We start from the raw sequence: 57671 nt of genomic DNA, 5'->3' as shown, positions 1-57671 counted from the left end.
CGTGCTCGGCGTCGTCACCTACGAGGAAAGCTTCTACATCGACATGGACTTTCCCAACGACAAGGCTGTCACCCTCACCGGCGAGGGCTCGCAGGGCTGCAGGGCCACCATCGCCCCCGACCCCGCTTCCGCCATCTATGGCGGCATAGTGATCCCCAAGCGGGCGGTGGTGTCGTGCGAGTAGAACGCCGATCTTCCGGCGTCCATCAGCCCCCACCCCGACCCTCCCCCGGCGAAGCCGAGGGAGGGAGGACGGGCAAAGCGGATTTAGGGCGCGTTTCGGTCGCGGCCCTCCTCTGCCTGATGCCGTCCCTGGCCCAGGCGGCGCTGGTTCCCGGTGGCGGTGGAAGCGGCGGCGGAAGCGACCTTCCCGAACCGTTGCGCTCGCTGGCCGCCTGGGGCTTCGCCCTGCAGCGCCAATTGACCGGCGAAATGCGCCAGAACCTCGCCGCCATGAAGGAGACCGGATCGTGGGAACCGGCGGCCGCCATCCTGCTGGCCGCCTTCATGTATGGCATCTTCCACGCCGTGGGGCCGGGCCACGGCAAGGTGGTGATCGCCGGATGGTTCGCCACCCGCCGCGCCCGCATCCTGCACGGCCTGACCGCCAGCCTGATCGCCGCCATGGTGCAGGCGGGTTCCGCCATTGCCGCCGTGCTGGCCCTGGCCGGGCTGTTGTCCCTGGCACCGCGCGACGTGACGGCGGGGGCCGCCTGGCTGGAGGTCGCATCTTACGCCTTGATCACCGGCATCGGCGCCGTGATGGTCTGGCGGACCCTGACCGGCAAGGGCTGCGGCCACCACCATCACGACGACGCCTGCTGCGGGCATCATCCCCCCGAACTTCACGACATCCAGGAGCCGGAAACCGCCAAGACCGAGCGAAACGCTTTGTTCGCCATGGCCGCCGCCGTGGGCTTCCGCCCCTGTTCCGGCGCCATCCTGGTGCTGCTGTTCACCTTCGCCAACGGATTGTTCCTGGTGGGCGTCCTCGCCACCCTGGCCATGGGCTTGGGAGTGGCCATCACCGTCTCGGCCATCGGCCTGGGGGCGTTGGGGCTGAACCGGCTGATCGACCGCCTGTTCGGCCAGGGCAGCCTGGGGAGACGCATCCGGACCGCCCTGGCGCTTGCCGGCGCCCTGGCCATTACCCTATTGGGTATGGCGCTATTCATATCCACCCTGCTGAACGGCCCCAGTCTGACAGGTTAATACCTCCAGATGTTGTGCGGGTGCGAAGGGGTTAAGGCCCTCGCCCGATTGTCTTTCCGCATGTTCATGGAATATCATCCGATCATCGGGATGGTATTGGGATGCGGCAGGAGATGATGATGGCCCCGCTGGATTGTTCAAGCCAAGCCCTCATGGTTAACAACCATAAACGAATAAATTATAAATTCTTTGTGAACAGCAGCGATCCAGCCACTGTGAATCTGGCTTTTGATCCTGAAACCTTCCAGCTTGTCATTCCCCCCGAAGCTCCTCACCCGGCCTGGGCCAAGCTGAGCTATAACCGCTGCCCCAATTGCCCCCTGGCCGAGTCCTGCGAATACTGCCCGTCGGCTCTGGGCATCGCCCAGTTTCTGCCCAAGTTCGAGCATCGGGTGTCGCACGAGAAAACGGTGGTCGAGGTTGAAACCGCCCAACGCAGCATCGTCGCCAAGACTACCTTCCAAAGCGCCATGGCGTCCCTGATCGGCTTGGTCTGCGCCACCTCCGGCTGCCCATTGACCCGCTTCCTGCGGCCCATGGCCCGCTTCCACATGCCTTTCGCCGAGGAACAGGAGACGCTGTACCGCTCATTCTCGAGCTGGCTGCTGATGTCCTATGTCCAGGGCAAGATGCGCGGCAGCACCGCCTGCGTCACGCTGGACGGGCTGAAACAGGCCTATCAGGAACTCTCGGTGATGAATTCCTGCCTAGCCGAACGGCTACGAGCCGGGGTCAAGCGCGACGCGGCGCTGAACGCCGTGATCATCCTGGACCTGTTCGCCCAGATCGCGCCCGACAATATCGATGGCGGCTTCGAGGACATCCTGGACGCCTTCAAGGTCGAGGACGGCAGCCTGGCTCACTGACAACGGCGGCTACAGCAGTTTCAGCACCAGGAAGCCGCCCACCAGCAGCACCACGAACACGGTGGTGACCAGGGTCAGCCGCTTTTCCACGAAGTCACGGATGGGCGGACCGAACTTCCACAGCAGCGCCGCCACCATCAGGAATCGCATGCCCCGCGCCACCACCGAGGCCAGGGTGAACTTCAGCAGGTCGAAGTCGAAGGCACCGGCGGTGATGGTCACCAGCTTGTAGGGAATCGGGGTCATCCCCTTGATGATGATGAACCAGACGCCCCATTCGTCGATGATGGGCTTGAGCGCCAGGAACTTGTCCTGAAGGTGGAAGGCCCCCAGGATGGCGGCGCCGATACTGTCCATGGCGAAATGGCCGATGGCATAGCCGAGGAAGCCGCCCGCCACCGAGGCCAGGGTGCAGACCATAGCGATGCGCAACCAGCGGGTTGGCGCCGCGATCACCATGGGAATCAGCATGACATCGGGCGGAATGGGAAAGAACGAGCTTTCTATGAAGGAGACGGCGGCCAGCCACCAGATGGCATGACGATGCGCCGCCTTGTCCATCATCCAGTCGTAAAGCCGCCTGACCATGCCCTATCCTCCGCTGAAGCAGCGGAGGTGTAGCAGCAAACGGCCATGGCGGAAACCCCCGGCGAGCCTCAGCCCGCCAGTTGGGCTTCCAATTCCGCCACCCGCGCCTTGGCCAGCATGGTGCCGCTCTTGCGGCCCCACAGGATGGTTTCTCGGGCGAAGCGCTCGCGGTCGCCGCCGAAGTCGCGCGGTTCCACCACCAGAACCTCGGGGCGGCGGGCCAGATCGACCCGATGATCGTCGAAGAAGGTCTCGAAATAGGACGGCACCGAATGGGCGAAGCCATGACGGCCCGCCAGACTGCCGGCCGGAGTGGGCAGGCGCAGGCGCTGATAGTGGAAGACCTCAGCCAATTCCTCGGAATCGTAGGCGATACCCCGATCCTTGAGATAGCCCCGGGTCAGGCGCTCCAACTCGTCGTAGAAAGCGCCAAAGTCCCGCGACAGGTCCAGGAAGGCAGCCTCTTCCACATCCCAGTAGATGACACCGCAATCGGGCAGGATGCAGCCCCGGCCCTCGCCCCGGCCGATGCGGCCCAGCTTGTCCTGGAACAGGGCCAACTGCGCCGACAGCATGGGCGCCTCGTCCTCGGGGCTCACCGAGATCAGCCGCTGGAAATAATCGGAATGCCTGACGCCCAGCTTTTCATGCATCCAGCACATGACGAAGAAGCCCAGCTTCAGGCTGTGCATCAGCATGGTCATCCAGGACAGCATGGCCATGCGCTTCCAGCTGTCCAGCGGCATGGTGCTGGAGGTGACCACCAGATCCTCGTATTCCGCCACCCAGTCGGAGTGGCGAACCGAGCCGTGAATCTCGTTGAGTTCCACCCGCTGGGTGACCAGACCGTGTTCGCGCACATATTCGGGATCGGCCAGATCGGTATTGGGATAGACCTGGCAGAAATACATGAACAACTGGTTCTTCAGGCCCGATGACAGGATTTCGTCGATGCCCTTGCGCCAGGTCTCCTCGGTCTCGCCGGGCAGGCCGATGATCAATTCGGTATAGACTGGCACATCCAGCTTGTTGAAGCGCTGGTGCAGCTCGCGCGCCACCGACAGCTTGATATTGTCGCGCTTGATGTTCTTCTGCACCGTGGGATCGGTGCTCTGATAGCTGATGGTGATGCCCTTCTCGAGCTGGTGCTCGTGGAACAGGTTGCCGATCTCGAAGATCTTGTCGTCGGTGTTCTTGCCGTAGCAGGTGCGGAACTTCTCGGGGAAACCGTATTTGCGCTTGGTTTCCACCAGCAGGTCGGCGATCTCGCGGTCGCGCTTGTTCATGCCGAAATTGGAATCGGCGTTGAAGACATAGCGGATCTTGTTTTCGCCCATCCAGACGATCTCGGCCGACACCCGGTCCAGGCCGTGATAGCGGTATTTGCGCGACAGCCCGCCCTTGCCCCAATAGCAGAAGGTGCAGTGGAAGGGGCATCCGCGATTGGTCTCGACGATGGCCTGGAAGGTGACGTCGGGTCGCGACGCCATCAGCTCGTCATACAGCCCTTCCAGATAGGGCGACGGATAGACGTCGAGGTCGCGCTGGAACTCGCGCTCGTTCTCGGCGGCGTGGATGGTCCCATCGGGCGCCCGCCAGCTGACCCCGGCCAGATTGTCGAGATCGGCGCCATCGGCGAGGCGCTCGAGAATCTCGGTGAAGGCCTCCTCGCCCTCGCCGCGCACCGCAACGTCGACGAAGGGATAGGTCGCGAAGAACTCCTCGGGGTGGTGCGGCACCTGGGCGCCGCCGAACACGATGACGCAGTCGGGATGGCGCCGCTTGATCTCAGCCGCGATGTGCAGGTTCAACTGCTCGTTCCACATCAGCAGCGAGAACGCCGCCACCGCAGGAGGCTTGTCGTAATGGGCCAGGATGTTGGCGGGCGAATCGATATGGAACAGATAGGGCGCGAATTCGTAGGTGGCCCGCACCTTCTCCGAAGTCAGGGCATGGGCGTGAAGCAGGCCGGAGACCAGCGGCAGATAAGCAGCATCGCCCATCAGAACGTTGAATTCGTTGAAGTAAACTCGCTTCAAGCCCGTCATGCCATGTCCACCGATCAGAAAGGAGTGATTTCGGGCGCCTACACTACTTGGGTGCCAATGAAAAGCAAACAAGAGGCCAATACCTCGGCCAAAAAAATCCTTCTACGGCCACGCCATCACCAGGGGCGGCGGCAGGATCGAGCGGTCGCCGGTGCTGACGGCGATGGCCTCGTGCAGCAGCCGCCGCGAGGACATGGCGGCCCGAACCGCCTCGCGGCAATGGATGTTGTCAGGCTCGTCCTGGAGCGCCAGGGCGAAGAACAGCACCGCCTCGCCCTCCATGCCCAACCCCACCAGGATGTCGCCGACGCGAATCAGCGCCTCGGCCCGTCGCGCCGGATCGACCGAGACCAGAATCTGCTCCTCGATCTTATCAATTCCCTGGGTGAAGCCTTTGACAAAGACATCCAGGCGCCAGCGCCCGCCATCTTCCTCCTCGTCGCCGCCCGGAATGATGTTCTCGCCCGAGTACAGCGCCGCCGAGGCTTCCAACTGCTTCAGGTCGAACAGCAGGCTGGCAGCCAGTAGGCGCTGGGAGTAATCCTCGGGTTCCAGTTGAAAAGCCTTGATCTGGGTATAGGCCGCCGCCCCCTCGGCATCATAAATCCCGCGACGGGCCAAATTTGTCAGCAGTGATCCCAGATTTTTATAGGCCAAGGCGGATTTCGGGGCGATCTCGATGCAGCGCAGATAGGACATCAGGGCATTGCTCAGCGCACGCAACATGCGCGCATCTAACATGGAGTTGGATTCCTCGTGCCCGCCATCAATGGCGGGGATGGACCGCAGCAAGGCGCAGGCCAGATCGTTGAGACTATTGTAATCATCCGGCAGTGCCTGGGCCGCCAGTTGAAAGGCGCAGACCGCTTCCTTGCGCATATGGGCCTCGCTCAGCGCCCTGCCGATGATCGAGCAGGCCCGGGCCACCGGCACCGCCTGATCCGCTGTGATCGGAAGGACTGCGGCCGCATCTCCCAAGGCGAAACGCTGGAGAACCATAATCCGGGCCAGCCGACTGGCCTCTGGATGTTCCGGCAGGAACTTCAGAACCTCGCCCAAGCGGGCCAGGCCCGCCACCAACTCCCCCTGGCGGCGCTCAACTTCGGCCAGAGCACAGGCTGCTCCGAGGTCGTCCGGAGCCAGGAACAAGGCTTCCTCCAAGGCGATGCGGGCCACCTCGGTCTCGTCCATGTCCAGCAAAAGCTTGCCATACAGCGCCCAGGCCGCCGCATCCTCCGGATCGGCGTCCAGGTGATGCTGCAGCATGACGCGGGCTTCATCGCGCTTCCCCTGCCTCCACACAGCCAACACTTCTGCCAGCGTCTCCGAGTTCTCCGGCACCAAGACTCCCCACCCGTTCGCCATTGATCAAGAGCTCCAGCCTATCATAGTTTGGAGTGGCTCCGGCGTCGCAGAATTTTGCAATCTGCCCCCAAAAGCGTCGGGCAACGGCGATCAGGTTCTATATTGCACCCAAGATCGGACTGCGGCACCGTGATCGGAAGAATCACGGGCAACCAACCTAACCATGGCGAGACGTCGATGTCTTTTCCCGATCGAGACCAGTTCGTATCAGACACCCTGGGGAGCGGGCGAGGACTGAGCAACCCGGATATCCGCAATCGCCTGCTGTCGAAACCAAGCCGATTGCGGCAGTGCTATATCGAAATCACCACCGCCTGCAACCTGCGCTGCCCGGAATGCTTCCGCACCCAAGAGGTTGAACAACGGCGCTGGACTTCTCGGCATATCGGCATGGGTCAGTTCGCGACGATCCTGGATCACCTGCCCCCGGCCGGAATTCTCGTCCTTCACGGCATCGGCGAGCCGACTCTTCATCCCCAACTGCCGTCCATGATCGCGACGATCAGGGAAATGACGAAGTTCGACAGTGTCCGCTTCACCACCAACGCCTTGAATGGAGACCAGGACTATTGGAAGCGGCTGGCCGCCGAGGGGCTGGACAGTGTCACCATCTCGGTGGATTCGCTCGACCCCGTGGTGGTGCAGCGGTGCCGCAGCGGCACCAATGTGGATACGCTTTACGCCAATATCGGGATGATTTCACGTATCTTCCCGATCAGCGTCACCATGGTGGCAAGTTCCAACAATGTCGACGACATCCCGTCGACGATCGAGAAGTTGTCACGAATTGGCGAGATCCGGGTCCTGATCCTGCCGGCTCAGAACCAGCGCTCGGATAGGTCCGCCCCCCATTCCGCCGGGCTGAGTCTGGAACAGCAGGAAAGCTTGGCCTCCTATGTCGAGTCGGCCAACCGGACCTACCCGTCTTTGGACATCACCTATACTCCAGCGTCATTCTTCGGATTGGCGGGGGGGCGTTGCACCATGCCGTTCCTCGCCCCGACGGTCACCGTCGATGGCTATATCACCCCGTGCTGCGGCATGCATGAAACCCATCATTACCAGAACTCCTCCCTGGTCGACCGCTCGTTCTCCGACAACTGGAGCGCCGGACCGATCAGCACCTGGCTGGAGTCGTACCTGGATGGCGCCCCCGAGCAATGCGACAACTGCATGTTCAACCCAGGCGGAGCGGCGCATCAGAGGGTCATCGGCCATTCCACCGCCTCCGACCCGACCCCCTTGGTCCGCCAAGCGGTGGAGGCCGTTGATCGCGGCCAGGCCGATGAGGCGACGGCAATGCTGGCGGAAGCCTCTTCCATGGCCGGTGGCAACGCCCCCGATATTTACGCCGCCGCCATGATCCTCAATTCAACGGGGCAGATTGATCTTGCGGCCTCGGCATTCATCATCGCCCTTGGTTGCGACAAGGATCTGGTGCTGCTGCGGCGCATCGCCGGCACCGGTATCTTGGGGGAAGTCACGAAGCGCTTGCGGCGGCTGGTCCTGTCCCGGCTGCTGGCGAGCTACAAGATCGGCCTCATCACCATGGTTGCGGGCATCTGGCCCGCCAATGCGCTCCACTTCCCCCGCATCCTGCGCGGCGTCAAGGAATGGTGCCTGGACACCGGCGCGCCCTATCGCACCTTGTCCCTCCCGACCGTGGCCGACTATCCGCCGACGCTGCGCAACTGGAAGGATGAACTTATCGCCGAAGGAGCCTCGGCTCCCATCAACGAGGGATATGTAGCGGAAATCCCATGGGTCCGGCTGTTCCACCGCTGCGAATTCATCTTCTTAAATGAGGGTATCGCGTTGCATGACGTGGTCGCCGACCCGAGGGATAATCCCCACAGCCTGGAGCATGACCCCATGGTCACGGCCCGCAGCGGTCGGCGCGTCATGGTCGAGGCTCGGTCCAACAACTCCCTGCGGGTTGCCGAAGCGATCATGATGATGGGAGCCCGAACCCACCACTATGGCCACTGGATGCACGAATATCTTCCCCGCTGGCATTTCCTGTCACAGGCGAACATCGCCGCCGATGTCCCGGTTCTGGTGGATGCGGGCATGCCTGCCAGCCATTTGGACGCCCTTAAGATGGTGATGGACGAGCCGAGGAACATCATCTTCGTCGAACCAGACCAGGACGTCCGGGTCCAGCGCCTATGGGTCGCGCCCAATCATGCATGGTGGCCCCATGGCTTTGGCCCCGACTTCATGATGGATTCCGGGTATCTGGTTATGCCCACGGCATCGACGCTGTTCATGCGCGACCGACTGCTCCGCCATGTAAGTCCGCCATCCCCTGGCTCCCCCAAACGGATATTCGTCTTGCGCAAGCCCGCCTATGGCCGAAGGCTGCTGACGAACCAGGACGAGATCATGGACTTTCTCAAGGAAAGGGGATTCCTGTGCCTGGCGGCGGAGGATCTGCCCCTGGCGGAACAACTGGCGCTATTCCACGGTGCCGACATTGTGATCGCGGTCCACGGCTCGTGCCTCGCCAACGGCCTAGTCTGCCGCCCCGGAACTCCGGTCCTGACCCTGAGTCAGGGGTTCGTCTCCAATTCCAACACCTGGAGCACCATGATGACCGATATCGGCTGCCGCCCCTATCTGGTCTGCGGCCCGGTGATCGAGGCCCGGGGCAAGGCCGACAAGCATGCCGACTTCCATGTCCCTCTCGACGAGGTGCGCGGGGCGCTCGATCGGCTGGGAATTACGCCTTAGCGGCAAGCCGCGCCCATCCCACGCCATCGACGCCGAATCCATTGCCGTTATAGAACATCACCCAACCACCAGGGGTTTCCACCACCTCGGGATAGGCCACCATGATGCTGTCCCAGCCATGGTCGGCGGGGACCAGACCCGCGTTCCAGTCCTCGCGGCACCAGGTTGTCAAATCCGTCGACCAGGCATAGCCCAACCGGTAGGCCCCCACCCCATCGCGAAAATCACGGCTGTCGCGATGGCAGAACCAGAGATGCCAACGGTCACCCATGCGGGCAATGGTCGGCCGCGTGCTGGCTTCCAACGGATGGTGGGGCGGAATGCAAAACCGTCCGGCATCCGGACGCCAATGCATCCCATCGACGGAGGCGGCATGCTTGATGTGGTAGACTGGCTCAAATGCGTCACCCTCGGCCTGCCACAGGGCTCCCGAACAGTACCACATATGCCAGATTCCCTCATGGATCAGGATGCAGGGCGAGGTCGCCGAATAGGGTTCGTGCGGGCCGCGCCCCAGCACCGGCCCATCGAACATCCGCCGAAAACGCCTTCCGCCGTCCTCGCTCACCGCAAGGCCGGTGGTATTGATGTAGGGCACCTGGGTCGAGCGACTCCAACCACTGTAATAGAGGTAGACCAACCCGCCGACCCGAACCGCCGCCGAAGGCATGATGCCGTGTTCATCGAAAGTGCCGGGCGGCCCAGGCTCCAACAGCGGGGTGTCGTTGACATGAAGGATGCGGGACGGGTCGTGTGCATCCAGGTCGATGAAGGTGGGAAGGCTGAGGGAGCGATAAGGACGCGAGGCGAAATACAGGCGCAACACATCGCCCAGCAGCAGGGCGGTTGGCACCTGCGCATGGCTGTTCATCCATCCGCCCTGGCCAGAGGGCGCAAACAGCAGTCCCTGCCGCTCCCATCGCATCGTGTCTAGTGTCCCGATTCTAGTCTCCGAGATCACGGCGTGCCGCCTCGCGAATCACCTCGTCCAGCCATTGATGCATGCTCTTGTTCATCTTGGCCCTGGCCTGCTGGGCCAATTGCTTGGCCTCGGGGGTGACGCCCTCCAGCTGCCCGAAATAGCGGGTCCGATGGGTTCCGCCTCGTGCTCCGGGGATCGCGAAATCGAAGTCGGCGCCGGGTTCACCCTCGCCGACCTCGAAGTCGAACACATAGAAGACGCCGCCAATGATCCATTCCAGCCGGGTCTTGCGCGCCTCGATGGGCAGCTTGTCCAGCGGCAGGGGATATCTGAATTCGGGATTGGAGTTCATCAGAATCTTGCCGAACTCCGTGTCGCGCAGCCATGGCGGCATGCTTTCATCACCCACCACGACCTTGCCGCCAGGCTTGGTGACGCGCGCCATTTCCGCGAAGGCCCGCTTGATGTCGCCGAACGCATTGATGCCGCCGAAATGGTAGCAGGCGTCGAAACTGTTGTCGGCGAAAGGCAGGTAATAGCCATTGGCCAAGGCCGGTTCGACCTTGGCGTCGACGCCACGCATGCGCTCGATATTCCTGGCCAGGAAGGATGGCGACAGGTCCTGGATGTAAAGGCGCCCATCCGGGCCGAGCCGTCGGGCGATGATCTCGGAATCGCGTCCGGTTCCGGCTCCTGTTTCCAGCACCACGGAATCCGGACGTAGATTCAGCTTATCGATCATGGCATTGCGAACCGCTTGCTCGTCCTCGCCATAGGTGCTGAATGTCAGGGGAAGATAGCGGTCATAGACCTCGGCCCGATCCTCGTAGACCTGCAGCGCGTCACGATCGGCGCGGGGCAACTCGAAAGGAAAAACAAGATTGGGAAGGCCGTCACGGATATCGAAGCGGTTTCCGCCGGAACCGAGCAGAACTCCCGAGGTGATCTCGCCACCGACCATCACCGGATCAGACAGCCGCAAGGGGGCAAGCGTCTCTGGGTCTCGGTAGAATGTCTCCTCGCCAGCGCGCATTGTCGGTCTCTCCTAGGTCCTGTACCCATAAACGTCACGGATGCGACGCGAGGAATTTTGGAGGCCGGGCAGGCGCTTGGCGCGCCGTGGGCCGGCCGTCCACAAGCGACGAGCAACGAACCCGGCCGCCAAAAGGCCCGCGTCCCTTCGGGCTGCTGAGAAAATGGCGGACTGGTGCGTCGAAACGCTCGTCCATAGCCCCACTATGCCCATCGCGTTTCTCCTACCATCCCGCCATTTTCTCCAGCAGCGCCTCTCGCGAGGTTTATGGGGACAGAACCTAAAGCGGCTTTCTGAAATAGGCTCTGGGAATGGGAGAGAACGGCAAGGTCGCCATGGCCGGCATAGGCAGGCCATTATCTCCGAAATATTGCTCCACCGCCGACGCCTCCCCCTCCCAGGGAGGGCTGCCATAGGCGGTCAGCGCGACGATGCCCCCTGGAACTAGGCGAGGATACAGCGCATCAAGCGCCGCCCGCACCGCCTGATGAACATTCACATCCAGATGAATCAGGCAAAAGCGCACGCCATCGGCCTCGGCCACGAAACGCGGCAATGTCTCGGTGACATCACCGGCTATCAATAGGGCACGCGGAACCCCCGGACAGAAACTATCCGCATCATGAATTTCCAGCAGACGGTCCACCAGACGGCGGTCAGCCGACATCAAGTCGCCGCCCTGGTGAGCGGACAGCCATTGCCGGGCGTCACCGTCTTGCTCGGAAAAACCGTCATATCCCTGGAAGTGATCAAAACCGAAGACTCGCCGCAGCCGGTCTCCAGGAATGAATGTCTCCAGCAGATGTGTCCAGGTCATCAGCCCGGCCCCGCGGAACACCCCCACCTCGGCCACCGAACCTGGAAGATCGACAACCATCTTGAACAGCTCGTAATTGGCGAGAAAACGCGGCACGTCGCGCCGACGCCAGAACGCCGGAACGTTCTGAAGGACATCCTTCAACCCCAGCCCGGCATCGGCAACGACCTCCTGGATTCCCTGCCAATAGGCGGCCTCGCGCAGACGGTACTGCTCCATCACCTCGGCACCGGAGAATATCTCAAGCGGATTACGAGACATGATGAAAATTCCTCCTCGGTTCACCGGATGTCCGCGCCTGATCAGGCCTGATGGGTCTGGGGTTGCACCTCACTCACAAGCCGATCGCCGCAGGAACAGCGCCTTAGCGATCACCGCCGCAAAATCGAAGCCACCTTCGGCCAGGAGACGATCCCCCACCCGGCGAGGCCCATCGCCGAATGGCCAGAAATAGTCGTCAAGCACCAGCCAACCGCCAGGACTCACTAGGGGAAGCCAGTCTGCCACATCGGATTGGACGCAGTCGAAATCATGATTGCCGTCGATATGCAAAATGGAGATCCGGCCGGTGTAGCTGGTGGCACCAAATTCCGGCGTCGTCACCTGCCAGCCTGGACCATAATCGCCCCGGACCTGCCTCGATGTCTGGCGCTGGTAATTGAGGGTGCCGTGAAAGCAGGGGCTCAAATTCCGCCGAAAGCCTTCGAAAATAGGGTCCATGTCCCAGCCCTGGGACAGCTCCGCTAGAAAGGCTGGGGCCTGCCGGGCGGCCTCGGCCCGCCAGGGATCGACACACAGCACCGGCCCCAGACTATAGCGACGAGCCAGCCATCCGAGGACAAAGGCGGATCGGCCGTACAACGTACCGATTTCCACCACGTCGCCGAGGGGCGCCACCGAGGCCACCGCCACCAGGGCTGCCAGCTTCAACGCATTGGACTCCCCTTGAATTCGGGCTGCGGTATCGGCCAATCCATCAAACTCAAGTCCAGACGGAAGAGACGGCACGGCGAGGCCTAGCCACGCCTCGGCCAGATACTCGGCATCCTCGCGCCAGACGCGCCCCTGACCACCCTCTCGGGCCGATATGGGAGAGCGTGGCGGATGTAACTCCGGCGGATTGGGCAGGCTCGGCAGCAAACGGGCCAGATGCGCCCAGACCGCGCCATGAAAGCTGACGACACGGGTAACGTGCCGCCGCGCAACCAGCGCGGCGAACTGGGCGTCGAATTCTGGGGCAAACACGAAGGGCAGCCACTCCCAGTCGCGGAATTTGACCCGATCCGGGTCATGATCCAAGGATGACGCCCCGATGACCTGCTCGCCCCGGCGTTGAGCGGCCACCGCTTCACCGGCGACTTCCATCATGCCTGCGGGAAAAAACAAGATGGTCTGCGCGGCCATGGTCCCCTCTCTCTGGCTTCTTCCAGAATTACGGCAAGCCTTTAAGGAATGGTTAGAATCAGCATCAGCGCATCTTGCTGATCTTAAGAAAGCGATCGCTATCCAGACGAAGCCGCTCGGTGCCCGGGGCGACATAGACTCCGTTGTCGGCCGCCGCGGCGGAAACCAAGGCCCCCGCACCGATCAGGCAGCGCCGCCCCACCGTCACCTCGTTGACAATGACGGCATTGGCGCCGAGAAAGCATTCCGCCCCCAAGCCCACCGAACTGGCCACCACCGCCCCGGCGGTGATCCAGCAATGGGCACCGATATGGGCATGATGGCCGATGACGGCATTGTCCCAGACGAACACTCCGTCCTCCAGGCGGGCGAAGGGCTGCACCGAGGCTTGGGGCATCACCAGGCAGTTGGCCCCAATCTCCACTCCCTTGCCGATGGACGCCCGGGGTGAAACCCAACTGACGAAGCCATAGCCCAGGGCGGCGGCCTGGGCGAGGCGTGCCGCCCTGACGGCGTTGAGATCATGGTAGCCCATGGCGACGAACATCCGGACCTCGGCGGGCGGAAAGCGTTCGACGACGTCGTCGAACGCCACCACCGGCAGCGGGGTTGGCGGCGACGGGTCCAGATAGGCGCGGTCCACGGTGAACCCCACCACATCGTGCTCGTCCGACAGGCAGGCATGGGCCACCTGCGCGATCTTGCCGGTTCCAAAGATAACCACGGATGCCAAGGCGATCCTCCCTGTGTCAGTCCCCGTCCCGCAAGCGGGTCCGGTCGACCTTGCCGTTGGTGTTGAGCGGCAGCTCGGCCACGATTTCGAAGCGATTGGGAATCATGTAGTCGGGCAGCCGGGCACGCAACGCGGCCCGCAGCCCGGCCTCGCCATCGGGCCCGCCGCCGACCACGAAGGCCACCAGATGCCCGTGGGTGGAGGACTGCCGACGATAGACCACCGCCGCCCGCTCCACGGCATCCAGCGCCGCCAGCGCCGCCTCGATCTCCTCCAACTCGATGCGATAGCCCTGGTGCTTGACCTGATTGTCCTTGCGCCCGACGAAATAGAGCGCTCCACCCTCGACCCGGACCAGATCGCCGGTGCGGTACATGGTCTCGGGCCAGACCGGGTTCAGCGGGTTGGGAACGAAGGCGGCGGCGGTTCGCTCGGGATCGTTGACATAGCCCAGCCCCACTTGCGGCCCCAGCAGGCACAGCTCCCCCACCTCGCCCTCGGTGACCGGCCCGTCACCATCCAGGATCAGCGCCCCGAAATTGGGAGCGATGCGCCCCAGCGGCGGCAGGCCCCGAGCGGAAGCCAGATCGGCGGCGCCGACCTCATGGGCGGAACAGATACACGTGCATTCGGTGGGGCCATAGACATTGACCAAGCGGGGGCCATCACCCAACAGCCGCCGCAGCCGGGACAGTTCCGGCACCGGATAGCCCTCGCCGCCGAACACCACCGTCCGCAGGCTGGCCAGCGAGCCCGGCCTGATCGCCTTCAGGCTCACCAGATAGATCAGCAGCGACGGCACCGAGAACCAGACGGTGCAGCCCGCCCGCTCCACCGTCTCGACCGCGGCGCGGGGATCACGCAATAGATCGCGGGCCACCGGGGCGAGAGCGGCACCGTTGAACAGGGCCGAATAGACGTCGAAAACCGAATTGTCGAAATGCAGGGGGTTGAGGTTGGTCAGTATGTCGCCGGGACCGATGCCGAAAGTGGTCTGGCTCCACTGGACGAAATTCAGCACGGCGGCATGGGATATGGCGGCGCCCTTGGGAAAGCCGGTGGAGCCGGAGGTGAACATGATATAGGCGGGAAGGCCGCCGTGGACCTGATCCAGCGCGGCGGGAACGGCCGTGGGCGCCTGGTCCAGGCGGCCCGCCAATTCCGGGGCGGCCAAGTTCAGCACCCGCAGGCCGAGGGCGGACGCCGCCTCGGTCACCGCCGCCTCGGATTCGCCATCGGCCACCAGCAGGCTCGGGCGGCAGGTTTCCAGAATCCGGGTCAGGCGCAGGACAGGATTCAACTCGTCGAGATTGACATAGGCCGCCCCCAGCATCAGGCAAGCCAGCATGGCGGCATAGCCGGTGGGGGATTTTCCGTTACGCAGCGCCACCACGCCACGCGGCGCCACGCCCTCCTCGGCTAGGATCGCGGCAATGCGAAGGGCACGCGCCGCCAACGCGCCATAGCTGACCTGGCCGCCATCGGCCAAGACCAAGGCGGTGTCGTTGGTATGCGCACGGGCCACCGCCAGAAAGGCATGACCCAACGACCAGTGATATCCTCCCGCCTCCCCCACGCGGTTTCTCCCTCAGGTCAGACGGACAATCCCCCCGCCACCTGGACGGTCTGTGCGGTCAGGTAATCGCAACGGAGAGCGTGCAGCACCGTCTCGGCCACGTCCTCCGGCGTCCCCAACCGCCGCAGCGGTCCCCGGCGCCGCCACTCCTCCAATTGGGCCTCGGTCAGGGCGGCCCGGGTCGAGGGCGTGTCGATGAAGCCCGGCTCGATGACCACGAAGCGCAGTCCGAGCGTTCCCAACTCCCTGGCCCAGGCGGCGGAGGCGGCGGCCAGCCCCGCCTTGGCGGCGGCATAGGCACCCTGCCCCGGATTACCCCCCGCCGCGATGGACCCCAGCGACACCACCGCGCCACGCGTCCTGGTGGCAACCATGCGGTCCGCCACGGCGGCGGTGGTAACGAAAGCGGTGGTGAGATTGGCGCGCAGGATGTCGTCCCATGCACTCAGGGCATGGCTGCGCTCGGCGCCGCCGAACACATTGACCAGGGGAATGCTGCGGATATGTCCGGCGGCGTTGACCAGCCCCTGGACCGGCCCGCCCAACGCGGTCTCGACCTCGACCAGCGCCGCCGCCACGGATGATGGCTCGGCCAGATCGCAGACCAGGCGAAGGGCTTCCCCGGCCGCCGCCCCTTCCACCCGATCCAGCACGGCGACACGGGCACCGGCGGCCAGCAGCGCCGCGACGATGGCGCTTCCCAGGCAACCACCGCCCCCGGCGACAACCATCCTGGCCCCGTCGAGCTTCATGGTCCCGATACCCCCCGGACCGCCAGCACGGCGCGAATCCGCCCGATGCTGACCATGGTCACGATCTCGTCGGAGGTGAGGTCGATGCCGAACAACTGCTCGATCCCGACCACCAGTTCCAGGTGACGCAGCGAATCCCAGGTCTCCACATCCACCATGGCCATGTCGTCCACCACCGCGGCAGGCGGCACTCTCAGTATTTCGGAAATCAGGCCGACAAGCGGATCCAATCCTCTTTCTCCTCACAAGAAGCCTGTGTCATGACATCACCATAACACCCGAGCCGTCACAAGCGCCTTCACTCCAAGACGAGATTGTCCGCCAACTCCCGCCGCAAGTCCCTCGGCTCGTGATCATCGAGGCGTTGCAGGATTGACCCGAAATCACCCCGGTAGTCTGAAAGGAAACGCAGCCGCACACCTTGGCCGCGGAACCGTTCCACGTCATAGAGTGCCCGGCCACCGGGGGCATTGACGTAGTCGTCGGCGCCAAAATGCTTGCAGATTGCCAAGATACGGTCCTGGCCCCGCAACTCGTTGCCAAGGCCAAGGGAGCTTGAGCGCTGCACGGCCGGAGACAGCCCCAGACCGGACGCGGCCCGAAGCAACAGGCCAAGAATGTAATCCACTGGCGTCGCGGTCGGCCGCATCACCTCCTCGGCCAGCCGGGCGGAAGCTTCGGTACGGGGGGCGCGCAAGGCGCCAAACGGTCGCGCCCGCTCGGCCATGGCGGTTTCCGCCCCCTCGGCAAAGGCCAGGGATTGGATGGATGCCTCGCGCGCCGACTTGGCCAGCGGCAGGGTCAGCCAGGACAGCGACCCGCCATCGCTACGCAGCTGATTGCGGTGAACCCAGCCCCGACGAGGAAACTGGACGCAGTCATAGACCACGAACAGGTCCACATCGAACAGACGAAAGTATCCCAGATAGGGCAGGAAATAGGGCTGCATCACGGCGATGCGCATGGGTCACGTCCCACTGCGGGCCAGCACCGCTTCCAGGCAGGCGCGCAACTCACCGTCGCTCGGTTCGGCCATTCCCGGATGGGTCGGGACATTGACCATCCGGTCGTAAAGGCGCCAGGAATTGACAAATTCCCGCCCACCCAGCGGAACGTAATATTTCCCCAGATTGACCACGGGATTGGCCAGTTCGGCGACGGAAAGCGCTCCCGGCGCCAGCAGCCCCACATGGGCGGGAACCTGCCCTGGCGCCCCCGGCTCCACCAGAACGCCGTATCCCACCGACCGGCCCAGGGCGACTACGCGGGCCGCCTGCTCCACATAGGCGCCGCTCCACTGCTCGGACGACTGGACCCGGGCAAGAATCGCGGCGGCGGCGATATCGGAAATCTTGCCATTGCCGAAATAGCGGCGAAACTCTTGCGGCAGCCCGACTCCAAAATTGAGAATGGCGTCAAACACCGGCCGAAGCCCGGCAGCCATCTGCGCCGCCCCGCCCTCCCCCAGGCCAAAGGGCTTGGTGTGGTGAAAGCTGAAGGTCTCGATCCACTCCACCTCCGCCGCCTCCGCGGGCAGGTTCGCGGCCGAGATCACGCCGAACCCGGACGCGTTGTCGAGTATCAGCGACTTGCCCAGTCGGGCGCACAAGGCGAAAACCGCCCTGAAATCATGATAAAGGCCAAAGGTGTTGGTATAGACCAGACAGTCCCAGTCGTCGGGGTCCATGGCTTCCACCGCCGCTAGGTCCAGCAACCCGTCGGGACCGCAGTCCAGCAGATGTCCCTGGTGTAGACATCCGATGGCCGAGGAGAAGAAGCCGAAGGCGCTGCCGACCAAGCGCAGCGGACGCCCCGCCGTCACCGCCAGCGTCCCGGCCGCGGCGGTCAAGGCCACCGTACCACTGGCGCAGGCGGCGCAATCTCGCCCATCCCCATGGCCAAGCCGTCGATGGAGCTCCGCCCCAAGGCGCCTGGAGACCGGCCCGAAATTGGCGTAGCGGCTATGCATCCGACTTTCCTGGAGCAATTCCTCCAAGGCGACGAGGTCGGGATGCTTCGGCGGCACGAACGTAATAGGAGGAGCCATTGCTTCCAATACGAGACGAGTGGAGACGAGGGAAGCATGGCAGATACCCTACCGTCTCACAAGCTCACCCAGGCCGCGCCGGCCTTCAGGTGGCTCGCCACCCCGTGGCGGGATCAAGGACAAAGCCGCCGGGAATGTCTTGTCCCAGGATCATGTAGGGAATCAGGTCGGCGATTCTCTGCTCGCTGCAATCCAGATTGAAGACCGAAGCACGGCAAAGTTCGTCGGAGCGGCCGCCGAAACCGGAATCCAAGGCGGTGGAAACCATGGCGGGCAGGTCCTCCAGACGTTCCGCCACCAAGCCGATCTGGTCACGCATCTCGAAATAGGCGACATCCGGATTATCGGAGCGGGCGCGCGCGTCCTCGGGGGAAAAGAACACCACCGGGCGGTTGGAGGTGAAGGCGAAGGTGAAGGCGGTGCCGGACATGTCGGTCACCATCAGCCTAGCCCGGCCATAAGTGGCCATATAGTTGGACGGGTTGGCATCGACTTCGCATCCTGCCAGCCCGGCCACCTCGGCCATCAGGGCCGCCACGGCGGGATCGGCATAGGAATTGGGATGGGGGCGGAAAATAATGGTGTGATCGGGAAAGGCGTCACGCAATGCCTGGATGATCCCTCGCCCCCACCGGGCCACCGAGGCATAGCCCTGCCAGCTTTCCAGGGTCATGGTCGGAGCATAGACGAGCACCTTCTCGTCCCTGCCCACCTCCCTGAACAGTCGCCGGTTCTCGTCCAGGCGAGGATATCCGGCGGCAACCAGACGGATGGGCCGCTCCAACTCGAGACCGACCTCATCGAAACGATCCAGCACCCGCCGCGCGGACTCCATGCCCGGGGCCGATGGCACCAGCAGATAGTCGATCTGGCGCACCAGATCGAGAAAGTCCCGGGGATCGCCCATGGGGGAATCAAAGATGTCGTGAAGCATCAGCGCCTTGGTCGGCCCCGGGGGAAGACCCGCGCACAGAGTATTGATGATGACCGCCCCCAGGCCCTCCAATTGCCCCATGAGCCCCAGTCCCGCGAAGAAGGCATTATCGCCTTGCTCGAAGGCATCACCGCCGACGACGCCATATAATTTGAGGACCTTGCCCCCGGCCTGGCGAAAAAATTCAGGTACATCGCCGAAATGACGGCGATAGGATTTCAGCGGCGAGTAAAAGACGACAGTCTCTCCCTTCGCCACCTTGCCCTGGATCACCTGGAATTGGGCATTACGCAAGTGATGCACCACCCAATTGGCCAGTTCTTCCTCGTCGCCATTCCAGTCATTCAGGCTGGAGACCACATGGGTCAGCATGGAACCGATGATCGGCGCGGCGCCGCGCAACATTGCCGCGCAAGGCGGCGATGTCTCGGTCAACTCGGCAAGAACATCGGCGACTTGATCCCGATCGACGGACGTCATGGCCCAGCCTGTGAATAGTTGGCGCAAAACCGCGACGACACCAAAATGGAACCATCTGCCGAACGGGTCAATGTTGGGTGATCACGGGAGATGATGCTAGCATGACCGTATCGAATGTCCCACAGACCGCGTAAGCCCCACCATGAAGTTCAATTTCTTCCTGAAGAATCACGAGATGGGCGGCGTCGCCATGCTGGAGGACGCCTTGCGCCCCATGGCGGCGGGAATGATCGAGGGCGGCCATCAGGTCCAGTTCGAATACACCCACCTGCTGCCGCGCCCCTATGTCAACCTGGTGCTGGAACACTTCCCCGGCCCCGGCCTGCTCAACGACATGATGGCCGCCAAGGAAAAATTCGGCGACGATCTGATCATCGGCCTGGTCGCCACCGAGGACCTGTCCGACAGCCTGTCACTGGGCAAGGTCGGCGACAGGCCGCGCGTGACCAACCTGCTGCGATCGCTGCCGTTCTTCGACTTCGTCTGGCTGCTGATGGCCGACCAGCAATACGATGTGGAACTGACCAAGGCGGGGGCGACGAACAAGGCGCACTTTCTCGCCTTCGGCCACTGCCCCAGCCTGCAGGCCCAACCGGCCGAGGACCAGACCATCGACATCCTGCTCTATGGCAAGTTCACCCCCCACCGGGCCCCCCCCATTCATCAGCTGCTGAAACAAGGTGTCCGGGTCCAGGCCACCTTCGGCGACATGCCGGAGTATATTCGTCACAACATGATCTCGCGCTCGAAGATCGTGCTGGACATGCGCCGGGGACCGGTGGTCCGTTTCCTGTCGGCGTCCCGCATCACCGCCGCCCTGCATTACGGCAGTCTGGTGGTGGCCGAGGATTTCGATACCAGCATCATGGGAAAGCTGGCCGATTACACGCTGCGCACCCCATACGAACGACTGGCGGAGCGCTGCCTGGAAATCCTGGCCCTGCCCGATACGGAACGGCTTGGCATGGCGCAACAGTTGCGCGACAAGTTCGCTGCCGAAACCTCCATGCGCCGCAATATTGACGCATTACTCCCGACAATCCCTTATTGATCGCAGTCGAGCTGGAGCATCACGTCACAGAACGTCAATAAATATTGACTTATCACAATCGTATTATTGTTCCATCCTTGGGCCTCGGTATGCAACAATACGTTCATCAGCGGTTTCGGCGGATGAAATGGGGACTCCCAAGGAAAACGTAGTGGACTTGCAGCCTGGGGCCAAATTGGGCCAGCCCCAGGAGGCTTATGTCGCCTTTGCCTTTGCCGCCGCCGATCTGTTGATGGAAGTGGCCCATGACGGTCGCATCATCTTTGCCATCGGCGCCTCCATGTCGCTGGTGGGACGCCCGGCCCGCCTGCTGGCCACCATGACCCTGCAGGACCTGATCCGCTCCGAGGACCAGTCACGCGCCATCAATGCCCTGACCCGCATGGCCAATGGCGAGCGGGTCCGCCATACCCTCTTGCATGTCAGCCTGCCCGAGGGCGGCGCCGTCCCGGTGGCGCTGTCGGGCTACCCCCATCCCGACCACGAGGGCCGACTGCTGCTGGTGCTGACCCACAGCGGCACCATCATGTCGCCGACGGTTCGTCGCGACGGCGAGGGATTGCTGGGCCGCGAAGGCTTCGAGGCCCTGGCTGGCAACTTGGTCAAGGAAAGCGCCAAGGAGGCTGACGACGCCTATCGCATGACCCTGCTGGATCTGCCGGAGCTGGCCGATCTGCGCACCAAGGTCGGAACCGAGGCCACCACCGAGTTCATCAATCGCTTCACCGAGTATCTGCGCCAGTGTTCCGTGGGTGGCGACGCCGCCGCCAATCTGGGCGAATCCAAATACGGCGTGATCCACGGCCCCGAGGTCACCTCAACCGATATCGAGGATACCATTTCGACCCTGGCCCATTCCCTGATGGGCACCGACCTCCACCCCACCGCCGCCAGCGTCCAGTTCGATACCACCGGGATCTCGTCGCAGGAAGCCACCAGCGCCCTGATCTACACCCTGAACCGCTTCAGCCAGGACAGCGGCGCCACCATCCAGGAACTGTCGACCATCGCCAAGCCATCGCTGAGCGCCACCGTCAGCAAGATGCGCGAGGTCAAGCAGACCATCGGGTCCGGTGACTTCCAGCTATACTTCCAGCCCATCGTCGATTTGTGGAGTAATGCGGTCCACCACTTCGAATGCCTGGTGCGCTTTGGCGACGCCGGCGCCTCGCCCTACAATACGGTGGTCTTCGCCGAGGATACCGGCCTGGTGGGCGAGTTGGATATGGCCATCCTGGGGCGCACCATCGAGTTCATGCGCCAGGGGCCGGGGGCCGAGCCCTCGCTGCGCTTCGCCGTCAACCTGTCGGGCCGCACCATTTCCAGTTCGTCCATGGCGGCGCGGTTGCTTCACCTGATCATTGGCGCCGCCGATCTGCGCGGGCGCCTGCTGTTCGAACTGACGGAATCGGCCTCCATCGCCGATCTTGCGGCAGCCAACGCGGTCATCCAGGAAATTCGCGGCCGGGGCCATCCGGTCGGTATCGACGATTTCGGCTCGGGCGCCGCCGCCTTCCATTATCTGCGCGGCCTCAAGGTCGACCATGTCAAGATCGATGGCTCCTATGTCCGTGAAGCCGCTGGCAAGGGGGAAAGCCTCCCTTTCCTGCGGGCCATTACCCAGTTGTGCCGCGAACTCAAGATCGCCACCGTCGCCGAGCATGTGGAAGACGAAGCCACCGCCAATTTGCTGCGCGTCTACAATGTCCGCTATGGCCAGGGCTATTATTTCGGCAAGCCCATGCGGCCATCCGATCGCCATCCGGGGACCAAGGCCCCCTGGGTGACTCCGGTGACACAATGGCGCAACGGCCTGTTATTCTTCGGCGCCAATGGCGGAGGGGCGTCGTCGGCCCAGGATCCCGTATGAATACGCATTGATCCAAAACCCGCTTCGCGGTATGTGGAATCCCCATCTGGGAGACATCCACCTTGTCCTGGACCGAAGACCTCAGCGTCGGCCATGAAATTCTCGACCAGCACCACCAGCGCCTGTTCGCGCTGCTGGATCGCATCATCCTGGTGGAGAAGAACGCCACCGGATTCGATTCCATGGCCACCATCATCTCCGAGTTGAACGACTACATCGCCTACCACTTCAAGGAAGAGGAGGCGATGATGGAACGGGCACAGTTTCCCTTCCTGGACCTTCACCGCCACTCGCATCAGACCATCGCCATGCGGGTCGAGGACATTTCGGCCTCGGTCAACACCGACAATTTCCGCAAGGTCGCGGTCGAGTTGCACCAGTTCCTGTCGGGCTGGCTGGTGCACCACATCGAAATCGAGGATTTCGAATACCGTCCCTATATCTCGAAGATATAGACCGCGATCCACTGAAAGTTTGGAGTGATTCTGCTCACGAGCGCCCCATCTTTGGAAGGCGCGCCATCGTCGTCCCTGGCAGCCCCCTGCCGCGACGTCGATCGGCGCCGAAACCGTGATTGATGAAGACCAAGCAAACATCGACCATATTCAATCTCTAGGAATAAGGGGAAATGGAATGTTCAAGTTCGCACTTGCCCTGGCCGTCACGCTGATCGCCGTCCCGATGACGGCCACCGCCGCCGAGGACCCGGCCGAGGTCGAAGCCACCGTCGCCGGGATCAAGGCCGCCAACCCCGACCTGAAGTCCCTGTGCATGAAGGGCGTCGACGGCATCCGCGCGGCAGCCCGGGACTCGGTCACCGCCCTGGCCATGGCCGGCAAGATCAAGGGCAACCCGCAGGCCGTCGCGGGCGAAGCCGGGCAGAAGGTCGGAGCCGAATGTCGCGGCTAGGCCTATTTTTCGGAAGCCGCCTTCAGGCGGCTTCCCCCAAATTCACGAGCTTTCAGCATGACGCCAAGCGATCCGGCAAGCTGAAGCGCATGCTGGTTCCGTGGCCCAGTTCGGAGTCGATCCAGATGCGGCCGCCGTGGCTTTCCACGATCTTCTTGCAGGCGGACAGGCCTATTCCGGTTCCATCATAGTCGTCGGCGGACACCAAGCGCTGGAAGACGGCGAAGGCGCGGTCGAAGTCGCTGGCGGCGATACCGATGCCATTATCGGTGACGTGGAACTCCCAATCCTGCTTCACCATACGGCATCCAACGGTGACCCGGGGGGGCCGATCCGGCGCCCTGTACTTGACGGCATTGCCGATCAGGTTCTGGAACAGCCGCAGGAGTTCGCCGCGATCGCCAAGGACCACCGGCAGGTCATCGGCCAGCACAACCTCCGCGCCGACATCCTCGATGGCAAGCCGGAGATAGCGCAAGCATTCGGTAAGAACCTCATTCAGTGGAACCGGCTCGAACGGACGCTGGTTGCGCCCCAGCTTGGAATATTCCAGCAGGTCGACGATCAGCCGATCCATGCGTCTGGCACCATCCGTGGCAAAATCCATGAAGGTCCGGGCATCCTGGTCCAGGTCGGCACCCAGCTTTTTCCGCAACAGGCCAAGATAGGCGGTGACCATGCGCAACGGCTGGCGAAGATCGTGGGAGGCCACATAGGCGAACTGCTCCAGTTCAGCGTTGGAGCGAGCCAGTTCCTTCGCCTGTTGATCCAGGTCGGCATGGACCTCTCGCAGATTCCTCTCCGCCTCGACGCGATCATTGATGTCGTGAATGCTGCCGATGACCCGAACCGGGGCCCCCGACTCGTCGCGCTCCAGATGGCCGACACTGGCCACCCAGCGGCGGCGTCCGTCATCGTGGCGGCGAATCTGGAAGACCATGTCGAAGAAGTCCTGTTCTCCCTGCATCAACCGTTCTAGCAGCGGCATCACGGTACCGTCCAATCCGGCGGCGGCAAGATCAAGAGCATGGGCGGAATCCCGGATGAAGTCGGGACCAATGCCGAGGATCGAGTCCAGAACCGGCGAGCTTTCCCAGTGATCGGCGCCGACATCGTAGACATAGTGCCCCAGTTGAGCGATCTGCTGCACCTCGCGCAGCAGCGCCTCATTGCGGCGCAGCGCCTCTTCCGCCCGCTTGCGTTCGGTAATGCGAACCCCGGCGCAAGACAGCCCGGTCACATAGCCATCCTCATCCTTCAGCGGCTCCACCGATAGATCGTACCATTCGGCCATGGGATCATTGGGCCGGGACGGGATGGCCACCCGCGCCCCCTGGCCGCTGTCCAGCACCTGCCGCTTGACCGCGACCACGCGGGCCGCCAATTCCGGATCGAAGACCTCCCAATCGGTCTTGCCCTGCGCCTTTCGGCCCAGTCCGATATCCGGGTTATGAATCCAGATGTATCGCAAGGTGCGATCCTGGTGGTACAGCGTGGTCGAACTGAGATCGAGCGCCTGGGTGAAACGCTCCACTTCCACGTTCAAATCCTCGATACGGCGGCGCTGGCGGATGATGACGTGGTTGACCGTGGAACTGATGATGGCGGCTATGTCCAGTTCCCAGGACTGCCAGGGCTGTGAATGGCCGTGGCGGACCTCGACCCAGCGGTCGAAGGAGCGCCGGGGCAGGCTGAAACTGCCGTCAGGCGCCTCGGACTTCTCCGGCTTGCCCGCCCACGCCACCGAACGGACCACTTCCGGACGGAACAGCAGCAGGACGGGGCGACGAGAATCGTCGAAGAAGCAAGCCAGGACGCCGCTGGCCATCTCCTGATGAATCTGGTAGGCCGGATAGCGGATGGGCAGGCAATCGGTGGCAAAGATGGCGCCGCTGCTTTGCCCCCTGATCCAGGCCACCAGGGTCGCCATATCCTGATCGGGCGGCACCGCCCCCAGGCCCCGCACCCGGACCTGGGGGCCGTCCTCCCACACCACGGCCGCTCCGCAGCAGCCAAGCAACAAATCCAGGATGCTCGGCCGCCCTTCGGTCAGGGCGGCGAGGAAGTCGTCGGCCGCCGCCAGCTTTCCCAGCATGGCGGAATAGGCCTGCATGTCGCGCTCGAACTCTTCCTTGGCATCGCGACTCAGCTGCGAGTCAAGGCGCATGGAAAATGCCTGGGCGATGGCCACCACCTGACGGCGAACCAAGGCCGAAACCCGATGCGGCCGCCGATGGTGGCCAATCACCAATCCCCACAGACGGCCATCGCGCATCACCGAGACGGACATGGAACCATCCACATCGATATTGCGCTGGTAGAGACGATGGATGGGGGAAACACTGCGGAACGAACATGGCCCCAGATCGAATTCCCGCCCCTGACGCGAGCTGCCGGGAACCAAGGGCACCGGTTCATAATCCCGGGTGGGCACCCACCGGTCTCGGGTTTCGCGGTAGAGCGCGCGGGCCTGGGATGGGATGTCACTGGCGGGAAAGCGCAGTCCCAGGAAGGATTGCGTCCAGTCGCCCACCAGGCTTTCGCCGACCACATCGCCATTGCCATCGGCATCAAAGCGATAGACCAGCACACGTTCAAATCCAGAAAGCTCGCGAATGGCTTCGGCCGACCAGGGTGGCTCGAATTCACAGAACGCCTCGCGTCCCGAGAGGAAACAACGCAACTCGACCTGCCCGACCCCGACAATCGTGGTTTCCATCACCACGTCGCCGCCCCCCTGGCGCACCAGGCCCCGGCAAGTCTCCAGCACCTCTCCCCCCAGCCAGGACGGGACCTCGCCCAAGCGAATCTCGCCCACCAGAGCATCGAGATTGGCGCTGCGGGTCACCAACCCAAGCGAACGGGCATCCAGACCAATGAGACAACCATGGGGCTGAACGGCACCAACGGTACGAATCGGCTCGCGGGCGCAAATATCCTGGTTACGCCCGATCACCTCGGAGAGGTCGGCATCCTCGCCCATCCCACCCCGCTCCAGCGGCTTATACCAAACGTATCATATACCGACACATGCAAGGGGAGAATGGCGAATCGAGGTCATAAAACCAAAGTGCCGTCGACAGAAGCGACGGCACTTTGGTCAGGGTCGAGCGGAGGGAGGGCTCAGAGCCGTTCCACATCCACGTCGCCGTGGCGGTGGCCGTAATGGTCGCACCAGCCGACATCTCCAAGGCAAATGGGCTGGGCGACACGCGCCTTCTCGGCGGCTTCACACCGCACATCCCTGGTTTCGCGGGGGGCGAGCACCTGCAGCAGGCCCGTAGCCAAGTGGCTGCTGGCTGCCAGCACGGCGAATGTCGGATTCTCTATCATTGCGGTCTCCTCTCTCGATTGAGAGCCGACTCATTATATGACAGTCGCTGGTTTCCCGTGCCTGCGGAGGCTGCATGGCAGCAGCACGCGAAGCACAGCAGCAATGAGCCCCCGACACCCTAGATTTCGTAGGGTGTTCCGGCCAGGCACCCCGGCAATTGCGCCAGCAGGCGATCCAACTCGGCCAGGGCCTCATGAATTCCCTGTCCGGCCTTGGCGGCATTTTCCAGGGCGAGGCCCGCGTTACGGATGGCCAGCAAGCCGGTACTGGCCGCGGCTCCCTTCAGGGTGTGGCCCTCGCGCTTGACCTGATCGAGATCCCCCGCCTGCAGGGCTGCCCTGGCAGCGGCGGCCCGCTCCAGGCCGTCTTCGTGGAAGCGCGCCAGAATCGCCACGACCGTTTCCACCTCGATATCCTCGGCCAGGGTATCCAGGACACTGAAATCCACTGCCGGTTCGGCGGGAACCGTGGCCGGGGCGCAAGGCATGGCTGGCGCCGCGCCAAGGGTATCGGCATGGCGTGACACCACCTCGCGCAGTTTGGCCCGGTCGATGGGCTTGCTGATATAGCCATCCATGCCGGCCTCCAGACACATGGTTTCGTCGCCGCGCATGGCATTGGCGGTCATGGCGACAATGGGAATGCCCGCCGCCCGCCCGCCCAAACCCCGTATGGCCCTGGTGGCTTCCAAGCCGTCCATTTCCGGCATCTGGACGTCCATCAGCACCAGATCATAGGGACGGCTCCGCACCGATTCCACGGCTTCCACGCCGTCTCCGGCCACATCGACCGAATGGCCGAGCTTGCGCAGTAGGCCGATGGCCACCTGCTGGTTCACCGGATTGTCCTCGGCCACCAGAATCCGCAGCCTTCTCCCGGCGGGAGCGCCTTCGTCGCCGTTGCCGACATCCTCCAACCGGGCGGGGGCCTCGGCATCGACCAGCCCCAGGACCCGGGCCAGGGCATCCAGGATGGCCTGCTGGCGCAGCGGCTTGTGCAGGAATGCGTCGTAGCCGCCCTCCTCGGCGGAAACCACCGCCCCCTGGGACGAGGTAATGATCAGTTTGAGCCCCGCCAGCGCCGGTACCGCCCGGATCATCCGCACCAGATCCAAGCCGTTGACCCCCGGCATCTGGGCATCGATCATCACCGCCTCCCAGCCCTCGGCGCCCATGGCGCGGGTCAATTCGGACATGGCCGACTGGGCGTCCTCGCAGGCTGCGGTGACGATGCCGAAGCCCTTGAGCTGGCGTTCCAGCACATCCCGGTTGATGGGATTGTCGTCCACCAGCAGCAATCGCCGCCCAGCCAGGCTGACCTGGGGTGGCAGCGCCACCGCGACAACCTCCAGAGGAATGGTGATCCAGAAACGGCTGCCGATCCCCTCGCGGCTGTCGAAGCCGATATCTCCCCCCATCAATTCCGCCAACCGGCGGGAGATGGCCAAGCCCAGCCCGGTGCCGCCATAGCGCCGTGCCGTGGATGCATCCACCTGGGTGAACATGGAGAACAGGCGATCGCGCGCTTCTTCCGGGATGCCGATGCCGCTGTCGCGGACCTCGAAGCGGATGGAAACCCGACCGCTTTCGGCGCCAATCTGGGTGACTTCCAGGGAGACGCCACCGCTGGCGGTGAACTTGACGGCGTTACCCGCCAGATTCATCAGGATCTGGCGCAGTCGTCCCGGATCGCCGCGGACCAGCATGGGCAGTCCCGGCTCGGTCAGACTGGCCATCTCGATGCCCTTGGCATGGGCGCGGGGCGCCAGGATGTCGACGATACTTTCCACCAGCGGCAGGATCTGGAAATCGGTGTAGTCGAGATCGAGCTTGCCCGCCTCCATCTTGGAAAAATCCAGGATATCGTTGATGACGGTCAGCAGCGATTCGGCCGAATCACGGATGGTTTCCGCGAAATAGCGCTGGTCGCCCGTAAGCGGGGTATCCAGCAACAGGCCGGTCATACCGATCACCCCGTTCATGGGGGTGCGGATTTCATGGCTCATGGTGGCCAGGAACTCGGACTTGGCCTGACTGGCCCGCTCGGCCCCCTGCTTGGCCCGGATCAGGGCCTGCTCGGTTTCCTTGCGCAGGGTAATGTCGCGGAAGGCGTTGACCGACCCCCGCAACTCGCCTTGGCGCACCAGCGGCGTCGAGGCCACTTCCATGGGAATGATGCGGCCATCGCGATGGCAGAAGGATTCCTCGCCGGAATACGGCCGGCCACGGCTGACCGCCTTGAACACCGGACACTCGGAAATGGGAAGGTGATCATTGACCGCATGGGAGTGAAACAGCGCATGGGCCTGTCGCCCCACCATCTCCGCTTCACTGTATCCAAGCAGGCCGCAGGCCGCCGGATTGGCCAGGACGATCAAGCCGTGATTGTCCATGACGAACAGGCCATCGGCCATGGTGTCGGTGATGGCCTTGAGGCTGGTCCGCTCGTGCTCCAGTGCCTTGGCTCCCCGCTGCAGCCGCACGAACAGGACGCAGCCCGCCAGCAGCATCAGGGTCACAACCACCAGCGAGACCAGGAAGTCGTTGGTGATGGCATGGAGCACCGGCGCCGGCACATAGGAAATGACATAGCCGGCGGCTTTGCCCCCCACGTCGCGGACCGCCACAAGGGATACCGCATGGGGGTTGCCGCCCTGGTCCGCCCTGATCGTGAAGGTTTCGCCCGCCAGCATGCGCCGCGTCACATCGGGACGGGTGGCCAGTTCGCGGTTCAGGATCTGGGCCATCTCCGACAGCGGCGGCGCGCTATCGACCAACCTGACGCCCACATCCTCCACCAGGAAGTCGGGGCTGAGAGCCGAGGGGGCATAAAGGCTGGATTGACTGGCGAACAGCACGGTCTCGACCACGTCACGGCGAATGACGAAGGCGTATTCCCTCGATCCGTCCAACTCGGCCATGGCGTCGCGGATCGCCTTGAAGGTCAGGCTGGTCTCGACACTGCCCACATGACGGCCATCGGAACTGATGGGATGGACGAAGCGAAAGCCCGAGGCTATCCGTCCGGCCTCGAAGCCCTGGACCGGGCGATGCTCGGTATTGGCGATGCGGATGGAGGGACGCACATCGGACAGGAGATCGCCGAAGCGGTCGGGCTGGTGAAAGCGAAGGAAGCTGGTGCCGTCGGACAAATGGAAATGCAACTGGCGAAGATTGCGCCGCTGCAGTTCCTGATACAGCGGATACAGGCGGCGATAGAGCCTGCCCCGCAGCAGGGACTTTTCCTCATCCCCCGCCACGGCAGCGCGGGCGACGATGTCCACCACCTCGGGCCGCCCGACCAGATCGAAATAGGTCAGTTCCATGGCCAGGCGGTACATCTGGAGACTGGAACCATAGGCGGTTTCCAACACCGCCGTGTACTGATCCAGGTGCTGGCGTTCCCGGTCAAGCCGCACCATGTTCAGGAACGAGAGGGCCAGCAGCTCAAGAAGCACGAAGACGACGATGATGCGGCCCATAGGATGGCTCCCGGCTCCGGATCAGAAGTTTCCGGTCTGCGGAATGGCGGTGCCGCGACGCAAGCGGCGCAGGGCATCGTAGTCGCCATCAAAGGCGGGAACCGCTCCATGGCGGATATTGTCGCCCCAGGTCTTGGCCTTGTCGGGGTCGGCGGCGATCACGGCATCACGCAATTGGGCCAGACGCTCCTTGGATACCGTGCGGGCATTGACCACCAGGGCGAAGCCGGGCAACGGCGCCGATTCCGCCACAACCACCAGTCCCATATGGGCGTATTTGCGTCCGATGGCGGTCTTGAGGCCGCCCAGGTCGAATTCGCCACGCGCCACCGCCAGCGCAACCTCATCATGCTTATCCACATAGCGATAGCGGTTGCGGGCCAGATCCGATCCCGCCTGACGCAGCAGGCCATCGGTGGACAGATAGCCGCAAGTGGATAACGGCTGGGTCAGCGCCACCTTGCGCCCCTTGAGGTTGCGCAAATCGGGCTTGGCATCGGCGGGAGCTATGATGGCGCAGGTATAGGTGGCGGAACCGGACGCTTCCTTGAATTGCACCAGGGGCGTGGCGGCGGCGATACGGTCGCGCAGGGTGAGATAGGGCAGCGGCCCCAGATAGGCGACGTCGATCTTGCCCGCCTCGAACTTGGCGAGGATTTCGGCGTAATCGCTGGAAAACTCCACCTTGAAGCTGACGTCGAGGGTCTTTTCCAGATGACCGAGCATGGGCTTGAACTGCTTCAGCACCGTCTCGGGCGTCTCCATGGGCAAGGGGGCGAAGGTCAAGGTCTCGGCCCTGGCCGACATGGACCACACCAGTCCAATCAGCACGGCGACAACAATGTTACGACAGATCATGACATCCCCCTTGGCGGCACAGGTCGTGTAAACCAATCCGGTGAACATGGTTATGGTCGAGCATGAACCAGCGGTAAATAGTCGCCCGTCCCAGGATTATTCGCCTCCTGGGGGCACTCCCGCCGCATCACGCAGGGTCAGGAAGAAGGTGGTTCCAACGCCAGACTCCGACGCCAGCCAGATGCGGCCGCCATGGCGCTCGACGATCTTGCGGCAGACGGCAAGGCCGATTCCGGTGCCTTCATAACGGTCGCGGGTATGCAGGCGCTGGAAAATGCCGAAGATCCGCTCGAAATACTGGGGCTCGATGCCGATGCCGTTGTCGGCGATGCTGAATTCCCAGACGCCGTCCACCAGCCGCCATTTCAGGTCGATCCGGGGGGGACGTTCGCCATGCTGGTACTTGATGGCATTGCCGATCAGGTTCTGGAACAGGCGGATGATCTGGTTCTGATCGCCCATCACCATGGCGTCGCCACAGCTTTCGTCCAGCGTGACCGTGGCTCCGCTTTCCTCGATCGCCACCGCCAGATGCTGCATGGCCTGTCGAATGGCCGGGACGACCGGCATGGACACGATGGGATCGCCACGTCGGTCGATGCGGGAATATTCCAGCAGATCAAGCACCAGCCTGTCCATGCGCGTGGCGCCGTCGCGGGCAAAAGCCAGGAACTCCAGCCCGTCCCCTTCCAGATGGGTGCCGTAGCGACGCTCGATCAGGGTGAGATAACTGGTGATCATGCGCAACGGCTCGCGCAGGTCGTGGCTGGCCACATAGGCGAACTGTTCCAGTTCGGCGTTGGATCGCTCGATCTCCGCGATATAGCGGCCGATGCGCTCCTCGATCAGGGTCTGCTCGGTGATGTCGCGGGAATAGACCGCCACCTTGTCGATCACCCCATCGGCCCCCGCCACCGGATAGATGGAATTGTCGAAATGCAGCTCGCCGCGCCGGTCGAGGAAATGAACGGCATGACCGGTTTCCACCACCCGTGCCGTTGCGACCTTGCGGGCCTCGGCGACCTCTGGCGGGAACAAGGCCCAAAGATTGGTTCCCCGCAATTCCTGGGGCGTCTTGCCGAAGCGGGCGGCCAGGACGGTATTGACCGCCAGGATGGTTCCGTCCAGCTCGAACAGCATGGTGGCATCCGACGAGGCATTGATCAGCGATTCAATCTGGCTGGCGTGATTGCGCAGCGCCTTTTCCACCGCCTTGCGTTCCTCGATACTGCGGAAGACCCCTTCAATACCGGCAAAGTGGCCCTCGTGATCCATCACCAGATGCGAACTGGTGGCGACCCAGACCGGATGCCCCTGCTTGTGGCGCATGCGCAGATCGAAATCCACCACGCTGCCACCATTGGCGGCCAAGGCCGCCTGCAGCCGCTCGCGTCCATCGGCGTCGAAATGGAAGTCATTGGCGAACTGCCCCAGCACATCGGCTTGCGAGAAGCCAAGGACGTCCTGGACTGAACGGGAAATGATGGTGACCCGCCCGTCCGGGCCGGTTCGGTAAAACACATCCAGCATGTTATCGAGAATGGCCCGCAGATCGGCCTCGGTCCGATTGAGGGCGACCTCCACCTGCCGGCGCTCATCCACTTCCTGGCTCAGACGATCGTGCGAAACCATGAGATCCTGGCGGCTGGAAGCCAGATCGTCGATCAGGCGCATGATCTGGCGCCGCGACAGCAGGGCCAGGGCGCTGATGACCGACAGGGCCAGGACACCCCGCCAACCGGCTTCCCAGGCGATGGCACTGACCGAACTCAGCGATGTCCCCACCGCGATCACCAGCGGATAGGTAGGCAGACTCCCATAGGACAGCAGCTTGGGAATGCCATCGGTCAATGTCCCCGTGGTGATCAGCACCCCTTCCCTGGCCTTGGGCAGCCCCTCGGTGAAGATCACCGATCCCGACAGGTCCTTGCCCAAGTCGGACGGCCGGGTCGCGGAGCGCGACAGCAAGATGCCATCGGCGCGCAACAGTGAGATGGCCCCTTCGGGACCGACCTGGGCCTTGGCGAAGGCCGAGTCCAGCAAGCCTTGCTCGATGGCGACGAAGACGATGACCGCACCGTGATGCGGCACCGACAAACGCTTGGCGACGGCGATGGCCCAGCGGCCGGTGGAGCGGCCCTGGAACGGCGCGCTGATATAGATCCGCCCCGGCGGCTCCTTCATGGTCTCGCGGAAATAGTCGCGGTCGACCACATTCGCCGCCTTTGCCCCAGGGGTATCCGGAACCAGATACAGGCTGCCATCCTCGGCCACCAGCCGCACCAGCATGGCCTGGTCGGTCACCCGCTGGAATTCGCGGACAAGATCGGCGAAGGAGGGGTCATTGCGCGGATCGCGCCCCGGATGGTCGGCGACCCAGCGATCCGCAGCCACCAGAAAGGTCTCGGTGATCTTGAAGACGCCATTGACCTGTTCTTCCACCACCTCGCGCTGACGGTTCAGCCCTTGCTCCACCCCCCGGCGATGTTCGGCATGAAAGGTGAAAATCCACAGCCCGAACATGGCCCACAACACCGCCAGGGCGCCTATGGTCGCCGCGGTGACGGCACCCCGCGCCGTACGTTCCGGTGAAGTGGCTGGCACGGATTCCGGTGCCGACGATGACATGTTCAGCATCTTTCTGGCTGATGGGTCCCAGGAGGGGCCTGCGCCTGCTTCCGGCACAGCCCCTAAGACCTTTGACATAGACTACCCTATTCACGGGATTTTCAGAAGGGCCTATGAGGTGAGTGTCCGTAAGTGATGCCCTATCCGTTTGCATAGGCCTTTGCTTCATCCGATTGCACCGACTTCAACCAATGACTAAGATATGACAATTGGCGTCCAAAGATACATTTCCAATGCAGAATATCGGGTGATGGATTGAACGGGGTATCCACCCGAAATGGGAATGGAACAGGGCGCGCCACCGAGTGGGGAAGAAGACGATTATGAGCCTGAACTCTAAGGTGACGATGTTCTTCGTCGCCATGGCCGTCAGCTTGGTCATCATGTTGGTGGCCATCAATCTGTATGCCTTCCGTTCATTCTCCATCGCTTCGGCGACGGACCATATTCGCACGGCCGCCGAAATCGTCCGGGTCCATTTGACCGAATCCATGATCAACGGCGTCATCGACAAGCGGGAGAGCTTTCTGCAGCGCCTGATGGAGGTTCAGGGCCTGGCATCGGCCCAGGTCGTGCGCTCGCCACTGGTGGAACAGCAGTTCGGCAAGGGCTTGGGCCGCGAGGCTCCCAATGATGACGTCGAGCAGCAGGTCCTGCGCGACGGCAAGCCGCATTATCGCGTCGAGGAAGGCCCCGACGGCACCTTGTTCCGCGGCACCATTCCCTTTGTCGCGTCCACCCGGGGCTCTCCCAACTGCCTGCAATGCCATCAGGTGCCGGAAGGCTCGGTGCTGGGCGCCGTGACCCTGTCCATGTCCATCGAGGACCTGAAGACCAAGGCCCTGCTGACCGTGGCCGGCATCGTCGGCATCGTCGCCCTGTTCAGCGCCGTCACCTTCTATCTGATCCGCCGGGTGATCCAGCCGGTGTCCCTGACCGCCTTCAACGTGGAACTGGCGGTCCAGCGTGCCCTTCGCGGCGACTTCAAGGGCCAGGTGGAACAGCGCACCGAGGACGAGGTCGGCCAGATCGCCACCGACATGAACCGGTTGCTGACCTTCCTGGACAGCGGCCTCAACCGCATCGGCGAAAGCGTGGCGCGGTTGACCAACCGCACCCCCAGCCCCGACGAGAATCTGTTGAACGCCACCATCGACATGGTGGACGGTCTGTCCCGGGCGGCCCGGTTCAAGCAGGCCATCGAGGAGGACGAGACCAAGGCGGAAATCCACCAGCGCCTGGCCCGCATGCTCGAGAATGAATTCGACATCAAGACCTTCTCGCTCTACGAGATCGTGCCCAACAAGAACCAGATGACGCCGCTGTTCGTGGACGGGGTGCCCGACACCTCCTGCCGCTGGTGCGACCCGCAGATCCTGGTGCGCAGCGAGGGCTGCCGGGCGCGGCGCACCGGCCACGTGGTGGACGGCATCACCAGCCCCGCCATCTGCTACGCCTTCCAGCCCGAGGAAAAGGTCGAAGGGTACAAGCATATCTGTCTGCCCATCATCCAGTCGGGCTCGGTGGGCAATGTGCTGCAACTGGTGGCCAGCCCCGAGAACGAGGCCCGGCTGCAAAGCCAGATTCCCTTCGTCAATGTGTATCTGCGTGAGGCGGCTCCGGTGCTGGAAACCAAGCGCCTGATGGAGACCCTGCGGGAATCCAGCCTCAGCGACCCCATGACGGGCCTCAACAACCGGCGGTTCCTCGAAGAGTATGTGGACACCCTGGTGGCCAATGTCCATCGGCGCAAGAGCGGCCTGACCGTCATGATGCTGGACCTCGACCACTTCAAGATGGTCAACGACACCTACGGCCACGACGCGGGCGACGCGGTGCTGAAGGCCTTGGCCAAGGTGCTGCGCCAGTCGGTGCGGTCGTCGGATCTGGTCATCCGCTTCGGCGGCGAGGAGTTCCTGATTGTCCTGGTGGACACCCCTTCGGCCGACGCGGATCAGGTCGCCGAGAAGATCCGCGCCGCGGTGGAAGCCCTGTCGGTGCAGACCGGATCGGTGGTTCTGCGCAAGACCATCTCCATCGGCCTCGCCGACTTCCCCACCGACAGCGACACCTTCTGGCAGGCGGTGAAGTTCGCCGATGTGGCGCTGTACCAGGCCAAGGAAAGCGGCCGCAACCGGGTGGTGCGCTTCACCGAATCCATGTGGGAAAACAAGAAGGAATACTGACGGCGTCGACGGGACGCCCGTATCGCCTTGGGCTGGGGCGAAGTTGCATGATTGCCATGCGCTTCACCCCATGCCCGGCCCCCGTATCCTGTCTTTCCAAGATGATTACCATTGGCTAGTGTCGTCGCGCCGAAAGCATGTGGTGGATCGAGCAGCACGGGACGGTCAGCGGCATTGCCAGCCTTAACCAATATCCAGAACAAGACTATCCGGGCCAGCACCCGCATCCTGATGTTCGGGGTGGCGGTGATCACATTCATCCTGGCCACATTTTCCTACATCGCCCATGACCGCCGGGAGCACTTGCTGGAGCGCCAGCGGCTGGAAAATGACCGGCTGGCCGACACTTTGGTGCTTCAGGCGGGGGGCACCCTGAACCAGGCGAAGATGGTGCTCAGCACCATCAGCGACCGCCTGCACCGCGACCGCGCCATCCCGGCATTCGATCCGATTTTCGCATCCGACCTCGGCCGCCTGATCGGCGAGGTTCCCATGCTGGCCGGGGTGCGCGTCCTGACCCCGGACGGCCGCTACCTGCACAGCTATCCAGAGCGCCCGGACCCGACTGTCTCGGTCGGCGACCGCGACTATGTCAGCGTCCACCGTACTCCAGGCTCGGGCATCTTTCTCGGTCAGGCCATCGTCAGCCGGGTCAGCAACACCTGGGTCCTGCCCATCAGCATTGCCCACCGTGACCCGGCGGGGAAACTGCTGGCGGTGGTGGCGGCCATGGTGCGGCTGGAACAGATGAATGCCCTGTTCGACTCGGTCCGCTCGCGCCCAAACGGCGCCATCGGTCTGTTTCGCGCCGATGGCCGCCTGCTGGCGCGCGGACCGTTCGATAGCTCGCTGATGGAAAAATCCTTCGCCAATGGGCCATTGTTCAAGACCTATCTGCCCCAGGCCCCCAAGGGCAGCTATACCCAAGTGGTGGCTACCGACAATAAGCTGCGTCTGGCCAGCTATCGTCTGATCGAAGGCTTTCCGGCCGTGGTTTCGGTATCCAGCGCCCATGACGATGTGGTCGCGCTTTGGCAGGCCGATGCGCTGCGATTGCTGATGATCGCCCTGCCGCTGGCCTTGGCCACCGCCTGGGCCACCTGGCTGCTGCGACGCCAATTGCTGGAACGCGAGGCCATGGAACATTTGCTGGCCCGTCATTCGTCGGACCTGGAATTGGCCAACGAAGAATTGCGGCAGGTGGCGGAGGTCTCCGCCCACCACTTGCAGGAGCCGCTGCGGACGGTGCTGTCCTATTCCCAGCTGCTGATCCGCAGGGTAGCCGCCGGGGCCGATACCGATATGCAGGAATACGTGGCCTTCATCCGCTCGGGAACCTTCCGCATGAAGCGGCAGTTGGAGGCATTGCAGCGGTATCTGGCTCTGGGGTTGCACACCCGGTTCGAACCGACCCGGGTTCCCATGGCCAGCCTGATGCACGAGGCGATGGAAAACTTGCAGCGCCCGTCCGAGGCGGCAGCCGACAGCGTCACTCTTCCAACCCTGCCGGTGGTGACCGGCGACCGCCAGCAGTTGGCCAGCCTATGCCACCATCTGCTTTGTGTGGCCGAATCCCAGGAACAGACCATTCACCTGGACGTCGCCTCCGAGGGCGATATGTGGCATTTCACCCTACCGCTGAGCCAGGGATCGCCGTTGCTCCATCAAGGCGCCACCTTCGCCCTATTCGGGGCGGGCAGTGACTTTGCAACCGCGGGCGGCCGCCCCCTCAGCCTGGCGCTATGCCGCAAGATCGTCCATCTGCACGGCGGACGGATGTGGACGGAGGCGCTGGCGGCAGGCGGCATGCTGCTGCACTTCACTCTGCCCATGGGGCGGCCCGATCCTGGCGATATCGGGCCAATGATGGCCCAGGCGTCCTGACACCCTCAGGCCATCACCACCAGCAGATCCTTGGCCTCCACCTGGGTTCCGGGAGAAACGCTCACCTCGGCGATGGTGCCCGCCCGCTCGGCGCGAACCGCCGTTTCCATCTTCATGGCCTCGATGGCGACCAGCAGGTCGCCCTTTTCCACCTCCTGGCCCGCCCGCACGGCGACGCTGACCACCAGGCCGGGCATGGGCGCCGCCACATGATTGGCATTGCCGGGTTCGGCCTTGGGCCGAGCCACCCGGGCGGGCGCCACCTTGCGGTCGGCCACCTTGACGGTGCGCGGCTGGCCATTCAGCTCGAAGAACACCTTGCGCTCGCCGTCCTCGTCGGCCTCGGCGATGGCGAGGAAGCGCACCACCAGGCTCTTGCCCTTTTCCAGGTCGATGGTGATTTCCTGGCCCGGCTGCATGCCATAGAAGAACACGTCGGTGGGCAGCATGGAGACATCACCGAAATGGCGGTGATGCACCGCATAATCGGTGAAGACCTTGGGATACATCAGGAATGAGGCCAGTTCCGCCTCGGTGACCTTGCGCCCGGCCTTCTTCTCGGCCTCGGCGCGGGCGGCCTCCAGATCGGTGGGCTCCAGCACCGCGCCGGGGCGGAGGGTGATGGGCTTGGCCCCGGCCAGGACCTTCTTCTGCAGGGCTTCGGGGAAACCGCCCACCGGCTGGCCCAGATCGCCCCTGAAGAACGAGACCACCGATTCGGGGAAGGCGATTTCCTTGTCGGGGTCCAGCACATCGGCGGGAGTCAGGTTGCTGGTCACCATCATCAGCGCCATGTCGCCGACAACCTTGGAGGTGGGAGTGACCTTGACCACGTCGCCGAACATCTGGTTGACGTCGGCATAGGCCTGGGCCACCCAGTCCCAATGCTGCTCGACGCCTAGGGAACGGGCCTGGGCGCGCAGATTGGTGTACTGGCCGCCCGGCATCTCGTGGCGATAGACATCGGCGGTGCCGGAGCGGATATCGGCCTCGAACGGGGAATACAGCGCGCGGACCTTCTCCCAGTAGGCGGACAAACGGTTCAATGCCTGGGGATCGAGGCCGGGATCGCGCTCATGGCCTTTCAGCGCGGCGCAGATGGAGCCCAGCGGCGGCTGGCTGGTCAACCCGCTCATGGAATCCATGGCGGCGTCCACCGCATCCACCCCGGCGTCCACCGCCGCCAGCACGGAAGCCGCCGACAGGCCCGAAGTGTCGTGGGTGTGGAAGTGGATGGGCAGCCCCACCTCCTGCTTCAGCGCCTTGACCAGGGCGGTGATGGCGCGAGGGCGAGCCAGCCCCGCCATGTCCTTGATCCCCAGGACATGGGCGCCCGCCTTCTCCAGCGCCTTGGCCATGCCGACATAGTAGTTCAGGTCGTATTTGGCGCGGTCGGGATCGAACAGGTCGCCGGTGTAGCAGATGGCGGCCTCGCAGAGCTTGCCCGAGTCACGCACCGCATCCATGGCGACCCGCATGTTCTCGACCCAGTTGAGGGAGTCGAACACCCGGAAGACATCGACTCCGTTCTCGGCGGCTTGTTTGACGAAATGCCGCACCACATTGTCGGGATAGTTGGTATAGCCCACCGCATTGGCCGAGCGCAGCAGCATCTGCAGCAGCAGGTTGGGCATGGAATTGCGGAAGCCGTGCAGCCGCTCCCACGGGTCCTCCTTGAGGAAGCGCATGGCCACGTCGAAGGTGGCGCCGCCCCAGCATTCCACCGAGAACAGCCCCGGCAGCAGCCGGGCATAGGCGGGCGCGGCGGCCTGCAGATCATAGCTCCGCATGCGGGTGGCGAGCAGCGACTGATGGGCATCGCGGAAGGTGGTGTCGGTGACCAGCACCCGCTTCTGCTCCAGCATCCACTGGGCCAGCCCCTCGGCCCCCAGCCGGTCCAGCAGTTGCCTGGTCCCGGCGGGCGGGTCCGACAGGGGATGGGCGGGCGCCTCGGGCACCACCGGGCTCTTGGGCTTGACCAGCCCCTCCACCTCGGGATTGCCGTTGACCATGACCTCGCCGACGAAGCGCAGGATGCGGGTGGCGCGGTCGCGGCGATCCTGCTTGGCGAACAGTTCCGGCGTCTCGTCGATGAAGCGGGTGGTGTAGGCGCAGCCGACGAAGCGGGGATGGCTGATCACCGATTCCAGGAAGGTCAGGTTGGTGGCGACACCGCGGATGCGGAATTCGCGCAGCGCCCGGTCCATGCGGGCGATGGCTTCCTCCGGGGTCGGCGCCCAGGCGGTGACCTTTTCCAGCAGGGAATCGTAATACCGCGTGATCAGCGCGCCGGAAAAGGCGGTGCCGCCATCGAGACGGATGCCGAAGCCCGCCGCGCCGCGATAGGCGGTGATGCGGCCGTAATCGGGGATGAAGTTGTTGCCCGGGTCCTCGGTGGTGATGCGGCACTGGATGGCGTGGCCGTTGAGCGCGATATCTGCCTGCTTGGGCACGTCGGAGCCCGGCGAGCCGATGGAACCACCGCCCGCGATCTTGATCTGCGCCTTGACGATATCGATGCCGGTGACCACCTCGGTCACCGTGTGCTCCACCTGGACGCGGGGATTGACCTCGATGAAGTAGAACAGCCCCGAATCCATATCCATCAGGAATTCGACGGTACCGGCGTTCTCGTAGCCCGCCGCCTGGGCCAGCTTCAGCGCCGAAGCGCACAGCTCCGCCCGCTGGCGGCCGTCGAGATAAGGCGCCGGGGCGCGTTCCACCACCTTCTGATTGCGGCGCTGCACCGAGCAGTCACGCTCGAACAGATGCACCAGATTGCCCTTGGAATCGCCCAGGACCTGGACCTCCACATGGCGGGCACGGCGCACCAGCTTTTCCAGATAGACCTCGTCATTGCCGAAGGCGGCCTTGGCCTCGCGCCGGGCCACCGCCACCAGCTCGGTCAGTTCGGCCTCGCCCTCCACCACCCGCATGCCGCGACCGCCGCCGCCCCAACTGGCCTTCAGCATCAGGGGATAGCCCACCGCCGCCGCCAGCCGCTTGCATTCGGCCTCATCGGCGGGCAGCGGCCCGGTGGCGGGCATCACCGGCACCCCGGCGCTCACCGCCAGATTGCGCGCCGCCACCTTGTTGCCCAGCAGCCGCATCACATGGGAGCTTGGCCCCACGAACACCATGCCCGCCGCGCGGACCGCATCGGCGAAATCCGGGTTCTCCGCCAGGAAGCCATAACCGGGATGAACGGCATCGCAGCCGGCCTCCTTGGCCACATGAACGATCTCGTCGATGGCGAGATAGGCCTCGATGGGTCCCTTGCCCTTGCCGATCAGATAGCTTTCATCGGCCTTGAAGCGATGCAGCGCGAAGCGGTCCTCGGTGGAATAGATCGCCACCGTCGCCAACCCCAGTTCGGTGGCGGCTCGACAGATGCGGATGGCGATTTCGCCGCGATTGGCGACGAGCAGCTTGCGCAGCGGATGGGAAGCGGAGGTCGCGACAGCCATGGATCACCAACTTTCACTAAAGAGAATTGTTGGATAAATCTTTTTACCACCCATGTAAAGGTGGCCGGACACTCCCAGCCGAGGGATTAGCGACTTTACATGAGCGAAGGCCGGGGGTACAGAAACCAGGAGTTTAACGAGATGGTGACGATGACGGACCCCATCAGGCCGGCCAAGCTGGCCGATACCATCGCCGACCGGTTGGAGCAGTTGATCCTGGAGGGGAGCCTGCGCCCGGGCGAGCGACTGCTGGCCGAGCGTGAATTGGCCCAGCGTTTCGATGTCTCCCGCCCCTCCTTGCGCGAAGCGCTGGAAAAGCTGGAAAAGCGCGGCATGCTGACCTCGGGGCGCGGTGGCGCCACCTATGTGGCGCCCTTGCTGGGCGAGGGCTTCACCGAGCCGCTTTACGCCGCCCTGGCGTCGCGGCCGGAAACCACTTTCGACTATCTGGAATTCCGCCGCTTCGTCGAGGGTTCGGCCGCCTATTACGCTGCGCTGCGGGGCACCGAGATCGACCGCGATATCGTGCGCCAGCGCTTCGAGACCATGGAAGCCGCCCATGGCAAGGACGATTCCTCGGACGAGGCCGAGGCCGATGCCGACCTGCATCTGGCGGTCTACGAGGCCTCGCACAATCTGGTGATGCTGCACATCATGCGCTCGCTGTCGGACATGCTGCGCAAGGACGTGTTCTACAACCGCGCCAAGCTGTATCAGCGCCAGGGCGTCCGCGAATTGCTGCTGGAGCAGCACCGCGCCATCTATCTGGCGGTGATGGCGGGCGATCCCGACGCCGCCAAGGCCGCCGCCGAGGCCCATATCGACTTCACCCGCGCCGCCCTGATGGAAATCGCCGAGGCCGACGCCCGCCTGGAAGTCAGCCTGCGCCGCTTCGCCAACGCCGACCTGGCCTCCGCCCGCAAGTAAATCAAAAGAAAGGCCCGGACGATCGCTCGTCCGGGCCAGGTTGTCCGGCATCAGGGGATGCGGGAGGGTTGGTGTCTGCCCGGGTTTGGCCGAATAGAATTCTCCTTATCGTCACCCCCGGGCCTGACCCGGGGGTCCATGGATGGCCGGGTCACCCCCGGACTTGATCCGGGGGCCGGCCATGACGCGTGGAGAGAATACGTCGCCCTAAGCCGCGCGAACTTTTACGGAATCATCCAGGTGAAGACATAGGCCTGCAGCGTGGTGATCACACCAATGATGACCACGAAGAAGATGCTGTGCTTCAGGGTGAAGCGGAACAGATTGCTCTCGTGACCCACCAGACCCACGGCGGCGCAGGCCACCGCGATGGATTGCGGGCTGATCATCTTGCCGGTGACGCCGCCGGTGGTGTTGGCCGCCACCATCAAGATGTCGCTGAGCCCCAGCTGATGGGCCGTGGTGGCCTGCAGCGCGCCGAACAGGGCGTTGGACGAGGTGTCGGACCCGGTGAGGAACACGCCCAGCCAGCCCAGCACCGGCGCGAAGAAGGGATAGGTCGGTCCCGCCCCGGTGAGCAGCAGCGCCAGGGTGGTGGACAGGCCCGAGGCGTTGGAGACATAGGCGAAGGCCAGCACCGTGCCGATGGTATAGATGGGCCGCTTCAGCTCGTTCAGGGTTTCGACGAAGGTCTTGAACCCGTCCGACCCCTTCATGCGCAGCATGAGGATGGTGATGATGGCCGAGATCAGGATGGCGGTACCGGTGGCCGAAAGCAGGTTCAGGGTATAGACGGCGGGCATGGCCTTGGCGGCGGCGACGATGGGCGGCACCTTGGCCACCAGGTTGTGCAGATAGGGCACATCCCAGGTCAGGTTGGTGAAGGCCAGGTCCGCCCCCTTGGCGAACAGCGCCTTGAACGGCTTCAGGCTCCACACCGTCACCACGGCGGTCAGGATCAGGAACGGCGCCCAGGCGCGGGCGATCTGACCGGCGGTATAGTCGTGGGAATGCTTCTCGTCCTCGCCCTCTTCCTTGAAGCGGAAGATGGTCTTGGGCTGCCAGAACTTCAGGAACACGGTGATGCAGACCAGGCTGATCAGCGCCGAAGTGATGTCGGGCAGTTCCGGCCCGATATAGTTGGAGGTGAACCAGACGCCAAAGGCGAAGGACCCGCCGGCCACCAGGATGGCGGGCCAGGTTTCGCGCACGCCCTTCCAGCCGTCCATGATGAAGATAATCCAGAACGGCACGAACACCGCCAGCAGCGGCAGCTGGCGACCGGCCATGGCGCCGATCTTGAACGGGTCGAGGCCCGAGACCTGACCCGCGACGATGATCGGAATGCCCATGGCGCCAAAGGCCACCGGCGCGGTATTGGCGATCAGGCACAGACCGGCGGCGTAAAGCGGGTTGAAGCCGAGGCCCACCAGCAGGGCGGCGGTGATGGCCACCGGGGCGCCGAAGCCCGCCGCGCCTTCCAGGAAGGCGCCGAACGAAAAGCCGATCATCAGCATCTGCAGACGCTGGTCGGCGGTGATGGACACCACCGAGGCGCGGATGATCTCGAACTGGCCGGTCTTGACCGTGACCTTGTAGAGGAACACCGCGCCGATGATGATCCAGGCGATGGGCCACAGGCCGAACAGGAAGCCCTGGACGCCCGCCATCAGCGCCGCCGCCACCGGCATCTTGTAGAACACGATGGCCACCGCGATGGCCAGCAGGACGGTGATGGTTCCCGCCACATGCCCCTTCATGCGGAGCAGGGCCAGGGCCACGAAAAAGAAAATGATGGGTATGGCGGCGGCCAGCGACGAAAGCACCAGGCTTCCGGCCGGATCATAGACCTGCATCCAAGGCTGCATGTTTCCTCCCCTCTCGATCTGGGCGGCGGAACCCGGGGCTCCGGCGCCAATGGTCAAACTTTTTTACCAAACATTCTTGCTGGATATACGATTTGATATCTCGATGTAAATGGAAAAAGAGTCGTACCTATTTTTCCGGATTGGCCGAGCCATTGGGCTGGGGCTATCCTGGCTCCATGAGCCGAAACACCCCACCAGTTGCCGCCCCATCCCCAGAGCCCGCCAGCGACCCGCTGTCCCGGCTGCTGCAGGCCCATCCCCATACCGCCTATGACTATCTGGAATTCCGCCGCGTCATGGCGGGCAGCGCCGCCGCCCTGGCGGCCGAGCGGGCCTCGGCCGCCGATCTGGCCCGCCTGCGCGCCTGCCTGGATGCCATGGAGCGCGCCCATGCCCTGGACGACCCCAGCCAGGAAGCCGCCGCCGATGCCGAATTCCATCTGGCCATCTACGAATCCGCCCACAATCTGGTGATGACCCATGTGATGCGGCGCGTATTCGAGATGCTGAAGGGCGGCGTGTTCTACGACCGCTCCGACCTCTATCGCAGGCGCGGCGTGCGCGACGGCTTCCTGCGCCAGCACCAGGCCATCTGGAAGGCGGTCGAAGCCAGAAATCCGGCCCTGGCGCGCCAGGCCGCCGAGGCCCATATCAATTCCATCGAGGAAGCCCTGCGCGAGGCCCAGCATGCCGACGCAAGGCGCGAAGTCGCCATGCGCCGCCGTTCCGGCCCGGACCTGACCAGCCGGGTGAAGGGCGGCTGAGGCGTCTTGTCATCCCGAGCGGTAGCGAGGGATCCCCGCTTGAAAGGACGGTGCCGATTCTGAGACACCGACCCAAGACGAGATCCCTCCGCCCCATGGGCGTCGGGATGATCGAAGTAGCTGGACAAAAGATTTTACCACTTTACGAAACATGTAAAATGGTCTAGCCGTATCTGGCCGACCAACGATGTCGGCACCGCTTGAGGGAGCGCCCATGTCTGCCAGCATCCGCCCGGACTCCGTCTATTTTTTCGGAACCTGCCTGATCGACCTGTTCTATCCCGAGGCCGGTCTGGCCGGGATGGAGCTGCTGCGGCGCGAAGGCCTCAAGGTGGTGTTTCCGCAAAAGCAGACCTGTTGCGGCCAACCGGCGCGCAATAACGGCCATCAGGACGAAGCCCGCGCCGTGGCGCGGCTGCAACTGGATGCCTTCCCGGAAGACTGGCCCATCGTGGTGCCCTCGGGCTCGTGCGCCGGCATGATGAAGACCCACTATGCCGAGCTGTTCGAGAACACCCCCGACCACGCCCGCGCCGTGGCGTTTTCCGCCCGGGTGTTCGAACTGACCGAATTCCTGGTGGATGTGCTGAAGGTCAGGCTGGTGGACAAGGGCCGCCCGGTCACCATCACCTGGCACCCGTCCTGCCATTCCCAGCGCGAAGCCAAGGTGGTGGACCAGCCCAAGGCGCTGCTGGGCCAGCTTGCCAATGTCACCCTGGTGGAAAATCCGCGCGAGACGGAATGCTGCGGCTTCGGCGGCGCCTTCGCGGTGCGCCAGCCCGAGGTCTCCGCCGCCATGGTCACCGACAAGGTCGCCTCCATCGAGGCTACCGGAGCGTCCCGGGTGATTTCCGGCGACTGCGGCTGTTTGATGAACATCACCGGCGCCGCCGAGAAGTCCCGCAAGCCCTTCTCCGGCACCCATATCGCCCAATTCCTGATGGAGCGCTGCCATGGCCGCTGAAGCCCGCGTCTCCGATTTCACCGGCAAGGCCCATGTCGCCCTGAACGACCCCAAGCTGCGGGCCAATTTCCGCCGCGCCATGGACGGGCTGATGACCAAGCGCGCCGCCCAGTTCGCCGATCCCGAGGAATGGGCGACCCTGCGCGCCCGGGGCGCCGCCATCCGCGCCGATGCCCTGGCCCGGCTGCCGGAACTGCTGGAACGGCTGGAAGCCAACCTGACCCGCAACGGCGTCACCGTCCATTGGGCCGAATCCACCGAGGAAGCCAACGCCATCGTGCTGGGGATCCTGCGCGAAGCCGGGGCGACGCGGGTGATCAAGGGCAAGTCCATGGTCACCGAGGAGATGCATCTCAACGCCTTCCTGGAGGCCAACGGCGTCATCCCGGTGGAATCCGACCTGGGCGAATACATCATCCAGCTGGCGGGCGAGGCGCCATCCCACATCGTCATGCCCTGCATCCATATGAACAAGGGCGAGATCGCCGAGCTGTTCGCCGACAAGATCGAGGGCCTCGGCTATACCGAGAATGTGGACGAATTGACCGCCGCCGCGCGCCGGGCCTTGCGCGGCCGCTTCGCCGATGCCCAGGCCGGGATTTCCGGGGTCAATTTCGCCATTGCCGAGACCGGCAGTCTGGTGCTGATCGAGAATGAGGGCAATGGGCGGCTGTCCACCACCCTGCCCCCGGTTCATATCGCGGTGACCGGCATCGAGAAGGTGATCGAGCGCCTCGAGGACGTGGCGCCGCTGCTGTCGCTGCTGCCGCGCTCGGCCACCGGCCAGCCCATCACCACCTATGTCAACATGATCAGCGGGCCGCGCAAGCCGGGCGAAAAGGATGGGCCGAGGGAGGTCCATCTGGTGCTGCTGGACAATGGCCGGTCCAAGGTCTACGGCGATACCCAACTGGCCGACACGCTGCGCTGCATCCGCTGCGCCGCCTGCATGAACCATTGCCCGGTCTATACCCGCGTCGGCGGCCACACCTATACCTTCACCTATCCCGGCCCCATCGGGAAAATCCTGACGCCGCAGCTGGAAGGCCTCGACTGCGCCGGGGACCAGCCCCACGCCTCCACCCTGTGCGGCGCCTGCGCCGAGGTCTGCCCGGTGCAGATTCCCATTCCCGACCTGCTGGCCAGATTGCGCACCGAGGCGGTCAAGCCCAGCAGCGACGCGGTCAAGGGCGGCGGCAGCTCCGCCACGCTGGCCGACAGCCTGGGCTGGGCGGGCTGGAAGGCCCTGTATTCCTCGCCAGCGCTCTATGGGCTGGCCAGCCGGGCGCTGGGCTGGTTCGGTAATCTGATGCCCGCCTCGGCCCCCATGCTGAGAACCTGGACCGCCGTGCGGACAAAACCGAAATTCGCGGCCAAGAGCCTGCACCAACTGGCCCGCGAGAAGGGGTTCTCCCATGACTGACGCCAATGCCAGCGCCCGCGACCGCATCCTCGCCCGTCTCAAATCCGCGCCCAAGCGCCCGGCGCCGCCGCGCCCCGATTGGACACCGCCCGCTTTCGGGTCCGAGCGCAAGGCCCGGTTCAAGGCCATGCTGGAAGCCTCCCACGCCGAGGTCCACGAGGTCACCGACGAAAGCTGGCCGGAACGGCTGTTGTCCATCCTGGGCAACAAGGGCGCGCGCACCCTGCTCTACGCCCCCGCCACCGAGGCCGGGCGTCGCCTGTCCGACGCCTGGAGCGACGGCGGCCCGGCGCTGCTGGCCTATGACCGCAGCGTCGAGGATTTGAAGGAGGTGCTGGTCCACCAGGCCGACGCCGCCCTGACCACGGCGCGGGGCGGCATCGCCCAGACCGGTTCGCTGGTGCTGTGGCCGACGCCCGACGAGCCCCGGCTGATGAGCCTGCTGCCGCCCATCCATGTGGCGCTGGTCAATGAAGCCGACCTGACCGATTCCCTGGCCGAGACCATCCGCGCCCAGGGCTGGGCCACCGCCATGCCCACCAATGCCCTGCTGGTGTCCGGCCCCAGCAAGACCGCCGATATCGAACAGACCCTGGCCTATGGCGTCCACGGCCCCAAGGAGCTGGTGGTGCTGCTGGTCGGACCCGAGGGAGCCCGTCCATGAACCACGTCGCCACCGCCACCGATACCCACGCCCTGCTGCGCGACCTCGCCGGGGCGATTCCCGCCGCCCGACTGATCACCGATCCCCTGAAGCGCCTCGCCTACGGCACCGATGCCAGCTTCTACCGACTGACTCCCAAACTGGTGGTGGAAGTGGCCGACGAGGCCGAGGTCATGGCGGTGCTGGCCGCCTGTCGCCGCCACCGCGCCCCCGTCACCTTCCGCGCCGCCGGAACCTCGCTGTCGGGCCAGGCGGTCAGCGATTCGGTGCTGATGATCCTGGGCACCGGCTGGACCCAGGCGGTGGTCGAGGACCAGGGCAAGCGCATCCGGCTGCAACCCGGCGTCATCGGCGCCGAGGCCAACCGCCGCCTCGCCGCCTTCGCCCGCAAGATCGGCCCCGACCCGGCCAGCATCGATTCCTGCAAGATCGGCGGCATCGCCGCCAATAATGCCAGCGGCATGTGCTGCGGCACCGCGGACAATTCCTATCAGACCGTGATGTCCATGCGCCTGGTGCTGGCCGATGGCACCCTGGTGGATACCGGCGATGCCGCCAGCACCGCCGCCTTCCGCGCCAGCCACGCCGCCTTGCTGGACTCGCTCGACGCCATGGGCAGGCGGGTCCAGGCCGACGAGACCCTGCGCGAGCGCATCCGGCGCAAATTCGCCATCAAGAACACCACCGGCTACAGCCTCAACGCCCTGGTGGATTTCACCGATCCCCTGGACATCCTGACCCATCTGCTGATCGGCTCGGAAGGCACGCTGGGCTTCATCGCCGAGATCACCTACCGCACCGTGCCCGAGCACGCCCACAAGGCCAGCGCCCTGCTGCTGTTCCCCGATATCGCCGAGGCCTGCCGCGCCGTGGTGCTGCTGAAATCCGCCCCGGTCTCGGCGGTGGAACTGATGGACCGCGCCAGCCTGCGCTCGGTGGAGGACAAGCCCGGCATGCCCGCCCAGATCGTCGGTCTGGCCGAGGGCGTCACCGCCTTGCTGGTGGAGACCCGGGCCGAGGATTCCGCCGGACTGGACGCCAATATCGCCGCCATCGGCGCCAGTCTGGCGGCGGTGACCACCCTGTTCGCCCCCGCCTTCACCCATGATCCCTACGAATACGGCAAGCTGTGGAAGATCAGGAAGGGCCTGTTCCCCGCCGTCGGCGCGGTGCGGCCGGTGGGCACCACCGTCATCATCGAGGACGTGGCCTTTCCCATCGCCGCGCTGGCCGATGCCACCGTCGACCTGGAGCGGCTGTGCCGCGCCCACGGCTATCACGAATCCATCATTTTCGGCCACGCCCTGGACGGCAATCTCCACTTCGTCTTCACCCAGGATTTCGGCTCCAAGGCCGAGGTGGAGCGCTATGCCCGCTTCATGGATGAAGTCTGCGAGCTAGTGGTGAAGAAATACGACGGCAGCCTGAAAGCCGAGCATGGAACGGGGCGCAACATGGCGCCCTTCGTCGAGATGGAATGGGGCAAGGACGCCACCGCCCTGATGTGGGAGATCAAGCGCCTGCTCGACCCGGCCGGGCTGCTCAATCCCGGCGTGGTGCTCGACACCAATCCCCAGGCCCATCTGGAAAATCTCAAGCCGCTGCCCGCCGCCGATTCCCTGGTGGATACCTGCATCGAATGCGGCTTTTGCGAGCGCATGTGCCCCAGCCACGGAATGACCCTGAGCCCACGCCAGCGCATCACCAGTTGGCGCGAGATTTCGCGCCTGGCCGCCAAGGGCGATCCCGCCACCGAACTGCGCCGCCTTTACGATTACCAGGGCATCGACACCTGCGCCGCCTGCGGGCTGTGCGCCACCGCCTGCCCGGTGGGGATCGAGACCGGCCGCCTGACCAAGGCGCTGCGCGGCCGCCGCCTGCCCGCCGCCGCCCGCTCGGCCGGGGAGTGGATGAGCCGCCATTATGGCGGCGCCATGACCGCCACCCGCCTGGGACTGGGCGCTTGCGCCCTGGTCAGCCGAGTGGCCGGGCCGAAATCCATGGCCGCCCTGGCGGGCGCGGCCCGCAAGCTGGTGGGCTCCATGCCCAAGCTGAGCGAGGCCCTCCCCACCGCCGCCCATTACACCCTCGCCTCCGGCCCCGCTGATGGCGAGGCGGTGGTCTATTTCCCCACCTGCGCCGCCCGGACCATGGGTCCGGCCTCGGGCGACCCCGAGCAGGACTCGCTGCCCACGGTCATGAGCCGGGTGCTGGCGCGGGCGGGATACAAGGTGGTGGTGCCCGAGGGACTGGACTCCCTGTGCTGCGGCCAGGCCTTCGAGAGCAAGGGACTGCAGGACGCCGCCGACCGCAAGGCGTCCGACCTGGAGGCCGCCCTGATGAAGGCCTCCGATAACGGGCGGCTGCCGGTGGTGATGGATGCCTCGGCCTGTTCCTGGCGCATGAAGACCTATCTCGGTGAGCGGCTCAAGGTGCTGGATTCGGTGGAGTTCCTGCATGACGCGGTGATGCCGCGCCTGAAACTCTCCAGGCAGGCCGCCCCGGTGCTGGTCCATGTCAATTGCGGTGCCCGCAAGATGGGCCTCGACGACAAGATGCTGGGCCTCGCCAAGGCCTGCGCCGAGACCGCCGTAGTGCCGGAAGCCGTGGGCTGCTGCGGCTTCGCCGGTGACAAGGGCTTCACCCATCCCGAGCTCAACGACCATGCGCTGCGCAAGCTGGCCGATCAGGTCCCGGCCGGATGCGAGGCGGGCTATTCCTCCAACCGCACCTGCGAGATCGGCCTGGCCGACCATGCCGGAGTGCCCTATCGCTCCATCGTGACCCTGCTGGACCGCGCCAGCCGATAGGGAAACAACCGACCGATTGGCCTGCGAATGACCCCGGTCGTTGACGGAGACGACCGGGCCGGAGCGGTTCCCCCGACACGGGACTCATAGATAATTAAATATCCACACACAAAGCGGCGACACGGTGTATAATCAACGCATCAGCGCGATGGGCGCATATAAATAATCATCAAAATAATTAACACCCATCACGCAACACCAAAACAATACAAACAAAAATATTCGCGCATCGACGGTTACGGCACGTCCAAGAACCAACCCCTGACACACATCCATCCCCAATCGCAAACAACACGCCCTCCGTGCGCGGTCACACCCAGGAGACGCCATCATGTCGCACCCATGGACGAAAACCGCTCCACCCCGGGCCTCGCCGCCAGGCTATCAAGCTGCATTCAGCGGTGGTAGCGAACCGCTGCTGGTTGATGTCCTGCGCGATCCCATCATCCATCGCCTGATGGCGCGGGACGGAATCGAGATGACGGCCATGCTGGCGCTCATCAGAATGACGCAAGGGCGTATCCAATGATGGCCCGATCTCGCGGCACCACCATCGACCAATCCCTGGCGATCAGGACGCCGGATGCGGGCCTGACGACCCTGGCCGGCCGCATTGTGTCGAAATTCATGCAACTGGGGCGAAATCCCCCGCCCTTGCGGCTTGGCGATCGCTTCCGCAAGGTTCATGACCGGTTCGACAGGGTCTGGGAAGTCGCCCGCATCTGGACCACCGTCGACGGACTGGTCCATGTGCGGTTGAGATGCCTGGACGGCCAGGGAGAGACACGCATCATCTCCGCCATGACCTTGACCGATTCCACGTTTTTCTCGCCGGTGGCGATGGCGCAAGCCCCGGACTGACCCCTGTCCGGGACCGGGGATGGACGGCGGCATCTCAGTCGGCGGTCAAGGCCATCAGGATGTCGGTATACCAGACGCAATTGAGCCCCAGCGCCTCGTCCAGCGCCAGATCCCGGGTCCCGACATCCAGGCGCGCTGAATGCACCCCCAACAGCATCCACGGCAATTCGCTCTGCCGGGGATTGGGGTGCGTCACCCGCATGACCACCGGAGCCCCACTGGTGCCGCGATGGGTTCTGGCGTCGCTGAGGAAATATCCCATCCCCTGGAAACGCAGGCCGAAGGACGAGGCGATGATGGCTTGCCGAACCACCGGCATGTGATGCAAGGCGTCATGGAAGCCCAGCGGAAAGCCCACCACCAGCAACGGCTCGCCCACTTCCACCCGATCCAGGCAATCGAGCAGATGTTCGGGGGTGAAGGCCCGGTAGACCATGGTGGATGGCAGTGCCGCCCGATCAAGTTCAATCACCGCCACGTCGATATCGCCGGAATGATCCGCCCCCTGCTTCCACAGCCCCTGCCCGTCCCGATAAAGGGGTATGGAGAACCCGGTCGATTCGGCGAGATTGTCCGGATTGATGTGAAGCTCGATCTCGATCCGATCGGGGGCATGACGGGTGGCGGGATCGCACAGGACGTGTCGGCTGGTCACCAGGTACAGACGGCCATCGCGTTCAAAAAAGAAGCCGCTGGCATTGGTCAGGCAGGTCGACTGGCTGAACGTGATGACGCGGGCGGCGGTAAGCAGGATGGGCTCGATCATGACAATGGGGCCTTGCATGGACGGACCCGCGATCGGGTGGCCTCTCTCGCGTCAGTCTAGCCCGGCGAGCCCCCCCGCCTGGAGAATTTTTGATGATTCAGTCCGGAACCGTTGACACGGGGGCCGCCGACGACGCTTCATGACGCCATGGAATGGGAGGCGCCTTAAGTGAGAACGGCGTGCGCATTGGTGGTATTGGTCATGGGGTTGATGCTTGCCTTCGTCGGGCAGGCGTCGGCGCATGTCCATGACGGCCAAGCCGAATCCCCCTCGCGGCCGTTCATTGACCATCCCTGTCATGACGGAGCGGAGCAGAGCCTGCTCGACAGGAACGCCCCCTCTCATGACGACAAGGGGCGCCATTGCGTCTTTGCGTCATCATGCTGCGTGGCCGCATTGCCATCGGGCTTTCACATCCAGGTCCTCCTGCCGGTGAAAATCAGTCACGGCGCGCCTGGCCAGCAGACCATCCGCCAACTCGCCAGCATCGGGCCGCCCGCCAAACCTCCCAGACTCTGACGCTCCACCAACCCGTCGCGGACGGGTGAGCCGTCGCGCCCGTGGCGCGGCGAAGCGTCCATGAGTCTTTGGGAGCCCTCCTATGCCCCGTCGCCTGTTTTCCGCCGCCGTCCTTGCGGCTGGCCTCGCCATTGCCTCCATGGGCAGCTTCGCCCATGACGGTATCGACCATAGCCTCCCCAATGCGCCATCGCATGGTCCAGCGGCGCAGAAGGCCAATTTTGGCGCCGAGGGCGAGGCGTTCCAGGCCGTGCTGGTGCCATCGGCGGAGGGAGGCAGCCTGCTCTATTTGGCCGAAGCCGACAGCAACGCGCCGGTGGCGAACGCCGCCATCGAGGCCGAGGCTGGTCCATGGCGGGGAGTCGCGGCCCCCACCAATGGCGAAGGGGTCTACACCCTGGCCTGGGCGCCCATGGTCGAGGCCGTTGACCTTAGCCTTGTGATCTCGGTGGGTGAGCGCAGCGACCTGGTGCTGATCCAGGGCGTGCGGCAGCAGCAGACTCCGGGGGCCGATCCCACTGACGCCAGCGTCGCGCATTGGACCCATTGGATGGGAGGCGGGGCCATCGGCGCCGTGGTGGTAGCCGTGGTGCTGGGACTGCGGCGCAAGGCAAGCGTCGCGGCCCTGATTCTGCTCATCTCCATCCCCCCGGCCCTCGCCCATGGCGGCGAGGATCACGGCGCGCCCTCCGACCCCAAGCCCCAGGCCCAGCCGGGCGAGCCCATCGTCATGTCCAAGCCGACCCAGTTCCTGCTGGGCATCCGCACCGAAAGGATCGAGCCCCGCGAAGCCGCCGACACCGTTCGCGTCATGGGCCGGGTGATTCCCGATCCTTCCGGCTATGCCCGGGTGCAGCCGTCGCAACCCGCCCGCATCGTCGCCGACCCCGCCTTTCCCATTCCGGTTCCCGGCCAGATCGTCAAGCGGGGGCAGGTGCTGGCGGTTCTGGAGCCGACCCTGACCAATCTGGAGCGGGGCGACAAGCGGTCCTCCCTGACCCGGATCGACAGCGAACTCAATATTACCCAACGGGAACTGGCGCGGCAGGAAGCCCTGGGGCCGCTGGTCCCCGTCAAGCAGGTGGAGACCACCCGCATCCGCCTGGACCAACTGCGGCGGGAACGCGCTCAGATCGCGGGAACCTCCCTGGGGCGTGAATACCTGACCGCCCCCCTGGACGGAATCGTCACCGATGTCCATGTGGTGCCGGGCGAGGTGGTCGGCCCCGCCCAGTCGCTGGCCGAGGTAGTCGATGTCACGCGCCTGCGGGTCGAGGCGGTCATCCACGACCTGCATTTGGCGCGGCGCGTGGCGGGGGCCATGGCGACCACCAAGCTGTTGCCGGGACAGACCTTCGCCCTGACCCTGCTGGGCCGCAGCCCCAAGCTCGACCCTCAGGACCAAGGCATTCACGCCATCTTCCAGGTGAACTCGGACAGGATCGGCGAGCTTGGCATCGGCATGCCGGTGGATGTCTATCTCGCCACCGGGGCCATTCGCATGCGCACCGCCGTTCCGCGCGACGCCATCGCCGAGTTGGGAGGCCGTCAGGTGGTCTTCGTGCGCACCGCGCCCGAAAGCTTCGAGGCGAGACCCATCAAGATCGACCGCATGGTCGGGCCGCTGGCCGAAATCACCGAAGGCGTCAATCCCGGCGACCGGGTGGTGACCCAAGGAATCGCCCAGCTCAAGGCGGGGAGGTAAGCGATGTTCGACCGCATCATCTCCTTCAGCCTCGCCAACCGCCTGTTTGTCCTCGCCTTCGCCCTGGTCCTGGTGATCTATGGCGGCTGGAGCATGACCCGGTTGCCGGTCGATGTTTTCCCCGATCTCAACCGCCCGACCGTCACCATCATGGCCGAGGCCGCCGGGCTCGCCCCCGAGGAGGTGGAGACCCTGGTCACCCGTCCGGTGGAAACCGCCATGAACGGCGCCCCCGGCGTCAGCCGGGTTCGCTCCACCTCCGGCATCGGCCTGTCCATCGTCTTTGTCGAATTCGACTGGGGCACGGACATCTACCGCAATCGCCAACTGGTGTCGGAGCGGCTGGCCACCGTCAGGGAACAGCTCCCCGTCGGCATTGCTCCGGTGATGGGGCCGGTCAGTTCCATCATGGGAGAGATCATGCTGGTCGGCATGCGCTCGGAAACCGGCAGTTCCACCCCCATGGAGGTGAGGAGTCTGGCCGACTGGCTGATCCGGCCAAGGCTGCTGTCCATTCCGGGCATCAGTCAGGTCATCCCCATCGGCGGCGAGGTCAAGCAGTACCAGGTGATGGTCTCGCCGTCGCGCCTGTCGGCCATGGGGCTGTCCTATGCCGATCTGGAAAAAGCCCTGGCGGGCTTTTCCAGGAACACGACCGGCGGCTTCCTGGAACAACGGGCAACGGAATTCCTGATCCGCAATCTGGGCCAGACCGTCCAATTGGATGACCTGCGTAATACCGTGGTGGCCTGGCGGGCCAATGCCCCCATCACGGTGGATCAGGTGGCCGAGGTTCGCTTCGGCCCGGCCGTCAAGCGGGGCGACGCCTCGGTCAACGCCGCTCCGGCGGTGATCCTGGCGGTGCAAAAACAGCCCGGCGCCAATACCGTGGCCCTGACCCACGAGGTCGAGAAGGCCCTGGCCGAGCTGAAGCAGGCGCTGCCCGCCGACATCAAGGCCGACCACATCTTGTTCAAACAGGCCGACTTCATCGAGCGGGCGGTGGATAACGTCGAAGGGGCCTTGCGCGATGGCGCCATCCTGGTCGCCATCGTTCTGTTCGTCTTCCTGATGAACATGCGGACCACGATCATCAGCCTGACGGCCATTCCCTTGTCCATGGTGATGACCGCCCTGGTGTTCCAGCAGATGGGGCTGTCCATCAACACCATGACCCTGGGCGGATTGGCCGTGGCCATCGGCGAGCTTGTGGACGACGCCGTGGTGGATGTGGAGAACATCCTGCGGCGGCTGCGCGAGAACTCAACCCTGGGGCAGCCCCGGCCGGTGATGGAGGTGATCCGCGACGCCTCCAGCGAGGTTCGCAATTCCATCGTCTATGCCACCGTCATCGTGGTGCTGGTATTCATCCCGCTCTTCGCCCTGTCGGGGGTCGAGGGGCGCTTGTTCACGCCGCTGGGGATCGCCTATGTGGTCTCGATCCTGGCCTCGCTGCTGGTATCGCTGACCGTCACGCCCGCCCTCGGTTCCTACCTGTTGCCCCAGGCCAAGGCCATTACCCATGGCGATTCCTGGCTGGTGCGACGGCTCAAGCTCTGGGATGCCAATTTGCTGCGCTGGTCCTTCGCCCATCCGCGCAAGGTCATCATTCCGGCGGTGATCCTGGTGGCCGTGGCGGCGGCGTCGGTTCCCTTCCTGGGGCGCACCTTCCTGCCGCCATTCAATGAAGGCACGGTCACGGTTAATCTGCTGCTGCCGCCGGGAACATCGCTGTCGGAGTCCAATCGTATCGGCAGCATCGCCGAGAGGTTGATTCTCGGCGTTCCCGAGGTGCTGTCCACCGGAAGACGCACCGGGCGCGCCGAGTTGGACGAACATGCCGAGGGTGTCCACTACACCGAGATCGACGTGGACCTGAAGCCGTCCCGGCGCGGCCGCGAGGCCATCCTGGCCGATCTGCGCTCACAGATGGCCCGCATCCCCGGCGTCAACGTCAATATCGGCCAGCCCATCTCGCATCGTCTCGACCATCTGTTATCAGGGGTCCGGGCGGAAATCGCGGTCAAGATTTTCGGCGATGACCTCGACACCCTGCGCAGCCTGGCCGAGGAGGCGCGTGGCCGCATGGCCGGGGTGGCGGGCATCACCGATCTCCAGGTGGAGAAGCAGGTGCTGATCCCGCAATTGCAGCTTCGTCTCGACCGCGCCGAGGCCAAGAAATACGGCCTCACCCTGGACCAACTGACCGAGACCTTGGAGGCGGCTCTCAACGGCAAGACGGTCAGTCAGGTCCGCGAAGGACAGCGCAGCTTCAACGTGGTCCTGCGCCTGGCCGAGGACTGGCGATCCCACACCGCCGATTTCGGCCAGATCCTGGTGGATACTCCGGCGGGAAAGGTGCCGCTGGCGCTGCTGGCCGAGGTGGTGGAAACCAAGGGACCCAATGTGATCCACCGCGACAACATGCAAAGACGCATCGTTGTACTGGCCAATACCCAGGGGCGCGACATGGCGGCGATCATCGCCGACGTCCAGACCCAGCTGGCGGCCATCAAGCTGCCCCAGGGGGCCTATATTTCCTATGAGGGGCAGTTCAAGAGCCAGCAGGAGGCCGCTCGCCTGATCGCCCTTCTGGCGCTGGCATCCTTGAGCGGCGTGTTCCTGGTTCTGTACAGCCATTTCGGTTCGGCCCGGCTGGCCCTGGTGATCATGGGCAACATTCCCATGGCCCTGGTCGGTAGCGTCGCCGCCATCTGGCTCACCGACCAAACCATGTCGGTGGCCAGTCTGGTGGGATTTGTCACCCTGTCCGGAATCGCGGCCCGCAACGGCATCATGAAGGTGTCCCATTACCTCCACCTCATGCGCAACGAAGGTGAGAGCTTCGGCCCCGATATGGTTCTGCGCGGATCGCTGGAGCGCCTGACGCCCGTTCTGATGACCGCGCTGGTGGCGGCCCTGGCCCTGGTCCCGCTGGTGGTGGCCGGGGGCGAGCCGGGCAAGGAAATCCTCCATCCGGTGGCGGTGGTGATTTTCGGCGGTTTGATGTCGTCGACCATCCTCGACACCATCCTGACCCCGGTCGTGTTCCTGGCCGTCGCCCGCAAGGCGCTGCCCCCCTCAAGTCGGAGACAACGATCATGAAGACCGTCCCTGCCCTGGCCCTGGCCCTTTTGCTGATCGGCACCGCGACGCCCTCGCTGGCGCATGGCACCGCTGCCGCCTGGTATGGCGGGCAGACCACGGAAACCGCCGAAGGCT

44 protein-coding genes (2 of these 44 cut by a window edge) are annotated in these 57671 nt (G+C 64.2%); 22 read left to right on the top strand and 22 right to left on the bottom strand.

The genetic code is table 11. The features are described from left to right. The 3 genes from A6A04_RS00495 to A6A04_RS00485 form a co-directional block, all read left to right on the top strand. Window positions 1–184, top strand: partial view of a DUF1007 family protein gene (locus tag A6A04_RS00495; protein ID WP_068489294.1) — the final stretch only. The gene continues 410 nt to the left of window position 1, outside the view; 184 of the gene's 594 nt are visible here — the last part of the coding sequence; its start codon lies off the left edge, out of view; it ends in the stop codon at window positions 182–184. A gap of 119 nt (window positions 185–303) precedes the next feature. Then, window positions 304–1212, top strand: a complete 909-nt coding sequence (locus tag A6A04_RS00490; RefSeq protein ID WP_068489293.1) for a nickel/cobalt transporter — start codon at window positions 304–306, stop codon at window positions 1210–1212. A gap of 101 nt (window positions 1213–1313) precedes the next feature. Beyond that, on the top strand, window positions 1314–2078 hold the full coding sequence (locus A6A04_RS00485) for a DUF6901 family protein (RefSeq protein ID WP_082914584.1): 765 nt from the start codon (window positions 1314–1316) through the stop codon (window positions 2076–2078). Window positions 2079–2087: 9 nt separating this feature from the next. Here A6A04_RS00485 and A6A04_RS00480 read toward each other — a convergent pair whose 3' ends face one another. The 3 genes from A6A04_RS00480 to A6A04_RS00470 form a co-directional block, all read right to left on the bottom strand. Continuing rightward, window positions 2088–2666: a YqaA family protein gene (locus tag A6A04_RS00480; RefSeq protein ID WP_068489292.1), complete on the bottom strand. Its 579-nt coding sequence runs from the start codon at window positions 2664–2666 to the stop codon at window positions 2088–2090. A 68-nt stretch (window positions 2667–2734) separates the two neighbouring features. After that, window positions 2735–4714 (bottom strand): B12-binding domain-containing radical SAM protein, encoded by a 1980-nt coding sequence (locus A6A04_RS00475; RefSeq protein WP_068489291.1) that lies wholly within the window; start codon window positions 4712–4714, stop codon window positions 2735–2737. Window positions 4715–4816: 102 nt separating this feature from the next. Continuing rightward, entirely contained in the window at window positions 4817–5980 is a 1164-nt protein-coding gene (locus A6A04_RS00470; protein WP_068489290.1) for a hypothetical protein, read from the bottom strand. Between the two features lie 276 nt (window positions 5981–6256). Between A6A04_RS00470 and A6A04_RS00465 the strand changes: the two genes are divergently transcribed. Next, window positions 6257–8812, top strand: a complete 2556-nt coding sequence (locus A6A04_RS00465; RefSeq protein WP_082914583.1) for a glycosyltransferase 61 family protein — start codon at window positions 6257–6259, stop codon at window positions 8810–8812. Here A6A04_RS00465 and A6A04_RS00460 read toward each other — a convergent pair. The 11 genes from A6A04_RS00460 to A6A04_RS00410 all read right to left on the bottom strand — a co-directional run bounded on the left by A6A04_RS00460 (window position 8802) and on the right by A6A04_RS00410 (window position 19510). Further along, window positions 8802–9683 carry a glycoside hydrolase family protein gene (locus tag A6A04_RS00460; protein WP_082914582.1) on the bottom strand — a complete coding sequence of 294 codons (882 nt, stop codon included), beginning with the start codon at window positions 9681–9683 and terminating at the stop codon, window positions 8802–8804. The two genes, A6A04_RS00465 and A6A04_RS00460, sit on opposite strands and share 11 nt — an antisense overlap. Before the next feature lie 73 nt (window positions 9684–9756). Next, window positions 9757–10767, bottom strand: a complete 1011-nt coding sequence (locus A6A04_RS00455) for a class I SAM-dependent methyltransferase (RefSeq protein WP_082914581.1) — start codon at window positions 10765–10767, stop codon at window positions 9757–9759. A 280-nt stretch (window positions 10768–11047) separates the two neighbouring features. Next, a complete protein-coding gene (locus A6A04_RS00450) occupies window positions 11048–11869 on the bottom strand; it encodes a TylF/MycF/NovP-related O-methyltransferase (RefSeq protein WP_156612401.1) in 822 nt (273 codons plus the stop codon). Between the two features lie 45 nt (window positions 11870–11914). Then, window positions 11915–12988 (bottom strand): class I SAM-dependent methyltransferase, encoded by a 1074-nt coding sequence (locus tag A6A04_RS00445; protein ID WP_068489286.1) that lies wholly within the window; start codon window positions 12986–12988, stop codon window positions 11915–11917. 64 nt (window positions 12989–13052) lie between these two features. Beyond that, entirely contained in the window at window positions 13053–13712 is a 660-nt protein-coding gene (locus tag A6A04_RS00440; protein ID WP_245651036.1) for a DapH/DapD/GlmU-related protein, read from the bottom strand. Window positions 13713–13737: 25 nt separating this feature from the next. Next, entirely contained in the window at window positions 13738–15267 is a 1530-nt protein-coding gene (locus tag A6A04_RS00435; protein ID WP_172822708.1) for an amino acid adenylation domain-containing protein, read from the bottom strand. A 47-nt stretch (window positions 15268–15314) separates the two neighbouring features. Continuing rightward, complete coding sequence (locus A6A04_RS00430; protein ID WP_082914579.1) at window positions 15315–16049, bottom strand: SDR family NAD(P)-dependent oxidoreductase; 735 nt, start codon at window positions 16047–16049, stop codon at window positions 15315–15317. Continuing rightward, complete coding sequence (locus A6A04_RS00425) at window positions 16046–16279, bottom strand: acyl carrier protein (RefSeq protein ID WP_068489282.1); 234 nt, start codon at window positions 16277–16279, stop codon at window positions 16046–16048. Before A6A04_RS00425 ends, A6A04_RS00430 begins: the two co-directional genes overlap by 4 nt. A gap of 68 nt (window positions 16280–16347) precedes the next feature. Further along, a complete protein-coding gene (locus A6A04_RS00420; RefSeq protein WP_068489281.1) occupies window positions 16348–17013 on the bottom strand; it encodes a WbqC family protein in 666 nt (221 codons plus the stop codon). Between the two features lie 3 nt (window positions 17014–17016). Further along, entirely contained in the window at window positions 17017–18096 is a 1080-nt protein-coding gene (locus A6A04_RS00415; RefSeq protein ID WP_082914578.1) for a DegT/DnrJ/EryC1/StrS family aminotransferase, read from the bottom strand. 85 nt (window positions 18097–18181) lie between these two features. Further along, complete coding sequence (locus A6A04_RS00410; RefSeq protein ID WP_156612400.1) at window positions 18182–19510, bottom strand: CDP-glycerol glycerophosphotransferase family protein; 1329 nt, start codon at window positions 19508–19510, stop codon at window positions 18182–18184. A 142-nt stretch (window positions 19511–19652) separates the two neighbouring features. Between A6A04_RS00410 and A6A04_RS00405 the strand changes: the two genes are divergently transcribed. From A6A04_RS00405 to A6A04_RS00390, 4 genes are all read left to right on the top strand, one after another. Then, window positions 19653–20561, top strand: a complete 909-nt coding sequence (locus A6A04_RS00405; protein WP_068489278.1) for a hypothetical protein — start codon at window positions 19653–19655, stop codon at window positions 20559–20561. Window positions 20562–20712: 151 nt separating this feature from the next. Further along, a complete protein-coding gene (locus A6A04_RS00400) occupies window positions 20713–22431 on the top strand; it encodes an EAL domain-containing protein (RefSeq protein WP_245651032.1) in 1719 nt (572 codons plus the stop codon). Window positions 22432–22493: 62 nt separating this feature from the next. Then, on the top strand, window positions 22494–22886 hold the full coding sequence (locus A6A04_RS00395) for a bacteriohemerythrin (protein ID WP_068489276.1): 393 nt from the start codon (window positions 22494–22496) through the stop codon (window positions 22884–22886). A 178-nt stretch (window positions 22887–23064) separates the two neighbouring features. Next, window positions 23065–23340 carry a hypothetical protein gene (locus A6A04_RS00390; protein ID WP_068489275.1) on the top strand — a complete coding sequence of 92 codons (276 nt, stop codon included), beginning with the start codon at window positions 23065–23067 and terminating at the stop codon, window positions 23338–23340. A gap of 52 nt (window positions 23341–23392) precedes the next feature. Here the strand turns inward: A6A04_RS00390 and A6A04_RS00385 are convergent, their stop codons facing one another. The 5 genes from A6A04_RS00385 to A6A04_RS23010 form a co-directional block, all read right to left on the bottom strand. Beyond that, window positions 23393–26323, bottom strand: a complete 2931-nt coding sequence (locus A6A04_RS00385) for an ATP-binding protein (protein WP_068489274.1) — start codon at window positions 26321–26323, stop codon at window positions 23393–23395. A 140-nt stretch (window positions 26324–26463) separates the two neighbouring features. Beyond that, window positions 26464–26673: a hypothetical protein gene (locus A6A04_RS00380; protein WP_068489273.1), complete on the bottom strand. Its 210-nt coding sequence runs from the start codon at window positions 26671–26673 to the stop codon at window positions 26464–26466. 119 nt (window positions 26674–26792) lie between these two features. After that, complete coding sequence (locus A6A04_RS00375) at window positions 26793–30155, bottom strand: response regulator (protein ID WP_068489272.1); 3363 nt, start codon at window positions 30153–30155, stop codon at window positions 26793–26795. Window positions 30156–30176: 21 nt separating this feature from the next. Then, window positions 30177–31013, bottom strand: coding sequence for a PhnD/SsuA/transferrin family substrate-binding protein (locus A6A04_RS00370; protein ID WP_068489338.1), 837 nt, complete (start codon window positions 31011–31013; stop codon window positions 30177–30179). Between the two features lie 96 nt (window positions 31014–31109). After that, on the bottom strand, window positions 31110–33617 hold the full coding sequence (locus A6A04_RS23010; protein WP_245651031.1) for an ATP-binding protein: 2508 nt from the start codon (window positions 33615–33617) through the stop codon (window positions 31110–31112). Window positions 33618–33964: 347 nt separating this feature from the next. On the opposite strand from A6A04_RS23010, the gene A6A04_RS00355 reads away from it, so the two are divergent. After that, window positions 33965–35827, top strand: a complete 1863-nt coding sequence (locus A6A04_RS00355; RefSeq protein ID WP_068489269.1) for a diguanylate cyclase — start codon at window positions 33965–33967, stop codon at window positions 35825–35827. A 174-nt stretch (window positions 35828–36001) separates the two neighbouring features. After that, window positions 36002–37711, top strand: a complete 1710-nt coding sequence (locus tag A6A04_RS00350; protein ID WP_068489268.1) for a sensor histidine kinase — start codon at window positions 36002–36004, stop codon at window positions 37709–37711. 5 nt (window positions 37712–37716) lie between these two features. On the opposite strand, the gene A6A04_RS00345 is transcribed toward A6A04_RS00350, so the two are convergent. Then, window positions 37717–41178, bottom strand: a complete 3462-nt coding sequence (locus A6A04_RS00345) for a pyruvate carboxylase (RefSeq protein WP_068489267.1) — start codon at window positions 41176–41178, stop codon at window positions 37717–37719. Window positions 41179–41328: 150 nt separating this feature from the next. Between A6A04_RS00345 and A6A04_RS00340 the strand changes: the two genes are divergently transcribed. Beyond that, the gene (locus A6A04_RS00340) at window positions 41329–42105 is read left to right on the top strand and encodes an FCD domain-containing protein (protein ID WP_082914590.1); all 777 of its coding nucleotides are present in this window, start codon (window positions 41329–41331) and stop codon (window positions 42103–42105) included. Between the two features lie 224 nt (window positions 42106–42329). On the opposite strand, the gene A6A04_RS00335 is transcribed toward A6A04_RS00340, so the two are convergent. Then, a complete protein-coding gene (locus A6A04_RS00335) occupies window positions 42330–43973 on the bottom strand; it encodes a lactate permease LctP family transporter (RefSeq protein WP_068489266.1) in 1644 nt (547 codons plus the stop codon). A gap of 176 nt (window positions 43974–44149) precedes the next feature. On the opposite strand from A6A04_RS00335, the gene A6A04_RS00330 reads away from it, so the two are divergent. From A6A04_RS00330 to A6A04_RS00300, 7 genes are all read left to right on the top strand, one after another. After that, on the top strand, window positions 44150–44737 hold the full coding sequence (locus tag A6A04_RS00330; protein WP_068489336.1) for an FCD domain-containing protein: 588 nt from the start codon (window positions 44150–44152) through the stop codon (window positions 44735–44737). A 214-nt stretch (window positions 44738–44951) separates the two neighbouring features. Continuing rightward, entirely contained in the window at window positions 44952–45701 is a 750-nt protein-coding gene (locus tag A6A04_RS00325) for a (Fe-S)-binding protein (RefSeq protein ID WP_068489264.1), read from the top strand. After that, window positions 45691–47124 (top strand): LutB/LldF family L-lactate oxidation iron-sulfur protein, encoded by a 1434-nt coding sequence (locus A6A04_RS00320; protein WP_068489262.1) that lies wholly within the window; start codon window positions 45691–45693, stop codon window positions 47122–47124. The genes A6A04_RS00325 and A6A04_RS00320 overlap by 11 nt, the downstream gene beginning before the upstream one ends. Continuing rightward, window positions 47117–47788, top strand: coding sequence for a LutC/YkgG family protein (locus A6A04_RS00315; protein ID WP_068489260.1), 672 nt, complete (start codon window positions 47117–47119; stop codon window positions 47786–47788). The genes A6A04_RS00320 and A6A04_RS00315 overlap by 8 nt, the downstream gene beginning before the upstream one ends. Then, window positions 47785–50598 carry an FAD-binding and (Fe-S)-binding domain-containing protein gene (locus A6A04_RS00310; protein ID WP_068489258.1) on the top strand — a complete coding sequence of 938 codons (2814 nt, stop codon included), beginning with the start codon at window positions 47785–47787 and terminating at the stop codon, window positions 50596–50598. The genes A6A04_RS00315 and A6A04_RS00310 overlap by 4 nt, the downstream gene beginning before the upstream one ends. A 331-nt stretch (window positions 50599–50929) precedes the next feature. Beyond that, window positions 50930–51127, top strand: a complete 198-nt coding sequence (locus A6A04_RS00305) for a hypothetical protein (RefSeq protein ID WP_068489256.1) — start codon at window positions 50930–50932, stop codon at window positions 51125–51127. Then, complete coding sequence (locus tag A6A04_RS00300; RefSeq protein ID WP_245651030.1) at window positions 51124–51459, top strand: hypothetical protein; 336 nt, start codon at window positions 51124–51126, stop codon at window positions 51457–51459. The genes A6A04_RS00305 and A6A04_RS00300 overlap by 4 nt, the downstream gene beginning before the upstream one ends. Before the next feature lie 34 nt (window positions 51460–51493). On the opposite strand, the gene A6A04_RS00295 is transcribed toward A6A04_RS00300, so the two are convergent. Further along, a complete protein-coding gene (locus tag A6A04_RS00295) occupies window positions 51494–52243 on the bottom strand; it encodes a S1 family peptidase (RefSeq protein ID WP_216636064.1) in 750 nt (249 codons plus the stop codon). Window positions 52244–52435: 192 nt separating this feature from the next. On the opposite strand from A6A04_RS00295, the gene A6A04_RS00290 reads away from it, so the two are divergent. From A6A04_RS00290 to A6A04_RS00275, 4 genes are all read left to right on the top strand, one after another. Beyond that, window positions 52436–52744 carry a hypothetical protein gene (locus tag A6A04_RS00290; protein WP_172822707.1) on the top strand — a complete coding sequence of 103 codons (309 nt, stop codon included), beginning with the start codon at window positions 52436–52438 and terminating at the stop codon, window positions 52742–52744. Between the two features lie 82 nt (window positions 52745–52826). After that, window positions 52827–54449: an efflux RND transporter periplasmic adaptor subunit gene (locus A6A04_RS00285; RefSeq protein ID WP_068489252.1), complete on the top strand. Its 1623-nt coding sequence runs from the start codon at window positions 52827–52829 to the stop codon at window positions 54447–54449. A gap of 3 nt (window positions 54450–54452) precedes the next feature. Next, complete coding sequence (locus tag A6A04_RS00280) at window positions 54453–57554, top strand: efflux RND transporter permease subunit (protein ID WP_068489250.1); 3102 nt, start codon at window positions 54453–54455, stop codon at window positions 57552–57554. Then, window positions 57551–57671: the start of a cytochrome c gene (locus tag A6A04_RS00275; protein ID WP_068489248.1), read on the top strand. It continues 605 nt past the right edge of the window; only the first 121 of its 726 coding nucleotides appear in the window; its start codon is at window positions 57551–57553; its stop codon lies off the right edge, out of view. Before A6A04_RS00280 ends, A6A04_RS00275 begins: the two co-directional genes overlap by 4 nt.

The organism is Paramagnetospirillum marisnigri (assembly GCF_001650715.1).
In the GTDB taxonomy this organism is placed as follows: Bacteria; Pseudomonadota; Alphaproteobacteria; order Rhodospirillales; family Magnetospirillaceae; genus Phaeospirillum; species Phaeospirillum marisnigri.
This window is presented reverse-complemented; position numbering and strand designations above follow the sequence as displayed.

Excerpts from the sequence above, each read along its gene's own strand:
- A6A04_RS00475 (WP_068489291.1), bottom strand. The coding sequence starts at position 4,714 with ATGACGGGCTTGAAGCGAGTTTACTTCAACGAATTCAACGTTCTGATG.
- A6A04_RS00325 (WP_068489264.1), top strand. The coding sequence starts at position 44,952 with ATGTCTGCCAGCATCCGCCCGGACTCCGTCTATTTTTTCGGAACCTGC.
- A6A04_RS00480 (WP_068489292.1), bottom strand. The coding sequence starts at position 2,666 with ATGGTCAGGCGGCTTTACGACTGGATGATGGACAAGGCGGCGCATCGT.
- A6A04_RS00375 (WP_068489272.1), bottom strand. The coding sequence starts at position 30,155 with ATGGGCCGCATCATCGTCGTCTTCGTGCTTCTTGAGCTGCTGGCCCTC.
- A6A04_RS00340 (WP_082914590.1), top strand. The coding sequence starts at position 41,329 with ATGACGGACCCCATCAGGCCGGCCAAGCTGGCCGATACCATCGCCGAC.
- A6A04_RS00355 (WP_068489269.1), top strand. The coding sequence starts at position 33,965 with ATGAGCCTGAACTCTAAGGTGACGATGTTCTTCGTCGCCATGGCCGTC.
- A6A04_RS00485 (WP_082914584.1), top strand. The coding sequence starts at position 1,314 with ATGCGGCAGGAGATGATGATGGCCCCGCTGGATTGTTCAAGCCAAGCC.
- A6A04_RS00445 (WP_068489286.1), bottom strand. The coding sequence starts at position 12,988 with ATGGCCGCGCAGACCATCTTGTTTTTTCCCGCAGGCATGATGGAAGTC.
- A6A04_RS00460 (WP_082914582.1), bottom strand. The coding sequence starts at position 9,683 with ATGAACAGCCATGCGCAGGTGCCAACCGCCCTGCTGCTGGGCGATGTG.
- A6A04_RS00315 (WP_068489260.1), top strand. The coding sequence starts at position 47,117 with ATGACTGACGCCAATGCCAGCGCCCGCGACCGCATCCTCGCCCGTCTC.
- A6A04_RS00290 (WP_172822707.1), top strand. The coding sequence starts at position 52,436 with ATGCTTGCCTTCGTCGGGCAGGCGTCGGCGCATGTCCATGACGGCCAA.
- A6A04_RS00405 (WP_068489278.1), top strand. The coding sequence starts at position 19,653 with ATGAAGTTCAATTTCTTCCTGAAGAATCACGAGATGGGCGGCGTCGCC.
- A6A04_RS00385 (WP_068489274.1), bottom strand. The coding sequence starts at position 26,323 with ATGGGCGAGGATGCCGACCTCTCCGAGGTGATCGGGCGTAACCAGGAT.
- A6A04_RS00430 (WP_082914579.1), bottom strand. The coding sequence starts at position 16,049 with ATGAAGCTCGACGGGGCCAGGATGGTTGTCGCCGGGGGCGGTGGTTGC.
- A6A04_RS00470 (WP_068489290.1), bottom strand. The coding sequence starts at position 5,980 with ATGCTGCAGCATCACCTGGACGCCGATCCGGAGGATGCGGCGGCCTGG.
- A6A04_RS00285 (WP_068489252.1), top strand. The coding sequence starts at position 52,827 with ATGCCCCGTCGCCTGTTTTCCGCCGCCGTCCTTGCGGCTGGCCTCGCC.
- A6A04_RS00455 (WP_082914581.1), bottom strand. The coding sequence starts at position 10,767 with ATGCGCGCTGGCGAGGAGACATTCTACCGAGACCCAGAGACGCTTGCC.
- A6A04_RS00420 (WP_068489281.1), bottom strand. The coding sequence starts at position 17,013 with ATGCGCATCGCCGTGATGCAGCCCTATTTCCTGCCCTATCTGGGATAC.
- A6A04_RS00310 (WP_068489258.1), top strand. The coding sequence starts at position 47,785 with ATGAACCACGTCGCCACCGCCACCGATACCCACGCCCTGCTGCGCGAC.
- A6A04_RS00370 (WP_068489338.1), bottom strand. The coding sequence starts at position 31,013 with ATGATCTGTCGTAACATTGTTGTCGCCGTGCTGATTGGACTGGTGTGG.
- A6A04_RS00300 (WP_245651030.1), top strand. The coding sequence starts at position 51,124 with ATGATGGCCCGATCTCGCGGCACCACCATCGACCAATCCCTGGCGATC.
- A6A04_RS00465 (WP_082914583.1), top strand. The coding sequence starts at position 6,257 with ATGTCTTTTCCCGATCGAGACCAGTTCGTATCAGACACCCTGGGGAGC.
- A6A04_RS00415 (WP_082914578.1), bottom strand. The coding sequence starts at position 18,096 with ATGGCTCCTCCTATTACGTTCGTGCCGCCGAAGCATCCCGACCTCGTC.
- A6A04_RS00390 (WP_068489275.1), top strand. The coding sequence starts at position 23,065 with ATGTTCAAGTTCGCACTTGCCCTGGCCGTCACGCTGATCGCCGTCCCG.
- A6A04_RS00335 (WP_068489266.1), bottom strand. The coding sequence starts at position 43,973 with ATGCAGCCTTGGATGCAGGTCTATGATCCGGCCGGAAGCCTGGTGCTT.
- A6A04_RS00280 (WP_068489250.1), top strand. The coding sequence starts at position 54,453 with ATGTTCGACCGCATCATCTCCTTCAGCCTCGCCAACCGCCTGTTTGTC.
- A6A04_RS00345 (WP_068489267.1), bottom strand. The coding sequence starts at position 41,178 with ATGGCTGTCGCGACCTCCGCTTCCCATCCGCTGCGCAAGCTGCTCGTC.
- A6A04_RS00330 (WP_068489336.1), top strand. The coding sequence starts at position 44,150 with ATGAGCCGAAACACCCCACCAGTTGCCGCCCCATCCCCAGAGCCCGCC.
- A6A04_RS00380 (WP_068489273.1), bottom strand. The coding sequence starts at position 26,673 with ATGATAGAGAATCCGACATTCGCCGTGCTGGCAGCCAGCAGCCACTTG.
- A6A04_RS00320 (WP_068489262.1), top strand. The coding sequence starts at position 45,691 with ATGGCCGCTGAAGCCCGCGTCTCCGATTTCACCGGCAAGGCCCATGTC.
- A6A04_RS00295 (WP_216636064.1), bottom strand. The coding sequence starts at position 52,243 with ATGCAAGGCCCCATTGTCATGATCGAGCCCATCCTGCTTACCGCCGCC.
- A6A04_RS00490 (WP_068489293.1), top strand. The coding sequence starts at position 304 with ATGCCGTCCCTGGCCCAGGCGGCGCTGGTTCCCGGTGGCGGTGGAAGC.
- A6A04_RS00410 (WP_156612400.1), bottom strand. The coding sequence starts at position 19,510 with ATGACGTCCGTCGATCGGGATCAAGTCGCCGATGTTCTTGCCGAGTTG.
- A6A04_RS00305 (WP_068489256.1), top strand. The coding sequence starts at position 50,930 with ATGTCGCACCCATGGACGAAAACCGCTCCACCCCGGGCCTCGCCGCCA.